This is a genomic window from Streptomyces sp. SudanB182_2057 (assembly GCF_964272715.1).
Lineage (GTDB): Bacteria > Actinomycetota > Actinomycetes > Streptomycetales > Streptomycetaceae > Streptomyces > Streptomyces rubradiris.
Genome location: NZ_OZ186799.1, coordinates 55,300 through 112,970 on the forward strand (window position 1 = coordinate 55,300; position 57,671 = coordinate 112,970).

Annotated in this window: 40 protein-coding genes (2 of these 40 only partly in view); 24 read left to right on the forward strand and 16 right to left on the reverse strand. The window is 68.5% G+C overall.

The window, feature by feature from the left end:
• From ACSURM_RS38505 to ACSURM_RS38515, 3 genes are all read right to left on the reverse strand, one after another.
• On the reverse strand, positions 1-285 hold the beginning of the coding sequence (locus tag ACSURM_RS38505; RefSeq protein ID WP_436961333.1) for a ketosynthase chain-length factor. It extends 993 nt beyond the left edge of the window; 285 of the gene's 1,278 nt are visible here — the first part of the coding sequence; it begins with the start codon at positions 283-285; the stop codon falls past the left edge of the window.
• Entirely contained in the window at positions 282-1,550 is a 1,269-nt protein-coding gene (locus ACSURM_RS38510) for a beta-ketoacyl-[acyl-carrier-protein] synthase family protein (RefSeq protein WP_436961334.1), read from the reverse strand. The genes ACSURM_RS38505 and ACSURM_RS38510 overlap by 4 nt, the downstream gene beginning before the upstream one ends.
• Before the next feature lie 84 nt (positions 1,551-1,634).
• The gene (locus ACSURM_RS38515) at positions 1,635-2,120 is read right to left on the reverse strand and encodes a hypothetical protein (RefSeq protein WP_436961405.1); all 486 of its coding nucleotides are present in this window, start codon (positions 2,118-2,120) and stop codon (positions 1,635-1,637) included.
• Here ACSURM_RS38515 and ACSURM_RS38520 point away from each other — a divergent pair.
• Positions 2,044-2,778 carry an AfsR/SARP family transcriptional regulator gene (locus ACSURM_RS38520; protein ID WP_436961335.1) on the forward strand — a complete coding sequence of 245 codons (735 nt, stop codon included), beginning with the start codon at positions 2,044-2,046 and terminating at the stop codon, positions 2,776-2,778. The genes ACSURM_RS38515 and ACSURM_RS38520 overlap by 77 nt on opposite strands.
• Here ACSURM_RS38520 and ACSURM_RS38525 read toward each other — a convergent pair.
• Both ACSURM_RS38525 and ACSURM_RS38530 read right to left on the reverse strand, forming a co-directional pair.
• Positions 2,661-3,335 carry a GtrA family protein gene (locus tag ACSURM_RS38525; RefSeq protein WP_436961336.1) on the reverse strand — a complete coding sequence of 225 codons (675 nt, stop codon included), beginning with the start codon at positions 3,333-3,335 and terminating at the stop codon, positions 2,661-2,663. The two genes, ACSURM_RS38520 and ACSURM_RS38525, sit on opposite strands and share 118 nt — an antisense overlap.
• Positions 3,319-3,756 (reverse strand): nuclear transport factor 2 family protein, encoded by a 438-nt coding sequence (locus ACSURM_RS38530; RefSeq protein WP_436961337.1) that lies wholly within the window; start codon positions 3,754-3,756, stop codon positions 3,319-3,321. The genes ACSURM_RS38525 and ACSURM_RS38530 overlap by 17 nt, the downstream gene beginning before the upstream one ends.
• A gap of 186 nt (positions 3,757-3,942) precedes the next feature.
• Between ACSURM_RS38530 and ACSURM_RS38535 the strand changes: the two genes are divergently transcribed.
• From ACSURM_RS38535 to ACSURM_RS38560, 6 genes are read left to right on the forward strand one after another with little or no spacing between them, the layout of a single operon-like run.
• A complete protein-coding gene (locus tag ACSURM_RS38535) occupies positions 3,943-4,728 on the forward strand; it encodes an SDR family NAD(P)-dependent oxidoreductase (RefSeq protein WP_436961338.1) in 786 nt (261 codons plus the stop codon).
• Between the two features lie 40 nt (positions 4,729-4,768).
• The gene (locus ACSURM_RS38540; RefSeq protein WP_436961339.1) at positions 4,769-5,746 is read left to right on the forward strand and encodes an aromatase/cyclase; all 978 of its coding nucleotides are present in this window, start codon (positions 4,769-4,771) and stop codon (positions 5,744-5,746) included.
• Entirely contained in the window at positions 5,737-6,273 is a 537-nt protein-coding gene (locus ACSURM_RS38545; RefSeq protein ID WP_436961340.1) for a cyclase family protein, read from the forward strand. The genes ACSURM_RS38540 and ACSURM_RS38545 overlap by 10 nt, the downstream gene beginning before the upstream one ends.
• Before the next feature lie 41 nt (positions 6,274-6,314).
• Positions 6,315-7,436, forward strand: a complete 1,122-nt coding sequence (locus ACSURM_RS38550) for a glycosyltransferase family 2 protein (RefSeq protein ID WP_436961341.1) — start codon at positions 6,315-6,317, stop codon at positions 7,434-7,436.
• A gap of 5 nt (positions 7,437-7,441) precedes the next feature.
• Entirely contained in the window at positions 7,442-8,215 is a 774-nt protein-coding gene (locus tag ACSURM_RS38555) for a class I SAM-dependent methyltransferase (RefSeq protein ID WP_436961342.1), read from the forward strand.
• Between the two features lie 52 nt (positions 8,216-8,267).
• Positions 8,268-9,644 (forward strand): hypothetical protein, encoded by a 1,377-nt coding sequence (locus ACSURM_RS38560; protein ID WP_436961343.1) that lies wholly within the window; start codon positions 8,268-8,270, stop codon positions 9,642-9,644.
• A 181-nt stretch (positions 9,645-9,825) separates the two neighbouring features.
• Here the strand turns inward: ACSURM_RS38560 and ACSURM_RS38565 are convergent, their stop codons facing one another.
• Positions 9,826-10,080 carry a hypothetical protein gene (locus ACSURM_RS38565; RefSeq protein ID WP_436961344.1) on the reverse strand — a complete coding sequence of 85 codons (255 nt, stop codon included), beginning with the start codon at positions 10,078-10,080 and terminating at the stop codon, positions 9,826-9,828.
• 21 nt (positions 10,081-10,101) lie between these two features.
• On the opposite strand from ACSURM_RS38565, the gene ACSURM_RS38570 reads away from it, so the two are divergent.
• The 3 genes from ACSURM_RS38570 to ACSURM_RS38580 all read left to right on the forward strand — a co-directional run bounded on the left by ACSURM_RS38570 (position 10,102) and on the right by ACSURM_RS38580 (position 13,877).
• A complete protein-coding gene (locus ACSURM_RS38570) occupies positions 10,102-11,307 on the forward strand; it encodes a hypothetical protein (protein ID WP_436961345.1) in 1,206 nt (401 codons plus the stop codon).
• A gap of 99 nt (positions 11,308-11,406) precedes the next feature.
• Positions 11,407-12,672 carry an AAA family ATPase gene (locus tag ACSURM_RS38575; protein WP_436961346.1) on the forward strand — a complete coding sequence of 422 codons (1,266 nt, stop codon included), beginning with the start codon at positions 11,407-11,409 and terminating at the stop codon, positions 12,670-12,672.
• On the forward strand, positions 12,669-13,877 hold the full coding sequence (locus ACSURM_RS38580; protein ID WP_436961347.1) for a ParB/RepB/Spo0J family partition protein: 1,209 nt from the start codon (positions 12,669-12,671) through the stop codon (positions 13,875-13,877). The genes ACSURM_RS38575 and ACSURM_RS38580 overlap by 4 nt, the downstream gene beginning before the upstream one ends.
• A 145-nt stretch (positions 13,878-14,022) precedes the next feature.
• On the opposite strand, the gene ACSURM_RS38585 is transcribed toward ACSURM_RS38580, so the two are convergent.
• On the reverse strand, positions 14,023-15,330 hold the full coding sequence (locus ACSURM_RS38585; protein ID WP_436961348.1) for an alpha/beta hydrolase family protein: 1,308 nt from the start codon (positions 15,328-15,330) through the stop codon (positions 14,023-14,025).
• A gap of 1,051 nt (positions 15,331-16,381) precedes the next feature.
• Between ACSURM_RS38585 and ACSURM_RS38590 the strand changes: the two genes are divergently transcribed.
• Positions 16,382-17,167 carry a maleylpyruvate isomerase family mycothiol-dependent enzyme gene (locus ACSURM_RS38590; protein WP_436961349.1) on the forward strand — a complete coding sequence of 262 codons (786 nt, stop codon included), beginning with the start codon at positions 16,382-16,384 and terminating at the stop codon, positions 17,165-17,167.
• A 32-nt stretch (positions 17,168-17,199) separates the two neighbouring features.
• Here ACSURM_RS38590 and ACSURM_RS38595 read toward each other — a convergent pair whose 3' ends face one another.
• Positions 17,200-17,511, reverse strand: coding sequence for a replication initiation protein, RepL2 (locus ACSURM_RS38595; RefSeq protein WP_436961401.1), 312 nt, complete (start codon positions 17,509-17,511; stop codon positions 17,200-17,202).
• Positions 17,511-17,963 (reverse strand): MarR family transcriptional regulator, encoded by a 453-nt coding sequence (locus ACSURM_RS38600; RefSeq protein WP_436961350.1) that lies wholly within the window; start codon positions 17,961-17,963, stop codon positions 17,511-17,513. Before ACSURM_RS38600 ends, ACSURM_RS38595 begins: the two co-directional genes overlap by 1 nt.
• Positions 17,964-19,165: 1,202 nt before the next feature.
• Here ACSURM_RS38600 and ACSURM_RS38605 point away from each other — a divergent pair.
• The 4 genes from ACSURM_RS38605 (at position 19,166) to ACSURM_RS38620 (ending at position 20,584) form a co-directional block, all read left to right on the forward strand.
• Positions 19,166-19,216: a hypothetical protein gene (locus ACSURM_RS38605; protein ID WP_436961402.1), complete on the forward strand. Its 51-nt coding sequence runs from the start codon at positions 19,166-19,168 to the stop codon at positions 19,214-19,216.
• A 137-nt stretch (positions 19,217-19,353) separates the two neighbouring features.
• Positions 19,354-19,557: a hypothetical protein gene (locus ACSURM_RS38610; protein ID WP_436961351.1), complete on the forward strand. Its 204-nt coding sequence runs from the start codon at positions 19,354-19,356 to the stop codon at positions 19,555-19,557.
• A 9-nt stretch (positions 19,558-19,566) separates the two neighbouring features.
• Positions 19,567-19,833, forward strand: a complete 267-nt coding sequence (locus tag ACSURM_RS38615) for a hypothetical protein (RefSeq protein ID WP_436961352.1) — start codon at positions 19,567-19,569, stop codon at positions 19,831-19,833.
• A 91-nt stretch (positions 19,834-19,924) separates the two neighbouring features.
• The gene (locus tag ACSURM_RS38620) at positions 19,925-20,584 is read left to right on the forward strand and encodes a M15 family metallopeptidase (RefSeq protein WP_436961353.1); all 660 of its coding nucleotides are present in this window, start codon (positions 19,925-19,927) and stop codon (positions 20,582-20,584) included.
• Positions 20,585-20,610: 26 nt separating this feature from the next.
• Here ACSURM_RS38620 and ACSURM_RS38625 read toward each other — a convergent pair whose 3' ends face one another.
• Positions 20,611-21,588 (reverse strand): IS630 family transposase, encoded by a 978-nt coding sequence (locus ACSURM_RS38625; RefSeq protein ID WP_436961354.1) that lies wholly within the window; start codon positions 21,586-21,588, stop codon positions 20,611-20,613.
• Positions 21,589-21,765: 177 nt separating this feature from the next.
• Positions 21,766-22,101 carry a hypothetical protein gene (locus ACSURM_RS38630; protein ID WP_436961355.1) on the reverse strand — a complete coding sequence of 112 codons (336 nt, stop codon included), beginning with the start codon at positions 22,099-22,101 and terminating at the stop codon, positions 21,766-21,768.
• A gap of 974 nt (positions 22,102-23,075) precedes the next feature.
• Between ACSURM_RS38630 and ACSURM_RS38635 the strand changes: the two genes are divergently transcribed.
• Together ACSURM_RS38635 and ACSURM_RS38640 are read left to right on the forward strand one after the other, a co-directional pair.
• Positions 23,076-23,606 carry a hypothetical protein gene (locus ACSURM_RS38635; RefSeq protein WP_436961356.1) on the forward strand — a complete coding sequence of 177 codons (531 nt, stop codon included), beginning with the start codon at positions 23,076-23,078 and terminating at the stop codon, positions 23,604-23,606.
• Between the two features lie 160 nt (positions 23,607-23,766).
• Positions 23,767-27,021: an RHS repeat-associated core domain-containing protein gene (locus ACSURM_RS38640; protein ID WP_436961357.1), complete on the forward strand. Its 3,255-nt coding sequence runs from the start codon at positions 23,767-23,769 to the stop codon at positions 27,019-27,021.
• A gap of 1,587 nt (positions 27,022-28,608) precedes the next feature.
• Here ACSURM_RS38640 and ACSURM_RS38645 read toward each other — a convergent pair.
• From ACSURM_RS38645 to sbnB, 4 genes are all read right to left on the reverse strand, one after another.
• Positions 28,609-28,998 (reverse strand): hypothetical protein, encoded by a 390-nt coding sequence (locus ACSURM_RS38645; protein WP_436961358.1) that lies wholly within the window; start codon positions 28,996-28,998, stop codon positions 28,609-28,611.
• Positions 28,986-29,174, reverse strand: a complete 189-nt coding sequence (locus ACSURM_RS38650; RefSeq protein ID WP_436961359.1) for a hypothetical protein — start codon at positions 29,172-29,174, stop codon at positions 28,986-28,988. Before ACSURM_RS38650 ends, ACSURM_RS38645 begins: the two co-directional genes overlap by 13 nt.
• A gap of 440 nt (positions 29,175-29,614) precedes the next feature.
• Complete coding sequence (locus tag ACSURM_RS38655; RefSeq protein WP_436961360.1) at positions 29,615-30,724, reverse strand: hypothetical protein; 1,110 nt, start codon at positions 30,722-30,724, stop codon at positions 29,615-29,617.
• A 188-nt stretch (positions 30,725-30,912) separates the two neighbouring features.
• The gene (gene sbnB, locus ACSURM_RS38660) at positions 30,913-31,911 is read right to left on the reverse strand and encodes a 2,3-diaminopropionate biosynthesis protein SbnB (protein WP_436961361.1); all 999 of its coding nucleotides are present in this window, start codon (positions 31,909-31,911) and stop codon (positions 30,913-30,915) included.
• Between the two features lie 1,165 nt (positions 31,912-33,076).
• Between sbnB and ACSURM_RS38665 the strand changes: the two genes are divergently transcribed.
• Together ACSURM_RS38665 and ACSURM_RS38670 are read left to right on the forward strand one after the other, a co-directional pair.
• A complete protein-coding gene (locus tag ACSURM_RS38665) occupies positions 33,077-33,679 on the forward strand; it encodes a response regulator transcription factor (protein ID WP_436961362.1) in 603 nt (200 codons plus the stop codon).
• A gap of 118 nt (positions 33,680-33,797) precedes the next feature.
• On the forward strand, positions 33,798-34,580 hold the full coding sequence (locus ACSURM_RS38670; RefSeq protein ID WP_436961363.1) for an AfsR/SARP family transcriptional regulator: 783 nt from the start codon (positions 33,798-33,800) through the stop codon (positions 34,578-34,580).
• 237 nt (positions 34,581-34,817) lie between these two features.
• On the opposite strand, the gene ACSURM_RS38675 is transcribed toward ACSURM_RS38670, so the two are convergent.
• On the reverse strand, positions 34,818-36,410 hold the full coding sequence (locus ACSURM_RS38675) for a tryptophan halogenase family protein (RefSeq protein ID WP_436961364.1): 1,593 nt from the start codon (positions 36,408-36,410) through the stop codon (positions 34,818-34,820).
• A 329-nt stretch (positions 36,411-36,739) separates the two neighbouring features.
• On the opposite strand from ACSURM_RS38675, the gene ACSURM_RS38680 reads away from it, so the two are divergent.
• The 5 genes from ACSURM_RS38680 to ACSURM_RS38700 all read left to right on the forward strand — a co-directional run.
• Positions 36,740-37,072 carry an ArsR/SmtB family transcription factor gene (locus ACSURM_RS38680; protein ID WP_436961365.1) on the forward strand — a complete coding sequence of 111 codons (333 nt, stop codon included), beginning with the start codon at positions 36,740-36,742 and terminating at the stop codon, positions 37,070-37,072.
• Positions 37,069-37,338, forward strand: coding sequence for a hypothetical protein (locus ACSURM_RS38685; protein ID WP_436961366.1), 270 nt, complete (start codon positions 37,069-37,071; stop codon positions 37,336-37,338). Before ACSURM_RS38680 ends, ACSURM_RS38685 begins: the two co-directional genes overlap by 4 nt.
• A gap of 111 nt (positions 37,339-37,449) precedes the next feature.
• Entirely contained in the window at positions 37,450-39,681 is a 2,232-nt protein-coding gene (locus ACSURM_RS38690; RefSeq protein WP_436961367.1) for an MMPL family transporter, read from the forward strand.
• A gap of 191 nt (positions 39,682-39,872) precedes the next feature.
• On the forward strand, positions 39,873-40,088 hold the full coding sequence (locus tag ACSURM_RS38695) for an MbtH family protein (protein ID WP_436961368.1): 216 nt from the start codon (positions 39,873-39,875) through the stop codon (positions 40,086-40,088).
• A 4-nt stretch (positions 40,089-40,092) separates the two neighbouring features.
• A protein-coding gene (locus ACSURM_RS38700) for an amino acid adenylation domain-containing protein (protein WP_436961369.1) crosses the window boundary here: on the forward strand, positions 40,093-57,671 show its 5' portion. The gene runs 2,479 nt beyond the window's last position; 17,579 of the gene's 20,058 nt are visible here — the first part of the coding sequence; its start codon is at positions 40,093-40,095; its stop codon lies off the right edge, out of view.

Consider the following 57,671-nt stretch of genomic DNA (forward strand, 5'->3'; position numbering starts at 1 on the left):
CAGTCGGTCCGTTCGGACCTGTGCATCGTCCAGTGCCCAGTCGGCCGCCACGAGCGCCATCCTGGTCATGTGGTCGGTCTGCGGCAGCAGTCGGCTCGGCAAGTGGCGGGCCGGGTCGAAGCCGGGGACCTCGCCGGCGAGCCGGGCCGGGTACCCCGTGGCATCGAACCGTTCGAGCGGGCCGATTCCGCTGCGGCCGCGCAGCGTGGCCTCCCAGTAGGCGCGTGTTCCCAGGCCGTTGGGCGCGGCGATGCCGAGCCCGGTGACCACGACCGGTGCGTTCATCGGGCCGCCGCTTCGGGCCGGGTGAGCACCATCGCGCTCTGGAAACCGCCGAACCCGCTCCCGACAGTCAGCACCGTGTCGGTCCTCTGCTCACGCGCGGTCTTGGGCACGTAGTCCAGGTCGCAGTCCGGATCGGGCTCTTCCAGATTGGCCGTCGGCGGGATGACGTCGTGCTCGATCGCCAGCGCGCAGGCCGCGATCTCGAGCGATCCGATCGCGCCCAGCGAATGGCCGATCATCGACTTGATCGAGCTGACCGGCACTTGGAAGGCATGCGCCCCGAGGCTGAGCTTCACCGCGGCCGTCTCGTGCCGGTCGTTCTGCTTGGTGCCCGAGCCGTGCGCGTTGACGTAGTCGATGTCGTCGGGGCGCAGCCGCGCCTGTCCCAGCGCGGCCGTGATCGCCGCGGCCATCTCCCGGCCGTCCGGCCGCAACCCGGTCATGTGGAAGGCATTCGACCGCGAGGCGAACCCCCGGATCGTGGCATAGATGTGCGCCTGGCGGCGCAGCGCGGCGTCGAGCGGTTCCAGGACGAAGAACGCGCTCCCCTCCCCCAGCACGAAGCCGTCGCGGCTCCGGTCGAACGGCCGGGAGGCGTGCTCCGGATCGTCGTTGCGTTGCGTGGTGGCCTTGATGGCGTCGAAGCAGGCGACGGTGATCGGTGAGATCGGCGCGTCGGTGGCGCCGGCCACGGCCACCCGTGCGGTCCCCTCCTGCAGCAGCCCGCAGGCGTGTCCCACCGCGTCCAGCCCGGAGGTGCATCCCGTGGAGACGACCGACACGGGCCCCTCCGCCTCGACCGCCCAGGCGACCTCGGCCGCCAGAGAGCTAGGGACGAAGTGGCCGTACAGGTGCGGGACGGCGTACGTGTGGTCGACCAGCCACTGCCTGCCGCCGTCGCTCACGGTGGCGTACTCCGTCTCGAGGCCCATGGTGCAGCCGACGGCGCTGCCCACGGTGACGGCGAGGTGTGGCGGTTCCACCTCACCGGCGCCGAGCCCGCTGTCGGCGAGGGCCTCCCGGGCGGCCGCGACACCCAGCTGCGCGGCCCGGTCCATCCTCCTGATCTCCTTGGGCGTGAACCCCTCGGCGAGCGGATCGAAATCACACTCGGCCGCGACCTGGGACCGAAACGGCGACGGGTCGAAAAAAGATATCGACCGCGTCGCGGTACGACCGGACGTCAGGAGTTCCCAGAACGCCTTGGCGCCAATTCCCCCAGGCGCCCGGACTCCGATTCCGGTTATCGCCACACAGTAATCCATCGAAATCCTCTCGAGCCGACCGGTGTGACCCATTGGAAAAGCCGGACGGCGACACACTCATCGCTCCGCCGTTCGTCATGCTGATCATTGGAACCGAGCATGCACAGCCGCTGCTCGAAACGGGCTCGAAGGGACCTCGACCGGTCCGCGGCATCCCGCAGGACCTGCGTCGACCAGGGAAAACTGCAGCGTGCGTGCGGTCAGCACTGCCGCTGACCCGAACTGGAGGCCCTCCTGACGAAGTTGACCATCCTGACCGAGTGATTGCTTCAAAATCCACGCGACCGGAGCATAGGAATGAATGGCGATCAGTAGGCACACCTCACTCATGCCAAAACAGACATCCTGCGCGAGCAGGAACCAGGGGTGATCGGCCACACAAACTTGACACCACAGGAACGCATCGGAAGAACGCACTTTCTGCATCAGGTGACGGGGAGTGAGCTTGAAGATACGGATTCTCGGACCCCTAGCGATCGCACCCATAGGCACCGTGAGCGCGCGGCTTGCGCCCAAGCCACGGAAGATCCTGGCTCTGCTGCTGCTCAACGCGAACAGGATCGTGTCCACCGCCTCACTCATGACCGAGCTGTGGGGAGAGACCCCGCCCAAGAGCGCGACCACCACGCTGCAGACGTACGTCCTGCACCTGCGCAAGGCACTCGGTGCCCTCTGGGACGTCGAGCTGCCCGACATCGCGAAGAACGTGCTGACCACGCACACCAACGGCTACATGCTCAGCGTCCCGCCCGGGACGGTCGACCTGCACGTGTACGACGAGTTGGTGGCCGCAGGGCGCCGTGCCATGGATGAAGGGGAGATCGAAGGCGGGGCGGCCTGCTTCGCCGAGGCCCTCGCTCTGTGGAGCGGTCCGCCGCTGGCCGACGTGCCCATCGGCCGGCTGCTGGAAGCGGAGGTGATGCGCCTGGAGGAGGATCGGCTGGGCATCCTCGAAGACCGGATCGCCGTCGACCTGCGGCTCGGACGGCACCATCAGCTGCTGGGCGAGCTCACCTCGCTGAGCGTGCAGCAGCCCTTCCACGAGGGACTGCACGAGAAGTTCATGCTGGCGCTCTACCGGTCCGGCCGTCGGCACCAGGCGCTGGACGTCTACCAGCGGCTGCGTACGTCACTGGTGAACGAGTTGGGCATCGACCCCTCGCCCCAGCTGCAGCGACTGCACCAATCCGTACTCGCCTCGGACCCGAGGCTCGACAACGCGGCCTGACCGCCGCCCAGCGGCGGCCCCGGCGGTGCCGGGCCGACCACCCGCACCTCCGGAGCCGCCCCGAACGAACCTCCCGGACCGCCGACCGCGATCACCTCGGCGCCGGCGAGGCGAACACCCATTTCCGGTAGCTGAAGAACCGGGCCAGCGAGGCCACGGCAACCCCGGTGACCAGCGACACGGTGCAGGCGACGGAGTCGTCCCCGGCGCAGTACGTCGACGGCGAAGCCGATGGCCAGGAGCTGGATCAGCAGGCCCACGCCGTTCAGGACGAAGAAGACGCCGTACGCGTGGATCGGGTTCCGCCGTTCCCGGTGCCGGAAGGTCCACCAGCGGTTGCCGCGGAACGAGACGGTCGTCGCCGGCACCGTGGCGATCGCGTACGCGGCGGGCGGCCGCACCGGCAGGCCGAGTTGGAGGACATTCGAGCCGGCGACGGCCACCGCGGAGCTGAGGATCCCCATCAGGCCGAAGCGGGTGAGTTCACCGGCCAGGAGCGGCCGCCGCCGACCCGGCGGCGGCCCTCCCGCAGGGGCACGGTCAGGAGGCGATGTCATCGCGCGCGACGGTGCGGTGCCGCACGCGCAGACCGTCGTCGTCCACGAGAACGTCGTCGCAGGTGGTCGACATGCGCAGGATCGGCGAACCGCCGACCTCCGTCTCGATGATCAGCGCGTAACTGGCGACGCGCACCGAGCCGTCCTCCGCCGGCTCCACCGCGGACATGCCGATCCAGTGCCGCCGGGTCCGGCCTGCGGCTCGCAGCTCGGCGGACGTCCGGCGCGCGGCGGCGGCGATGGCGGCACGCCCGCAGGTGGGCCCGCTCTGTGCGTTGGCCGAGAAGACTGCGTCCTCGGTGAACGTGTCCGCCCACGCCTCGGCCTCCCCCGCATCGAGAAGCCTCATCTGCGTGGCGTAGAACTGCTCCACTCGGGCACGCAGTTCGGCACTGCGTCCCGCCAGCACGGTCTCGGTCATCCGGCCCTCTCCTCCACTGCTGCTGTGTGACGTTCCTTTCCTCAAGCTCCCCTTCGCGCCTAGAACACGCCTCGACGGCGGGTGGAAGAGCTCCTCCGTCTCCTTTCGACCTTTTTTCGAGGTGCCGTTGGAACAGTGCGTCGGAGCCGAGAAGTCGACCCGCCCGCGGGCAGAGGAGGATGGCAGATGGCCGGGAACGCCCCGCGCACCGCTCTGGTCACCGGCGCGACCAGTGGAATCGGTCTCGCCGTCGCGCGCGCACTGGCGGTGAGCGGGAAACGCGTCTTCATCTGCGCACGGCACGCCGACGACGTCGCCCGGACGGTGAAGGAACTGCGCAACCTGGGTGCCGAGGCCGACGGAGCCGAAGCCGACGTCCGCAGCCGTGAGCACATCGAGGCCCTGGTCCGGGCGGCCGTGAACCGGTTCGGCGGCATCGACGTGCTGGTGAACAACGCGGGCCGCAGCGGCGGCGGGGTCACCGCCCAGATCACCGACGAGCTGTGGTCCGACGTGATCGACACCAACCTGACCAGCGTGTTCCGGATGACCCGCGAGGTGCTGGTCAACGCCGGGATGCTGGACCGGGGCTGGGGCCGGGTCATCAACATCGCCTCGACCGGCGGAAAGCAGGGCGTGGTGCTGGGCGCCCCGTTCTCGGCCTCCAAACATGGCGTCGTGGGATTCACCAAGGCGCTGGGCCTGGAACTCGCCAAGTCCGGGGTGACCGTGAACGCGGTGTGCCCCGGATATGTCGAGACCCCGATGGCCGAGCGCGTGCGGCAGGGATACGCGGCCGCCTGGCACACCACCGAGGCGGAGGTGCTCGAGCGCTTCCAGACCAGTATTCCGCTGGGCCGGTACACGACCCCGGACGAAGTCGCCGGTCTCGTCGGATACCTGGTCACCGATGCCGCCGCCCCCATCACCGGGCAGGCGGTCAACGTGTGCGGCGGACTCGGCAACTACTGACCGAAGGGGAACGACCACTGTTCCGGAAGGAAACCACACGATGACGGCACCGACCATCCGTTCCAGCGAGCATTCGATCACCGTCGCGGCCCCGGCCCGGGACGTCTACGGCATCGTGGCCTCAGCCGGTGACTGGCCGCACCACTTCACGCCGACCCTCCACGTCGAAACGCTGGAGACCAGCGGCGATGAGGAACGCATCCGGATCTGGGCCACCGCCAACGGGGAGGTGAAGTGCTGGACGTCCCGCCGTGTCCTCGACGCCGACGCGCTGCGCGTACGCTTCCGCCAGGAGGTCTCGGCTCCCCCGGTGGCCTTCATGAGCGGCGAGTGGCGCATAACGCCGCTGGACGAGGCCAGGACCCGGGTGACCCTCCTGCACGAGTACGGTGCCGTCGACGACGAGCCGCAGGCGCTGGAGTGGATCGACAAGGCCGTCGACAGCAACAGCGAGGAGGAGCTGGCCAGGCTCCGGACCGCCGCAGAGCTGGCCGGCCGTCTCGACGAGCTGCTGCTCTCCTTCGAGGACTCGGTAGGCATCGCGGCACCGCCGGACGCCGTCTACGACTTCCTCCATCGCGCGGCGGAGTGGCCACGGCGCATCCCTCACGTGGACCGGCTGGAGCTGACCGAACACGCGGGCGTGCAGCACATGGACATGGACACCCGCACCGCCGACGGCTCGGTCCACACGACCTCATCGGTGCGGATCTGCCTGCCACCCGACCGGATCGTCTACAAGCAGTTGGTCACCCCGGCGCTGATGGCGGCACACACCGGTGCCTGGCAGCTCACGGCCGGCCCGGAGGGCACGCTTGCCACGTCCCGCCACACGGTCCTGCTCGACCCGGACCGGGTGTCCGACGTCCTCGGGCCGGACGCCACCGTCCGCAATGCGCGGGCCTTCGTCCGCCAGGCGCTTGGCCGCAACAGCACGGTGACGCTAGAACACGCCAAGGCGCATGCGGAGGCCCTCCAGCGCGGCAAAGAGGCCGGCGAGGAGGAATCGTGCCTCTGATCGACATCTCATCCCCGGTGGACGCCAGCCCCACCTTGACCACCCGCATCGGCGCCCCGACACATGACGGGGCGAGGGGGGCGTACGGGCGGCCGAAGACCATCGACCAGGATCCACTGGAGTGGTTCTACCACCCGGGCGTGGTGCTGGACCTGACCGCCGCGGGCGTGGGCAGCGTGGACGCCGGCTTCATCGCCGGTGAACTGAAGCGCGTGGGGTACGAGTTGCGGCCGTACGACATCGCGCCGCTGCGCACCGGTGCCGAAAAGTGGAGCGGGCCCCAGTGCCACTTCACTGATTTCACGGGGCTGGACGGGTCGGCCGTGCACCATCTACTCGATCGCGGCGTCAGGATCACCGGCACGGACACCTTCAGCCTCGACGCGCCGTTCGCTCACATCAGGAAGCGCTACGCCGAGACCCGCGACCGGAGCCTGCTATGGCCGGCCTTCACGGTCGTCTGCTCCCCGGTGTGTGTGGCCGGCGCGGAGGCGGGCACGGCACGCGCCGTGGCGGTCCTCGATTGATGCCGCCCCAGCAACGGACGAAGGCGGAGGAGAGAAACGGCATGCGGACCGACGCCGACACGCAGCAGACGGACGACATCCTGGGCCTCTACCGCGCCCTGGCCCTGGGCGACTACGTCCTGGGACGAACCGCCCTGTACACCGCCGTCCGCGCCACCGGGCTCTCGGCGGACGACATTGTGCGCCTGGTGCGTGCGCGCGCCGACGTCCCGGACCACGAGACATCCGACGGCCCCGACGGCGCGGTGCCGCTGCTGTCGGTGGTCGTACCGGTCTTCAACAACGCCACCACACTGCCCGAGCTGCAGCTTCGCCTGCGCCGGGCGCTCGCCCCGATCGGTACCTTCGAGGTCGTGTACGTCGACGACGGCAGCGCTGACGGCTCGGTCGACGTCATCCGCGCCCTGCACCGCGAGGACCGGACCGTCCGGCTGCTCAGGCTGTCCCGGAACTTCGGCCAGCAGGCGGCGCTGAGCGCCGGGCTCGACCTGGCCCGTGGCTCGGCGGTCGTCATGCTGGACGCCGACCTGCAGGACCCCCCGGAGCTGATCGGCGATCTCGTGGAGCGTTGGCGGGCCGGGCACGACGTGGTCTGCATGGTGCGCAGGAACCGTAAGGAGGGGCCCCTGAAACGCCTGGCGTACGGCCTGTTCTACCGTGTCTTCCGCTATCTCGCGGACATCGAGGTGCCGCTGGCCAGCGGTGACTTCTCGCTCTTGGACCGCAAGGTCGTGGACGTGCTGCGCGGCATGCCGGAGCGCAGCAGGTTCCTGCGCGGTCTGCGCAGTTGGTCGGGGTTCCGGCAGACGAGCATCGAGTACGACCGGCCCCTGCGGCCGTCCGGTGAATCGCAGTACACGCTGCGCCGGCTGACGAAGCTCGCCGCGGACGGCCTGCTGGGGTTCTCCAGCGTCCCGCTGCGGCTCGTGTCGTCCCTGGGCATCGCCACGGCCGCCGCCGGAGCGGTGACCCTGGTTCTGGTGCTGCTGGCCCGGCTGAGCACGCTGCCGCTGCCGGTCGGCTGGGCTTCCCTCATCTCCGTGGTCCTCCTGGCCGGCGGCGCCCAGCTGACCACGATCGGCATGGTCGGCGCGTACATTGCGCGGATCTACACCGAGGTCAAGAAGCGTCCGCTGTACGTCGTCATGGAACGGCTGGGGTGACGGCTGTGGACACCCCCATGTATCACGCGTTCGCCGAGGTGGAGAGCCGGCACTGGTGGTTCCAGGGGCGGCGGCGAATCGTCGCGGCCCTGCTGCGCGACTACCTCGCGGACCTGCCGGGCGCGGCGACCGGGCGCCTGAACGTCCTGGACGTCGGGTCCGGGACAGGTGAGATGACCGAGATGCTGGGCGGGTTCGGGAACGTCACGGCGCTGGACAGTTCCGAGCACGCCATCGCCTACCTGCGGCAACGGCTGCCGACCGGAGTCCTGGCACGTCGCGGCAACATCCCCGAGGATCTCCCGCGCGACGAGAGCTTCGACCTGGTCACCGCGTTCGACGTGGTCGAGCACCTCGCCGACGACGTGACGGCGCTGCGGGCGTTCCGCCAGGTGCTGCCCACGGGCGGCCGGATGGTGCTCACCGTCCCGGCCCACCAGGTGCTGTGGAGCCATCACGACGTCTACGCCGGACACTTCAGGCGCTACAGCCGTGCCCGGCTGCGCGACCTGGTGCACCGGTCCGGCGGCTTCCAGGTCGACCGCATCGCCTACTTCAACTCGCTGCTGTTCCTGCCGGCGCTCGCGGCCAGGGCGGCGGGCCGGTGGCGCCGACGCGTGGCGCCGCCCGCGGCCGAACGAATAGATCCGCACCTGGCACTGCCCTCGCCGCTGGTGAACCGGGTCCTGCTCGGTGTCTTCTCCTCCGAGGCGCGCATGCTCCTCCGCGTCGATCCGCCGTTCGGAGTGTCGCTCATCGCGCTGTGCCGCGCTTGCTGAGCGGCTCCGGTCCACCAAGCCCCTGCCGTCCCCGTTCGAATCGAGTCATGACATGACAACACACGCAGACGAAGCGGTGCAGGCGTCGTGGTCCCTGGCGGGATGGTGGACCCGGCACCGGACGTCCGTCCTCGTGGTCGCCACGATCACCGTCGTCGCGCTGGCCGCGCGATCGCCCTTCCTGGACCACCGGTCCGAGGACTACGTGGACTTCTACCGTCGCTGGTACCTGTTCATCCAGGACAACGGCGGCTACGGGGCGCTGCGCCACCAGTTCTCGAACTACAACGTGCCGTACCTGTATCTGCTCGCGACGACCGTCTGGTTGCACATACCACCGCTCGCCGCGGTGAAGACGATCGCGATCGGCTTCGACGTCCTGCTCGGCTGGTACGTGTACCGGATCACCAGCCTGCGGTACCCCACGGGGTGGCAGCCACCGGCCGCGGCCCTCGTGGTCGTGCTCCTTCCGACGGTCGTGGTGAACAGCTCCATGTGGGGGCAGTGCGACTCCGGTTACGCCGCGCTCGCGGCCGGCGGCCTGTATCACCTCATGCGGCGCAGGTCCTGGACGGCGTGCGCGCTCTTCGGTGCGTCGCTGGCCTTCAAGCTCCAGACCGTCTTCCTGTTCCCGGTCCTGTTGCTGGTGGTGCTGCGACGGTGGCTTCCCTGGCGGTGTCTGCTCGCCGTGCCCGGCGTCTATCTGCTGCTCGACGTCCCGGCGTTGCTGATCGGTGCCCGGCCGCGGGAGGTGCTCACGGTCTATCTCGACCAGGCTTCGATGCTGCACGGGAAGTTCATCGTGACCGCGCCCAATGCCTTCCAGTATCTCGGCTCGTCGACTCCGCATGCGGTGCAGACGCTGGGCATCGTGCTCACGGGAGTGCTGGTGCTCGGCCTGGTCGGTGCCGCGGTGCTGCACCGCTCGGAACTGACGGAACTTCAAGTGGTGCTGGCGGCCGCGGCCTCGGCGCTGCTGGTTCCGTTCCTGCTGCCGAACATGCACGAGCGCTACTTCTACCTCGCCGACGTGCTGACGGTGGTCGCCGCGTTCTGGCTGCCCCGCAAGCTCTGGCTCCCTCCGGTCCTGATCCAGTTCGCATCTCTGTTCGCCTACATCCCGTTCCTGCTGCTGCCGTACCGGCTCCGTGACCTCACTGGCAATCCGCGCGTCGCGAACAGTTCCGGCTTCACGGTGCCGCCGCCGGACGCCGGCTGGCTGGCATCAGCGCTGCACTCCGGACCCAGTCCGCAGGCCGTACTGCGGAAACTCTTCGAGCCAGTGATCAGCTATCAGGTGCTCGCCACGGCCGTGCTGGTCGCCCTGACGGTGACGATCGTGGTGGCCGCCCGGGAGTTCCGTTCGCGACAGGAACCGGAACACGTCGACGCCGGCACCGGCAGGGCCCAGCGCCGAGACGGTGTTTAGCTCGCCTTCGGCCCCCCTGGCTCCTGGCACAACCCCGTCAGCTGGAGCAACAGCGGCTACTTCGCGCTGTAGCTCCGCCCCGGGACAGGCGCACGGCGGACAACCAAACCGCCTGCCCCGGGTCTATCCACCCCGTACGAGACGAGACGGATGGCCCAAGTATGTCGTCCTTCCGACGCGTTCAGGGACGGATTGGCCAGCGCACCCTCTTACTGGCAACCGCGGCCGTGCCGTTGACCGGCTGGGCAGTCCACGCGGTCGCGCTGCACAAGCAGATCGCCGCCACCCGCTTCCGGCTCACCCGTGGGCAGGCCGGCACACCGCCGTCGGCCGCCTCGGTGGTGACGAGTTCGCCGTCGTCCTGGAACTGCCCGCCGCACGCCTGGACCAGCGTCTCGCACAGCTGGTCCGCATGCCGCACTCTCCCGTCGTCCACGAGGGCGGGCACACCGTCGAGGTGATCGCCTCGGTCGGCGCCGCGACCCCGCGCGCGGTCGGCTCCCGCGACCTGAGCCTGCGCTGTACGACGGCGCAAAACTACGTGCTGAACGGACCGGCTCCAGGGCAACGCGCGCCTCCACCTCGGCCAACAGCTCGAACAGATCGACAGCGCCGACCTTGCCGGCAGGGCACTTGGGCGTTCCACCCGGTTGCGCTGGACAAGGTTCCTGACTGGCCGAAGGAGACAACGCCCCTGCCCGTCGCCGCCTACGGCTGGTCCCCGGGCGACCTCGACGCCACTGACGAGCGCAGAGGCTGGTGGCCTCAGGGCATCACGACCTACTACGACGCGACCGGCCGGAACGGCACGCGCATGATGGTCTCCTGGTACAACAAATCCAAGGGCCCACGCGTCGCCCTCATCGACCGCCGTGCTACGGACCCCCGGTACCACTACATCAAGCTGGCGACAGCCAAGCGGGAAGGCAACGGGTACGTCCCGGAAGTAATCCAGGGCCTGCACGCGGGCGGCCTGGCCTGGTATCGAAACCGGCTGTACGTCACGGACAGCGAGCAGAACGCTCTGCTGGTGTTCAACACCGACGACATCGTACGGACCGGTGACAGGCAAGCCCCGTGGGCGCTGCTCCTGAGCCGCACCTACAAATCGGACGCACAGAAGGCCGACCTCAGATTCTCCCAGGTTTCGGTGGACCGCACGTCGCTCGCGTCCCCGTTCCGCAGGGCCACCCTCATCGTGAACGGGTGGGAGACGGAAGGCCAGTCACAAAACGTCGGGCGGTGGAGCTTTGCCTATGGCCCCAGTGGCTCCCTGATCACTCAGGGTGCAACCGCCACAGCAGCCGACGTCTACACGATCCACCGAGGGAACGGCATCCCCGAGCGTCGCGGAGTCCAAGGGGCGGTCACCGTCCGCAATACCATGTACCTCTCTGTCAGTAGAGGCAACCAACCCGGCTATCTGAGTACCGCGCGGCTTGGTGCGAACCAGGAGGGGACAGCCGAGGTGCGGTGGCAGGTCCCCCGCGGACCGCCGTGTCCGGCTCGGCATCGCAGCGGTGGCAGTGCTGGGTACGGGCAGCGGCGTGCACGATGGTGCGGGCCTGCCGTCGAAGACGACCGCGTGGCCATAGTGAGACGTTTCACCGCTGCCCCCATCCACCGCGTCGCCGGGCCGCAGTGCACAGCTATTACGGCGTAATAGTTCGCGGCATGGTGGCGGCGTGGTGACGTGTCGCCAGGACGGGATAACTAACGTGTCGATGCGATGAAGGATCTTGAACGTTAGTAAGGTGTCGTCATGACTTCGCCAGCCACCTCCAGCGACCGTGAAAAGGTCGTGTCCAAGCTGCCGGAAGGACTCCGGCACACCTTGAAGATCAGAGCCGCCCAGTACGGCGTCGAGATGCAGGCCGCCGTCGAACAGGGCATCCGGGACTGGTGCAGCCTGGCCTCCGCCACCGCGGCCGTCGACACCTCGGGCGCCGAGTCCTTCTCCACTTTCCTTCCGCTCGGCCAGTGGGAGCAGTTCCGCGAGATCGCTGCGGACCGTCGTGTGTCGCTCATCCAGGGGCTGGCGCAGTCCGTGCAACTGTGGCTCGACGCCAACCCCGCACCTGACGTCAAACGCCCCGAGATCACCCGCCGCATCGTCGTCTGCAACCAGAAGGGCGGCGTCGGCAAGACGGCGATCACTGCCGGCCTGGGTGAAGCCCTCGCCGAGGACACCAACAAGCTGCATGCCGTGCGCGTCGCGAAGGCACTGTCCAAGGCTCTGCGTGCGAGTGAAGCCCACTCCAGCGAAGGACCGGCCCATGACGATCCGCTGGAAGTCGAGAACCTGCCCGGCCTCGGACTCCGCGTCCTCCTGGTCGACTTCGACCCGCAGTGCCACCTCACCAACCAACTCGGTGCGGCTCCCCTGCCCATGAACGGTGACAGCCTCACCAATCACATGGCGGGCGACCCCAAGGGAGACCTCCGCGACCTCATCGTCTCCATCGAGGACGAGACCTTCGGAGGACGGCTCCATCTCCTGCCCGCCTGCAACGACGCGTTCCTGCTCGACGTCCGCCTGTCCGCCGTACGAGCCAGAGAAGCAGCCCTGGAGCGCGCACTCGCCCCGCTCGAGGCCGACTACGACGTCATCCTCGTCGACTGCCCGCCCAGCCTCGGCCTGAGCATGGACGCCGCCGCCTACTACGGCCGCCGCCGCGACGGCGAGAAGCCCGGTCAGTCGGGTGCCCTCATCGTCGTCCAGGCCGAGGACAGCTCGGCCGACGCCTACGAGCTGCTCACCACGCAGATCGACGACCTGCGTAACGACCTCCAGGTCGACATCGAATACCTCGGCATCGTCGTCAACCTCTACGACTCCCGCCGCGGCTTCATCGCCACCTCCTCGCTCCAGGGGTGGGTCGACATAAAGGATCCACGGGTCGTCGGGCTGATCGGCGACCTCAAGGAACAGAAAGAAGCAGTCCGCATGAAGCGGCCCCTGCTGGCCTACGCACCCAAGTCACAGCAGGCCATCGGCATGCGCGCACTGGCCCGGGAGATCGCATGAGCAAGGCCGACCAGCTGGGAGCCGGCCGCTTCGGCGGGGGAGTACGTCCTGTCAGCGCGCGTCGCCAAGCTGTCGCCGCCGCCACCGGCGTGCCCACCGACGCCGTGCCCCCACCCACCGAACTCGCCCCCCACCGCATCAGCCTCAACCCCGACAACCCCCGCTCCAGCCTCGGTGACCTCACCGATCTCGCAGGCAGCCTCAAGACCCACGGCCAGAAACAGGCAATCACGGTCATGAACCGCGACGCCTACATCAAGGCCAACCCCGAGCGCGAAGCCGACCTCGAACCCGACACCACCCACGTGGTCATCGACGGCAGCAGCCGCCTCGCCGCCGCCCGTGAAGCACAGCTCCCCACCGTCAAGGTCATGGTCAGTGACGACCAGGGCACCAACTCCGAAGAACTCCTCGAATCCGCCCTCGTCGCCAACATCCACCGCCAGGACCTCGGCGAGCTGGACGAAGCCAGAGCCCTCCAGCGCCTCCTGGCCATCCACGGCAGCCAGACCGCGCTGGCCAAGCGTCTCCACCGGTCCCAGGGCTGGGTGTCACAACGCCTCGCACTCCTCAAACTCACGCCTGAACTACAGGCCAGGATCGGCGAAGAGCCCATCGACCTGCTCCGAGCGGTCGCCAGCAAGCCCCCCGCACAGCAGCAAGAAGCCCTCGACGGACTCAAGGCCGCACGGGCTCTCGAGGAAGAAGAGAAGCGCAGCCACGCGAAGGCACGCCGAAGCGATGCCCACCCGGTCACACACCGGGACGGCGCAAGCGAGGACAACGAGCCGGGCGGCCCCGCCGTGCCGATTCCTGCGGAACCGGCCGACAACTCCGCACAGAGCCGGCCTGTCTCCTATTACGGCGTAATAGGAGACAGCGAACCCAGCGCACCCTCCCCGGCAGCCCCTTCATCGGTGGCAACCGGCGGGGCTTCCCAGCACCAACCGGTGCCCGAGCAACGGGTGGATGCCTCACCTGCGGCTGACTCACAGAAGCGCGCCGAGCATCGCTCGCAGCCACGCAGAGTGCCGTACGACGAACCCGGCACCCTCGCCATGCTCCTGGACCGGAACATCGACAACGACGACACGTTCTTCGACCTCCTCCGGTTCCTGGGCTCGAAGGGGCTGCAACGCGATCCCGTCCGCCTCGGTGAACTGGCACGCTCCTTCGCTGAGGAAGCCGCCGTCCAGTCCGACTGAGGTGTTCGACACCAATAGAGAAGGGCCGCCTCAAGAGGCGGCCCTTCTCTATGCCCCCCAGGTAACGGCACAGAAGGCTCAGCCTTGTGCCGACGGGCGCCGGCCGGTGGAGGAGGCGCGGGCCTCGGGACGCTCCCGCGCCGCCTCAGCCGATGAACCGCACGTCCGGGTGGAGCGGCGAGGGGCCGTCCAGCAGCGGCTGGTGACGGCCGCGCAGATGCTGATCGAAGAAGGCGGTGAGGTAGGCCCGACGGCTCGCGGTGAACCGTGCGGGATCGACGGTGCCGGTCATCCGGGTCAGCAGCCCTTGAGGCAGCGTGATCCTCGCGGCGAGGCCGGGGAGGACCGTCTGGTAGTCGGTGAACGAGTTGTGCTCGGCCGCCTCCGTCCACAGATCGCGTTTCCAGCCGGTCGAGTTCCGCCACATCGATCGCCAGGACGGGGAGTACGCATGGGTGTGCGGCAGCCTGCCGGACGGCACCGCAAGCCACGCCCCCATGTGCAGGAACGGCCGGTCCAGCCCGGTGCGGGCGACCGGCAGCAGTTGTTCGGGGTCGGTCCAGTCGTAGCCGAGGGGACCGTCGAGGTTGGCACCGGCACGGATACGGCGGTCCACGCGCATCGCCTCGGCGGTCGTCATCCCGCCGAGCGAGTGCCCGAACATACCGGTACGCGTGAGGTTCAGGGCCTGCCCGAGCCCGCGCGGCAGCGGCCGCTTCCCGGCGTCGGGGTTGCCGCCGCGGGCGAGCACGGCGAGCTGGTCGAGGACGAACGGAATGTCGGCGACCCGGACCTCCAGTGCCGCCTTTGACCGGTCGACGCCTGTCTCGATGGTGTTGAGCCCGGGCGCGGGCTCGATGACGCGGCCGTCGGGGAACTCGACCGCGTGTGCCTCGTGGACGGGGTCGATGGTGATCACCGCATAGCCGTGGCTCGCCAACTCCTCCACGGCGGTGGTGTCCAGGGTGCGCTCGTTGTACATGCCCGGCGAGTACAGCACCACGGGCAGCCGCCCGGCCCTGGACGCCACGGGCACTCCGACACGCGCGTGGATGGCGAATCCGGCCCAGTCGACGGCGCCCTGGTCGACCTGGAGGATCTTTGCGGCGCCTGCCCCGAAGACCGTGGCCGCGCCCGCACGCATGTAGGACGCCGGGGGCCCGTCTTCCGCGGTGGTGTGATCGGCCGGGTACCAGATGCTCACCATGAGCTCCCGGAACTCAGCCGCGGCCTCGCCCGCCCACCAGGGGCCACGACGCGTCCGGTCCACCAGGTGCAGTTCGGTGACACCGATCGGACGGGGGCCGGTGGGGCGGGGGAGTTCGAGCCGTACGGACCCGGTGGAGGCCGTCAGCACGGCGGACGCGCGAGCGGCCAGGCCCAGAGTCGAGGTGGCACCCAGTACAGCCACGGCACCGGCGCGGGCCAGCAGCCGACGCCGTGTCACGGACACGGCCGAAGCTTCAAGGTGACTGGAGGCGCCGAAAACGTTCGTAAATCGCATGACGCGATCCTGGTCGCACCCCACGTCCGGATACATGGGGCCAGCCGGATAGTGTCCGACGCCCATCCGGCCTAGGAGGCCCTCCCTACCGTTGCCGTTGTGGGGCTGTATGCGAAACCGATCAACGAGGCGTACGTGAGGACGCCAAGGTGCGGCTCCGCCGAACAGCGGCGCCTGTGCCACGTCGATGTCCGTACGCACACGGTGTGCCAGGATGGGGCGCCGCCCCGGGACCGACGTGCCGACCTGACAACTATTACGGCGTAATAAGCGGCGACCGGCCAGGAAGGAAGCCCAGGAGAGGGCTACGGTCCGGACTGTCGTGGCCGAGCTGGGGCGCGGCCCGTCGACCATCAGACGCATCCGCTCGCCGGTGCGCCGGACTCCACGCAGCGAACGCGTGCCATATCTATTACGCCGTAATAGCCGACGCGCCTGGTCGCCGACCCCGACACCGGCATGCGCATCGACTGACCCTCTGCCGGCATTTCCGACGTCCAAACGCTCCGCGTCCGGTCGAAGCCACCAGGCTCAGCACGACCGCGGCGCGGCCGGGAGAACAGCAGGTACTTCACACCGCATACGGCGGCGTCAGCCGCACCCCTGCAACCGGCTGCCCGCTGGCCGGGGGACCACCGTCGGCCGGATCCTGCTGCCCCTGGTCACGGCGAGAACCATCCAACATCGGCTCCGCTGGCACCGTCCCGAACCCGGACGCCGACGCCCCGGGCCCGATCTCCGACGCCTTCGCGGAGCTGATCCGCACTGCGTGGCTCATCTACGCTGAGGGCGCTACCACCATCGGTTTCACGCCGAACGGCGGTGGCTCCGGGTAACCGACAGCCAGGAGCCCGGGCATCCGAACGCTTCGTTCTGTGACAGCGGATACCAGAAAAGCCCACTCACGGCCAGTTGGCCCGGTTACACGAGGTGGCTGAAGAGAGGCGCCGTAGCGGGATACTCGTTGGCGAAACGGCCAGCCGGTTGGGAGCCTTCAACCATGACGGCCCTGTTCCATGACGTGCCGAGCCATTCCTGGCTCGGTGCTCCGATCGATGCCCGCCCGCTGTTCGCCCCGGAGCAGGCCGCGCTGATGGCCACGCTGCGCGGCCTGGCGCCCGCCGACTGGGACAGGGAGGCGGTCCCGGGCTGGACGGTCCGGGATCTCGCCGCGCACGTCCTGGGCGACTTCTACGGGCGCCTCGCCCGGGACCGCGACGGCCACCACGACGGCCCCGGTCCCGCTCCGGGCGAGACGCTGGAGGCGTTCATCCACCGCGTCAACCAGGAATGGGTCGACGCCTGCCGCCGGGTGAGCCCGACGGCGCTCATCGACACCCTCGACCTGATCGGCGGGCAGGTGTCCCGCTTCTTCGAAGCCACCGACCCCGACGCGCCGTCGCTGGGGGTGTCCTGGGCCGGGATCGATCCGGCACCGATGTGGCTGGACAGCGCCCGCGACTTCACCGAGTTCTGGACCCACCGCCAGCAGATCCGCCACGCCGTCGGCCAAGGCACCGATCACGATCCGCGACACCTGTCCATCATCCTGGACACCTTCATGCGGGCCCTGCCCCACACCCTGCGCGAGGTCACCGCGTCGGCCGGTACGCAGGTCCAGGTGCGGATCGACGGCCCGGCCGGCGGCACCTGGACCGCGACGGCCACCCAGGACCACTGGTCACTCGACCAGCCTGACGCCGAACACCCCGCCGCGCTCGTCCGCCTGGACGCCGGACATTGCTGTGAAGTCAAGGAAGACGTCCTGGAGACCGCACCTCATTGACGTGACGTACATGAGGTGCGGTCTCCAGGACGTCATGTGGCACGGCGGAGCGGGATGACGACGTTCTCGCCCATGCGCTTCGGGTCGAGCCGGTAGTACCTGATGTGGCCGATCCTTTCGGTCTCCTCCAGCCAGCCGGCTTCGATGACTTGCTTGCGCGTGCGGGAGAAGACGGGTGCGGCCATACCGACCAGCTTCGCCAGGTTGGCGGCTGTCTCGAGTACGGCACCGGACCGATCGGTGGGGTGCAGGGCGTACAGCATGACGACAAGCCGCTGGTTGGCGGTCATGCCGACTGTCTTCTCAAGCAGTTCGAGGTTCTTCTGCTTGTCAACACTGCTGATCACTGGGCCTCCCACCGCGCAGGAATGTTTTCGTCAAACCCGGGGATGTCCGGCGGGTTGCACGTCTTCACAGCTTCACGCTGCTCAAGCCCCGTTCCGTGAAACGCGATGTAAGGGCTGATCCGGTAAAAGTTGTAGTTACCGACGCGCCCTCGGACGATCAGGATGCGGTGCTTCGCCAGCTTCCTGTTGATCTTGCCGACCGCGTCCGTGGACATACCCACGCGCTTGGCGATGTCCGCGCCGGTCGCTCGTAGCGGCTCCATGCCCTCCGGGGACACTCCGATCCACCACAGAACGAGGAACTTCTGGCTGGGCGTGAACGCCCTGGATTCGCTGATCGCCTCGACACGTGCCTTGTCGACCTGTGTGTGCCTGCCGGAGAAGGCGTACGGCGCATAGGGAATGGGCTCGCCTGTATCGGCGTCGACCAGCCTGCGTACTGCTCCCAACGAGCCCTCCGAGCAAGGGGTAACTACCGGTTCATGAAGGACGGCGGCGAGGCCGACCAGATGAACTTAACGTACATGATCAGGAAGGCAATCAACTCCGCCTGTCAGCCGTGTCGCCTGCCTTCCCACTCATCCCCTCCTCCCTCCCGTACGCACCTCTCCCCACCCTCACTCATGTACGTCACGTCAATCTGCCACGGTTGTAGGAACTGGGCACCCAGTTCCTACAACCGTGGTGGCAGTTCCCTCAACCGCTGTGGCAGTTCCCAAAATCGTGGTCCGCTGTTTCCCTGACCGGGTCCGGGTTCACAAGATCTGGGCACACGGTTCCCTTGATCGCCCTCTACTGTCCGAGGAACTGCCTGGCAGCTCCGGCGATCGTGGTAGGTGCATGTGTTTTCGCAGCTCAGAGGCCATCTGAGGGCTGCGCTCTCTCCTCTTACAAGCGACCCACCGTCTGGGCTCCCCAACCACACCCTTCGGTCGTGACGCTGCACTTTCAGCACCTAGTGGGACCCCTGGTGCCTGGCCTGGGCTCAGGCCAGGGACGACGAACCCAGCCGGACCACTTCCACCTCGTACGGTCCGCACCACGACGGAAGGGACTCGCTCCAGGAAGTGCCGCGACTGGCAAGGCCTGGGCCTCGCCAGCCAGCGCAGTCGTTGCAGCCCGAACCTGTACCTCCCTCCCACCTGTTCGACCCGCACCACCGAAAGTCCACCACCTCGATGCGGTGCGCCGACGGATCAGGCGCGCGTATGCCACAGCAACCGAGTCCCGGCCTCAACCACGCTTTCTGTCTTGAGGGCCCCTGCGGACCTTCTCGACGCCCACGGCGGACAACCACCCCGGCGGGGCACCGCAAGCCCGCCAGGGCTGAGGAGCCACCGACCCGGCGCGCCCACGTCCGGAGAGCCCGAAACGCCATGCGCCGGGGGAACCTGCCGCCAAGCTGCACAAGGGGGTTGCCGCTCCTGCCGCTCCGGCAATACGCCCGCACCACGGCCACAGAAATGAGGCGGTTCTCGCACCCAGGTTCAGGGTGCGAGAACCGCCTCGTTCCAAAAGACCGCAGACCTCACGACCGTGGGCGACCATCTGCCGGTACTAGCGGCCCTGCGGATCCGGTCGCGGGCCAGCAGGCTACGGGCGCTGCTTCACCCTGTCGACGATTCCACACGTGAGGAAGCCGGGGCTCGTTGTGGTCGATGTCGCCGACGCCGACGACCTAACCGCTCTCGCTTTCCAGTAGATGCTCGCTGGCCGGTGGGTGACGGTAACAGCGGAGCGCACCACGCGGGACCCTGGACAGCCCTGTGGCCTCCCGCTGTGTCGTAGCTGCCCAGCAGCGTGGTCCGTGGCCCGGTGAGTGAGCCGGTGAGGACTCCGATGACGGCCCCAGTCGTGATCCGCACCTTGTACTTCCGCCAGCGCGTCGACCGGTATGGCTCATCCGGCCCGGCCGCCCTGATGGACACGGGTGCCGCCTTCGCTGTCCTGGGGCCCGTGATGCTCACCCAGGTCGACGACGGCCCCGGGTTCCTGGTAGCCGACTCTCTGCTCCTCTTCGCCGGTCTTACTCCGTTGCCCTAAGGCGTGCCCGTGGACCTCGCCGGGCCCGCCAACGAGACGCTGCCCGCAGTTCTGGACGCCGCCCGGCAACTCCCCAAAGAACTGGCCTCCGCCCTGACGGCGACCGCCCGCGCCGCGTTCACCCAGAGCCTGCACGTGCACGCGCTCATCCTGATCCCCCTGCTCCTCACCCTCTCCGGTCTCACGCTCACGCTGCACCACTGCCAAGGGCAGGCCCGGAAGAACCAGACGTCCCCCGACGACCATGCCGCCGATCCCGCGCTGGCCGCCGACTGAACGTCCGCTCCTCTAGTGCTTTGGCCAGGAACGTTCGCCGGGTGGTTGAGCAACGTTGTGTTCGTTGACCGTGCTCGCGAATCATCGCGGGATGAGCGAGATCATCTTGATGTCGGATCCACGGGTAGCAGCTGTCCCCGTATATGAGTGCGGTGAGCGGCTGGTCGATGTCCGGAGGGGGCCGCTCCTCGTGGACTTGCGGAAACAGGACGACTCGGACGCCTTCTTCTACCTGCGAGAGGGCGTGCTGGAGCGTCTGCTCCAGGCACAGGCGCACTTGCCAGCCGGTCTGGGGCTGCTGGTGGTGGAGGGCTATCGTCCTCCGGCGTTGCAGCGGCGCTACTTTGAGGAATACGCGGCCAGATTGCGAGCCGAGCAGCCTGGCTGGACCGACGAGCAGATCCGGTCGGCGGCGAGCCGTTTCGTGTCGCCACCGGAGATCGCGCCGCACAGCGCGGGAGCGGCAGTGGATCTTACGCTCGTGGATGCGGACGGCCGTGAGCTGGATCTGGGTACATCTATGAACGCGACTCCTGAAGAGAGTGCCGGCGCCTGTTACACCGACGCTGATGGAATCAGCGCGCAGGCGCGCGCCTACCGGGAAATCCTGGGACACGTGTTGACGGCCGTGGGCCTGGTGAACTACCCGACGGAGTGGTGGCACTGGTCGTTCGGTGACCGCTACTGGGCGCTGGCCACTGGAGCGGCAAGCGCCTGTTACGGACCGAGCCCGCACGGCGTCCTTGAATGACGTCTCGGCTGAGTCGCGGTAGCCCGTCAGGCTGTCGCAGTGAGGGGGCGTCCGCCCCAGCGAATGCCCTTCTCGCTGCGGATGCGGGCGCGCTCCTTGCGCCGTGCGGCGAGCACGTCGGAGTGGCGGGCGTTGGCGTTGCGCCAGCGCAGATATGCGTACAGGGCCCGGGTCTGCGCGGGGTGGCTGCGATGATCTGAATTGGCCAGAGTGAACTGCCGCAAAGCTCCCAAGTGCGCCTCAACCCGGTTGGCCCAGGAGGCGTAGGTCGGGGTGAAGCAAAGCTCGACGCGGTTCTTCCTCGACCAGAGCCAGATGGTCTCGCCTTTGTGGGCGAAGAGGTTGTCCAGGATGGCGTAGATCGGGGCGCCGTCCGGGCGGGCCGTGCGGATCGACTTCAGCGCGGCGAGTGTGTTCGTGGCACCCTTCTTCCTGCGGGCGACGCCCCACAACCTGTCGTCGTCGAGCGAGTAGCAGCCGTAGAAGTACCGCAACCCCGTGGGTGCGGTGGTAGGTCGCAGGATGCCGTTCGGAGTGACCGGCAGGAGCCCAGCACGAGCCGGCGGTGGGCCGGATGCCAAGCGGCCCGAACTCGTCGAACGCGAACACGCGATCCGGGATCGCTCCAGTACGTGTTCGATGCGGTCGAGCTTGGCGTCACGCTCCGGGTCAGGTGACTCCTTCCATGTCTTGGTGCGCTGGAAGGTGATTCCGCGGCGGGTGAGTAGGCACCGTAACGCCTCGCGGCTGATCCGGATGACGCGACCGTGCACGCGGCACAGGTAGGCGGCGAGTTTGCGGATGGACCAGCGGGTGAAGGGCTGGCCCAGCTTGGTCGGGCGGGTGATGGCCGTCTGGACGACGAAGTCCTCGTCGTCAGTACTGAGAAGGCGGGGACGGCCTCCCGCCCACCGAGGGTCCAAACAGGCCAGGCCGATCTCGTTGAACCGATGGATGACGTCCCGGACTGTGTCTTCGTCGGCCTGCACCAGCTTCGCGATCACCGGCACCCGGTTCCCGCCAGCCGAGGCCAGCAGTCTGCTGGAGCTTCTGCCCTTCTTGGTCGGTCATCCTGCGCACCCGGACAGGCTCAGTCACCACACCCCCAGCGGTCGGATCGGACGTCACCGCACATCCAACCGCCACGACCATCAACCCGGCCAACCTATGGGGTCAGAGCACTAGTAACGGTGGTTGGGCCAGTGCGGGTCCGTCCAGCGAGCGGGGCCGGTGAGTCCTATCAGCCGGATGCGGTGCAGCAGGCTGTCGGACGCGTCCTGAGCCAGCAGCCGCGGCGGGGCGTGGCGGACGAGCCAGGACGCAAGCTCGCTGACCAGGGCGTCCGCGTTTCCCATTGTTCTCCAGGGGAGTTCGTCACCGAGAAGGTCGTACTCCCAGTGGGCTGCCGCTGTGGCCAGGTGCTGGTTGGCAACGCGATGGTCGGCTGTCTCCCAGACGCCGAGCCACGGGCTGAGCGTGGTGGATGCCTCGGCACACAGCGCGAGAACGTCGTGCACGGGGACAGCGGGAGATGGATCACTCAGAGTGTGAGCCCACCAGGCATGCAAAAACTCCCATACCGCCGCACTCTGGAGCGCGGGCCATCGCTGCCAGCTGCCCCGAGCGAATGAGCGTCCGACCTCCTCCATCCCGGAGAGCGGCTCCACGGCGCCGCTGACCAGAGCTCTGGAGAGTTCGGGAAGGATGCGGCGCAGCACCGCGCCGTGGTCACTCCAGTCGGGGGCACTCCAGGTGCGGTACAGAAGGTCCGGGCCGAGTTCCGCGTCCGGAACCTTCAGTAGCTTGAGCTCTTCCTCGCTGCCCCAGTGGCAGTCACACTGCGTTTCGTCTTCGCGGGCGGTCATTCCGCGGAACGTGGAGGCCAGGCAGTCCAGTGCTCTGTCAAGCCGGAGCCGTGCAGAAGTGTGGTCGCTGTTCATGGTCGTTGGCCAGCCCCAGGGGGACTCCGGGGGCTTCGCCGCCCGAAGATCGCGACACTACCGGTCACGGTCAGCATCGGCGCGGGCAAGGAGACCGGGGTCGGTGAGCCGCAGCGGAGCAGTTTGTTCAGGTCGTCGGCGTATGGGACAAGTTTCGGTGCTGGTCGGCGAGTCCTGACTTCTCCATGCCAGACAGCGTGAAGCGAACCACTTCTGATGCCCGCAGCCTCCTTGAGTATGCATGTCGGAGTTGTCACATAAAAGGCGCATGGTTTTGAAATGCAAGCAGTCTCGGCGTAATGCTCTCTGATTCGAAGGGAGTAGTGCTTTTCTGCGCCCTTATGTAAAGGTTCGTATGCCTGAAAATCGAGTGATCACTGTAGGTGTCGGCGATTGCGCTGTGTGTTTTCTTCCTGGATGGGTGCCGGTGCCGTGGGTTGCGTGGTGAGGATGTGAAGGCGCATCGATCGATGCGCCTTCGTTCCGCGTGAGCCCTCTGGGGTGCTCGTGTCGGGGCCCTGGGGGTTGCGCTGTTGCAGAGGGGGATGCACGTGAGACGTGCGCGTATGACGATGGCGGCGACGGTGGCGGGGGCCGCTTTGTCGTTGCTGGGGGCGGGTGTTGCCGCGGCGGGTACGGGCCCTGCTCCGGCGTCGGACACTTCTGCCACTCCTGCCGGTACGGCGGGTACGGAGGCGGGCAACCCCTCCAGCGCGGTGGCACAGGCGGCCGGGGTGTGCTCGGACGCCTACCAGATCGGCACGACCTCCTACATCTTCCGGGGCACGGACAAGATCGCTTCGGTGAAGCAGTTCTACTCGCCCGGCTGCAAGGAGAACTACGGCTACGTCTGGGTGTGGAACAGCTTCCTGGCACAGAACATCAACTTCGATCTGACGGTCGGGGTGTGGTCCTACGACCGTGAGTCGCTGGTGGGCACCCGGAACGTGATCGACACCCACGGCCAGGAGTTCTGGGGCAACCCGGCCAACACCGTGAGCGAGTGCTCCTCCGGCTACGGCCTGGTCAACATCCCTGGGGAGACCGCGCACGAGGCCCGCACCGACAAGCGCTGCGCCTGACCCGTCTCGCACCGCCGCCGGTGCGGCGAGCGCACGCCGCCGTGTCCGGCTGATTCCCCGACGCAGGGCGGGGTGGCACCCCTTGCCCGGGTGCCACCCCTGATCGGACCTGCGTCCATCCGCTGTCTCAAGCATTGGAGAGATCCTCGTGCATGTTCGCATGCCCGCGTTAGCCCGGCGTAGACGATGGCTGCCACTGTCGATCGTGGCGGCCGCGACCGCGACCGCGACGATCACGGCGACCCTTCCGGCCGCCGCCCAGCCGCACACCCAGTCCCTGGTCTCCGGCGTCACCAAGGTCACCCGGACACCGTTAGGGGTGACCAAACCGCCGACCAGCACGCCGGTGAAAGAGGCCGACAAGCGCGGCCCGTTACTCAAGGCGGCCGCAGCCGGCACCGGTGTCGTGCCCATCGGGGTGGGGCAGGTGCCGTGGTCGGAGTTCTACACCGCACAGATGTCCGACAGCGTCAGCGCTCAGGTCAACTACGGCAACGGCAACCTGTTGGTCACCGTCAAGGGATTCGACATCGCCGACGCCGGCCCCGGCTTGTCGTGGGGCAACACCTTCAACAGCCTGAACCAGATGGGCTGGAACACCACGACCGGCGCCGACTACCGCGTTGTCGAGGCCGAACCGGACGCGGTCGTCGTGGAGGGCCCGACCGGCACCATGGCCGTCTTCACCCGCGACGGATCAGGGTTCACCCCGGCCAAGGGCTACAAGCAGGACCTGAGCGAGGCCGACGACAAGAAGTCCTTCACCCTCACCAGCCGCCGCACCGGTGAGAAAACCACGTTCACCCGCTCCGGCACCACCGGCGACGCCCGAGTGTCGAAGGTGGAGGACAAGAACGGCAACGCCACCACCATCACCTACTCCGGCGACTTCCCCGCCAAGATCACCGCCGCGTCGGGCCGGTACCTGACGTTCACCAATGACGGCAGCCACATCACCAAGGTCACCGACCACACTGGCCGTTCGGTCAGCTACACCTACACCGGCGACCTGATCAGGGCGTTCACCGACACCGACAACAAGACCACCGTCTTCGCCTACGACACTTCCAGCCGGCTGACGAAGATCACCACCCCGGAGGGGCGGCAGACCACCTTCACCTGGGACAGCACCAAGGTCGCCTCCATGACCCGCGTGGTGGACAACGCCACCGGTGCTGGCAACACCACCGCCTTCCGCTGGCTGCTGGGCCAGGACCAGACCACCACCGAAGGCACCGTCCGCATCACCGACCCGCGCGGCAAGAACACCTTCAAGACCGTCGACGGCTACTGGCGCACCAAAAAGACCGAGGACCCCCTCGGCCACACCCGTTCGAAGTCGTGGGGGCCGGACAACGACGTCGTCACCGCCACCGATGCCATGGGCACCACCCCGGAAGAAGGCAACGCCACCAAGTTCGAGTACGACTCCGCCTTCAACCCCAAGAGCGTCACCATCCCCACCGGCGCACAGGCGACCGCCACGTGGGTGAAGAAGGGCAGCGGCTACTTCCCCCAGACGCTCTCCTCCGCCTCCGCGCAGGAGACCAGCAACGGCTACGACGACTCCGGCAACCTGCTCACCTCCACCGACTCCACCTCCGGCGGTACCGCCGCGAAGTGGAGCTACACCTACAACCCCAAGACGGGCACGATGGACTGCGGCGGCCTGCCCGGCCAGCGCTGCACCGCCACCGACCCGCGGGAGAAGAAGACCAGCTACACCTACGACTCCCAGGGCAACCTGACCAAGGTCACCCCGCCCAGCCCGCTCAAGCCCCTCACCTACACCTACGACGACCTCGGGCGGCAGAAGACCGTCACCGACGGCCGTGGCATCACCACCACCTACACCTACGACACCCGCGACCGCGTCAAGACCCAGACCGCCGGCAACGCCACCGCGACCTTCACCTACGACGCCGACGGCAACCTCACATCCCGCACCACCCCCGCGGGCACGTCGACGTTCACCTACGACGAGCAGAACCGCGAACGCACCCGCACTCTGCCCGGCACCGGCACCACGCGGATCACCTACGACCCCTCCGGCAACGTCGGCAGCGCCACCGACGCCGCGGGAACCGTCACCTACGGCTACGACGACGCGAACGAACTCACCTCCGTCACCGAACCCGGCGGCGCCAAGACGACGTTCGAGTACGACAAGAACGGCAAGCGGACCAAGACGACCTTCCCCGGCGGTACCACCCAGACCGTCGCCCCGGACGACTCCGGCCGCCCCACCAAGGTCGAAGTGAAGTCCGGCGGCTCGACCACGCTGTCGTCGATCTCCTACGACTACTCGCTGTCGGGCAAGGACACGGACAAGATCCGTCAGCGCACCACCGACGGCGCCACCACCACCTACACCTACGACACCCTCGGCCGCCTCACCAAGGCCGTCGAAACCAAGTCCGGCTCCACCACGGCCGGCTGGGCCTACTGCTACGACAAGGCCGGCAACCGCACCGGCCGCTCCTCGGGCACCAGCCTCCCCGCCTGTGACAAGCCCCAGCACACCTCCACCTACAACGACGCCGGAGAACTCACCGCCTACGACACGGCGACCGGCTTCACCTACGACGGCGCCGGCAACGAAACCAGCGCCGCCAGCCCCACCGGCACCCGCACCGACGAGAACTGGACCCCGTACACCCAGCTCGCCGCCTACACCCAGTCCGGCACGACCAACAGCCACACCTACGCCGGCATCGACAACACCCAGCGCCTCACCCGTGACAGCACCACCTTCACCAACGCCGCCGTCGGCATCACCGGACAGACTGCCTCCGGCACCGCGACCGGTTTCGTCCGCGAACCCTCGGGCACCCTGGTGGCCATGAGGAGCGGGGGCGGCAGCCAGTACTACCTCACCGACGTCCAGAACTCGGTCATCGGCCTGGTCGACACCTCGGGCAAGCGCACCGCGACGTACACCTACGGCCCCTACGGCGAGCCGCGCACCAACTCCGGCACCCAGCAGCCCTTCCGCTACACCAGCGCCTACCTCGACCCGACGGGCGTGTACAAGATGGGCGCCCGCTACTACGACCCCAACCTCGGCCGCTTCATCCAGCCCGACCCCAGCGGCCAAGAACAGAACCCCTACCTCTATGCGGCGGGCGATCCCGTGAATGGCACAGACCCCACGGGGCTGTCTGCCTGGGACGTGCTTGGCACAGCAGGAGATGTGATTCAAGCAGGTGCCCACCTCTTCCAGGGAGACACCCAGGGTCTGTGGGGGGACGTAGCTGGATTCGTAGCAGGCGCAGCAGTCGGGTCCTTGTGCGAGTCGGTCATGCTCGGTGGGGCGCCAGTAACTGGTGGCGCCTCAGCTATCGGAGGACAAGCAGTGTGCTTCGCCGGCGCGTGGGGAGCGAGTCAGGCTGCTTCGAACCTCGTATCGGGTTAAGACAGCCGGGTACACGAAAAGCAGTGTCCTGACGCCAGATAGGAGCAACTGTGCCTCTTGGTTGGACCAGTGAACAGAAGGCCGGCATCAGACGATGGTGGCAAATCGGCACGATCTTCACAATGATCGGCGTGCTACTGGGCGTCATTCTCATCGTCAACGGGAACGCTGGCGGTTGGGGACTGCTCGTGCTACTCCTCGCGGTATGGGGAGCTGCCACCTACTGGTTACGCACAGCACGACGAAGCCAGCCATAAAGCGAGCTGAGAAGCAGGGTCAGATCTGAGACCGGCCCTGCTTCTCGCTCATTACTGTGGCATCAACGTCGCGGTGGAGTGCCGTATCCGTGACAGGGCGCGGGCGTCGCGGCGCGCGGCCGCGGCGCCGGGCCGGCGACCCGGAGTCATCTCGCGCGGTCCCACGCCCACCCGAGCCGGCCGACACCGAGCGCGGCCTCCTGGACGACGGAGCCGACCCGGCATGGCGCGGCTGGCCACCATGCTCGGGCAGCTGATCGAGGAGATCGACCAGTGGCCAGGAGGAGAACGCCTACCTGTACGCCAAGGGCGACCCAATCGACCGGTCGGATCCGACAGGTAACTTTCCCTGGGCGACCTCGACGAGTTCGTCGGATGGGCCGAGAACGCCAAGGAATTCTGGAGCATTGGACAGGACCTGTTCTCAGGCAACGTCAACAGCAACTGCCCGCTCGTCTGCCAGCCTCGCTGCAGGGTACGTGGTAGGTGCCGTCTGTGAAGCGGCCACCGGACCAGAGGGCGGGTTCATGTCGACAGCAGGATGCTTCGCCGCAGGCTATCTCACGAGTAAAAGCGTCGAATCCTGGCTTTCCTGTTGATTGCAGCGTTCCTCGCTGTCTACCTGCTGATCGGCATCGTGATGACCGTGTCTGGCTCATCGGTCAGGCAAGCATGGTTGGCACCGCTTCCTGTTCTCCCCCTGGTCGGTGCCGGTATTGGTGTAACCCGAGCTCGCCGCCGGTGATGCGCTCCGTTCCGGTGAAAGCGAGGATCCCTTCGAGGATCTGAGGAGACTGGCTCAACACGCAGGGCGTCCCGCACAGTCACACGCGGAACGCCCTGCCGCCCGGCTCATACTGAGGCGCCGTCCCGGCGAAGAGTCGAGACCGTTCGATCAGCCCTCCGGCCGCAGCCTTGACGAGCGGCCTCAAGCAGCTGGTCGTAGTCAGGCGCGAACAATTCGGGAAGCGCCTTGTCGAGCGTTCGTGCCTCGTCGCTCGTGAGCTTGATCGTCACCTGGCTGTCACCCATGCACGCCCCCACGGCTCGGCCCCGACCTCGACCAGACGAACCTACTGACCTCCGACCTTGACCAAACGCCGGACCTGATACGAAGTCAGTTCTCAGGGCATAGACAGCCGCCGGGCCGCGGGGTGAGTGCGTCACGCCGGCCCCGGCCGTGTGGGGTGTGGGACGCGCGGGGCCGCCGCACCACGTGGGTGGTGCGGCGGCCCTTTGACGGCCGTGGTCCCGATGGGTCAATTCCTCGGGCCCCGTTCTTCCGGGGTCCGCTCGGACGCCTCTTCATGGACGGGCGTCCCGGACGGTCTCAGCGCGTTCCCCGCATATGGCCGAACCATGACGGATCGTCCATCGCGCCCTCGTCCTCGTGCCACTGCGGAGGTGCCGATACGACGAAGCTCCGCAGGCCGTCGCCCAGCACGAACAGACGCCCGGGCTTGACCTCCACCCCGTAGTCCAGGCCGGCCTTCTCGCATTCCCCGTCGTCGGCCCGGCGGATGACCAGACCGTCGTAATGGGGACGGAGGAGCATGAGGTCGACGTTGGCGAAGTGGATGTCGATCCGGGTCTCCGGCGGCATGTCCCGGCTACTGCGCAGGAGCAGCCTGCGGTGACCGACGGAGTACTGCCAGACCCTGAAGTACCTGTCCGATCGGAACATCTCGGCGCCGGTGGACTCGGAGGTCAGCTCATCCATAGCCCCTCGATCTCCTTGGCCAGTGCTTCCCAGTGCTCGCCGATTCCGAGCACCATGGTCCCCGTCGGGCACCCGTTGGTGTTGTGCACCAGGACCGGTGTCGCTCCGGCCAGCACATAGTAGGTGTGGAGGTTGTAGGCGGAGAGGAGCTGGCGGAAGCGGCGGCCGCGCAGCACGGTGACGGTCGCGCCACTGCTGGTCCGCAGCGTTTGCCCCGGGCGGAGGTCGCCTCCGTCTATCCACCGGCGGGCGCTGGGTGACCAGAAGGGTTGTGCTGCGTGGAGGTGATTCTGACGTCTTCAAACGGCGCAGGCAGGGGAAGGGGAGCCTGCAACTCGCCCACCCTGCCCGGAGTCGCCGAGGCTCGCGGTCGGGGGCGCTCCCGGAGACTCCGCAAGATGGAGGCGCCGCTCGGGAGCGGGCGGCAGAGCGTAGCCATCCGCTCCCACAAGTTGTGAGGAACAAGATCAGCACGCACTCCGGACACCCTGCCTACCTGAATCATTGAGTACGAGATCCGCAGCCCAAGAGTGGATTCGCGCCACCGCCCTGTGCTGCTGCGATCGACTCGTCCGCCTCACCGCAAACGAAACATTCAGTCCTGGTGCGACGCGGATCAGCCAACGGTCGGTGGTGCGAGCCGGGACAGGTAGGGAGTAAAGGTGGAGAAGACGCCGTCACCCGTGCTGGAGACCGCGTACAGCGAGCCGTCACCGTCGTCGGCCAGTTGGCTGACGTCGGTGCCCTTGGTGAGCCTGGTGTCCTGCTCCCATGCCGTGCCGTTCCAGCGGAGCAGCTTCGGATAGGTGCCGAAGCTGTCGACACCGGCGTAGATCTGACCGCCGTGGGAGCCGAACGACACCGCGGTGCCGGACTCGCCGGAGACGTCGTGGCGCGTCCAGGAGCTTCCGTTCCAGTGGCTCACCCGCGTACCGGAGGAAACCCACACGTCGTCAGGGCCGTCGCTGATTACCTCGTACAGGACGTACATGCTTTCCGGGGTTTCGGGCACGGGGACCTGACGCCAACTGATGCCGTCGTAGTGCATGGCGAGCGGCTGGTAGTCGCGCTCGGTGTTGGTGACGTTCCTGTCGCGGTACCCGACGGCCCAGATGTCGTTCTCGGACCGTACGTCAATCGCCTCGAAACCGCCCCCGAAGTCGAACTTGGTGGTCTTCCAGCTCTGACCGTCCCAGTGGTTGACGGCGGGATAGTACGCTTCCGGGGCGCCGTCGATGCTGACGCTGCCCGCGGTCCACACGCTGTTCCTGGTCACGGCCTCGGCGTCGGCTATCGCATTACTCTTGGGGTTGGGGCTGAGGTTCGCCGACCAAGTGCTGCCGTTGTAGTGGTGAATCCGGTCGCTGCCGGTCGACGCCCACCTGGTACCGAAGACCCACAGGTCGTCGATGGCGGTGCCGGCCATGATGTCGGGCGCGGCCTCGGCGGGCGGGGTCAGCTGCTTGTACGTGGTGCCGGTCTTCTGCCACAGCCGCACCGTGGGCGTGCACTCATCGAAGCAGATGCCTTCGGTCCGTGCGAACAGGTTCTGGCTGTCGACGGGAAGCACCGAGGTCTTCTGCTGTGTGGCGACGGGCACGGTCAACGACTCCCAGCTGGTCGCGGCACTCGCAGGCGACGCGACCAGACCGGTGCCGACGGCTGCGGCCGCAGCCGTGGCAAGGACCGCGGCGACGCGGTGGCCGGAGGAGATCCTCTTGGTCATTGTGCTCCCGTTGTCGTTTTCGAGGGGGTCGATATCGATCCTGGGGCTGGCTCTATCAGGGGCCTACGCCGTCGATATACCGCCCGCCGTCCTCGGACACGGGCACGTCAAGAGCGAGGCAACCGAGGCGAGAGGGGCCGCGGCTCGTACGGCGGTGGGCTTCGGCGACGGCGACCGCGCCGCCGTGCTCACAGCAGGAAGTCCTCCACGCGCACGCCGAGTCCCTGTGTCCGGGCAGCGGTGAGGACGGCGTCTGCCAGGGCGATGTCCAGGACACCGAGGCCGAAGGGGGCGTAGACGACCGTACGGCCGGGCTCAGGGGTGAAAGCCTCGGCCTTGCCCTCGTCCAGCAGCAGCCGGCCGATCGTCGGGTCGATGAACCCGCGGTGGCCGACGGCTTGTGCGGCGAGGTCGAGCGAGGTCCGTTCACGCAGCGCGTGATCGACGTCGTCGACGATGTTGTGGGCGTCGAGGAGCGACTCGGGAAGCAGATCGCGCAGCGAGATGTGCAGGACGACCGTGCCCGGTACCGCTGCCTTGAGGTCGAGGTGCGGCTCGATGGCGGACGTGGCGATGGAGACCAGGCCATGGGCGGCGAGAGCTTGGTCCGCGCTGTCGAGCGCGACCACCTCTGCCGCGGGCAGCAGCGTCCTGGCCCGTGCGCCGAACTCGGCGGCCCGGTCGGCCGAACTGTCGTACAGGGAGACCGTCTTGAGGCCCGGTAGCGCTGCCCGGACGTGGCGAAGAATCTCCAGGTTGATCACACCGCAGCCGATCAGCGCGAGCCCGTCCGGGCGGCGACCGCGCGTGAGTAACTCGGCGGCGAGCGCGGCACTGGCGGCGGTGCGCTTGGCTGAGATCAGGGAGCCCTCGATCAGAGCCTCGGGGCGCCCGGTCTCCAGGGAGTTGAGGATGATTGCCGCGCTGGCCCGCTCGATTCCCCGCTCGATGTTGGCAGGGAACGACGCGATCCACTTCATCCCCGCGGCCGGCTTCGGCCCGCCCCGGTAGGCCGGCAGACCGATGATGCGGTCTCGTGGCTGTCCGGGAAAGCGCAGGAAAGTGGAGTGCGGGACGGCGGTGTCGCCCTGGGCATGAATGCGGTAGGCGTCGGCGACGGCCTTGATGTTGTCGAGTTCTCGACCTTCGAGGATCTGTGCCACGTCGGAATGCCGCAGGATGAGCATGACTGGATTCAGTCCCTTCTAGACGCTCGTCGGAGCGGTTGTCGGGAAGCGCTTCGACCTGGTGGTGCACGGGTTCGGTCTCATTACCGCCCGCTTCCCTGAGGTGCGGTTCTTCGGCGATCGGTGGGAACACGAAGTCGTGGATGGCTGGATACGTACTTCGTCCGCGCACACCAAGGGTGGCCGGGATACCTATCAGGCGTCTATTCGGCTCCGTGCGGGCCGAGCGGGAGGTCCGGCCGTTCCTGATCCGACAGAGAGGAGTTCGACCGCAGAGGCTCTGCGGTGTCGCCCAAGTGGTGCGTCACACGACAAACCGAATCGGGTAAAAAATATGCCAAGATAACATAAGGTTTGTCGCGAACCCGACATGAGCGATCGGTCGTGGTTGACACCCGCACATCTGTTGACTACGTTTTGTGCAGGCTGAAATCAGGGGGGGTAAGGGTGGTTTTAGGACAACGTCCGGGTGGCAGCCTCCCGGCTCTGCGACTTTCATCTTCCACAGGGGCCTCTCGCCGTTCGGTGAAACTCAACGGTCGGTCGAAATGTCAGATCGCCGTGCTGCCGGATCCGTTGCACGCGGCGACCACCGTCCGAGGTGGTGGAGCCGGCAGATCGAGGGCTGCGCAGTTGCCTCTCCTTCACAGCGACAGCTGTGCCCGGGGTGAGAACGGGGCGTTTGAAGGTTTTCCTGTGTGTCTGAATCAGCGAGCGGATGGCTCGCCTTTTATTTTTTCATGACACTTGTTTCTGGTCGGTGCGTGTTGCGAAGGGTTTCGCGCCGATCGGAGTTCCCGGTGGTGCTGGGCGCTCGACCGTGAGCGCTGTCGGCGATTGCGTCGGCCCAGGCCTGGAACATTGTGCTCTCTTGCGGTTGGCGATTTATTTGCGTGCCTCTGCCGACGGTCTGTTCGAGGATTTCCCTGGGGACGGCGGGAAAGCGCTTCCTGAAATTGGATGATTATAACCGGTGTGACCCGTATCTACGGTGATTACTTACCGATGCCTCCTTGTGGTGATGTGGTGAGGTAAGGGAGGCGTGTCCAGACGTCCTAATGTCGCTCAACTCGGAGATCCGATGCGAGTACTTATCGCAGACAGTGATCCGGTCGGTCGTCGCAGACTGCGCCGGATACTAAGTGAGAACGTCTCGTGTGAATTAGTGGGGGAGATTGCGCAAAAAGACGGTCTGATGACGCTCGTCGGGCGAACCGACCCTGATGTCGTTGTGCTGTCCCAGGATATCGCGTCGGACAGCGACGGCGCCATAGTCTCCTGGCTGTCCGGCGAAGTCGGTACAGCGGTCATTCTGGTGGCTGTCAGCAGTGGTGGCCCCACGGTGTGGCGCGGGATCAGCAACGGTGCGGTCGGCTACTTACTGAAGGATCGCCTGGTCACCGAACTTGAGCCCGCCATAAGCGCCGCAGAGGCAGGCGGAGTCTTTGTCTCCCCGCCGCTCGTTAAGCAAATGGTCAGATACATGGATGACCGGTTCGGTGAAGTCGGGCAGGTACAGCAAGGCGTGGGAGAGATACTGCGGTCCCTGCTTCCGCGGGAGCAGGAGACCCTCTACCGGCTGGCCGCCGGCCAATCCACCGAAGAGATCGCCAAGGAGATGTCCATCGCGGTTCCAACCGTACGCGCGTATGTGTCCCGCATACTGACGAAGCTCGGGCTGCGCAGCAGGGGCGAGGCCGTCGCCCTGGCGTTCCGGTCAGGTTTCTATACGTCTGACCAGGTAAAAACGTTGACTGCCGATCCCTGATGTTCACGTACGCTGTATCGGGTGTTCACATCCATACAGAGAGAGGAGTGGATCGCTGCTTCTGCGTGCACGTCGTGAGGATTGAGCACGATTTTGGTGGGTGTGTAGCTTCCCGGGCATGGTGAAATTCCGCATCCTTGGCCCGGTCGGAGCTTGGTTCGGAAACGTTGAGATTCAGCTGGGAGGTGCGAAGCAGCGGACCATTCTCGCCGCGTTGCTGCTTGCCGATGGATGGGTCGTCTCCGATGTCGATCTGAGCGAGATCTTATGGGGGAAGAACCCTCCTTCGACGTATCAGGCGCAGATCTACACCTACGCCTCCCGGCTCAGAGGTCACCTCGGTGAGGAGTCCCGGATAGTCCGTCGCGGGCAGGGCTACAGCCTGGAGAGAGGGGACGCGTACTTCGACCTGCAGAAATTCGAGGAGTTTTCCAGAGCCGGAAACACTGCCGCGCAGGAGGGGCACACCGGCAGAGCCGCCGAGAAGTTCCGTGCCGCACTCGATCTGTGGACCGGTCCCACCCTCACAGCGGTGACGGAGAGACTCGTGGACAACGAGAGATCCAGAATCGAGCTGGCCCGGACGGATGTGCTGGAAAGACGCATCGACGCCGATCTGCTGCTCGGGCGCCACCAGGCCCTGATTGGCGAGCTCTCCCAGTTGGTGAGCGTCCACCCGCTGCGCGAGAGTTTTCGGGCCAAGTTGATGATCGCGCTCTACCGCAGTGATCGGCAGGGCGAGGCCTTCGCTGTGTACCGGGAAGGACGTTCGCTGCTGCGTGACCAGCTCGGCGTCGATCCGGGTCCCGCGCTGCGCAATGCGTACCAGGAGATCCTCACGGACGACCTGCCCCGTGCGCTTCCGTCGTCGAGCGGTCTTCTGGCCGGCCGGAGCGGCTGATTGCGGCGCCGTGCGGGTCCGGGACGGAGGTGTCCCGGACCCGCACCCGCACGCAGAGCGGGGGCCTGTGCCGGCTTCGCACCATGGTCGGCGTACCGGGCGGGACCGGCTCGGGCACCGTCTGCTGCCGCACGCGCCGCAGGTGCCCGGCTGCGGCGGGGAGCAGCCCCGCCGGTCGGGGCGCGGCCTCTTGCGCGGGCGCCGGGGCGGGGAGCCCCGACGGTGGGGCCTGGACCGTCAACGGCCGTGCAAGGCGCGCAGGTGATCGTAGGTCGTGGGAAGTTCCCTGAGGAGCGTGGCCTGCTTCTCTTTGATCTCCGCGAAGATCCTTTCGGCCCCCTCGGACGCTTCGGGGCGGAACGCCATCGAGGGCAGCGGATGATCGGGCAGGGCGTCCAGCCCGGCGAAGATGCAGTAGTAGCTGCTGTTGGTCCAGTAGTTGCGGAACTCGGCGTCGAAGTTCCCGTAGTACGTGGCCTCGTCGGTGACCGGTGCGTTGATGGGCAGACCGGCCCGATAGGCCGCGATCTTGTGCTTGATGTCGTCGGCGAGTTCGAGTTCCTTGCAGGCCCGCCAGTAGGGCGTGTCCTTCCGGGGCGCCAGGGTGTAGTGCGCCTGCAGGAAGTCCCGTGAGTCATCGAACATCGTCTCGATCTCGCGGTTGAAGGACTCGCTGAGGACGGGATCGAACCGCTTGTCGGGGAAGTGCTTGGCGAGTTGGTAGAGCGCGGCTGTGATGAAGTAGATGCCGGTCGACTCCAGCGGTTCGAGGAAGCAGGAGGCCAGGCCGATGCTGACGCAGTTGCGGACCCAGGCACGTCGGTTCCTGCCCACCCGGAACCTGATGTGGTTGAGGGGCTGTTCCTCCGGATTCAGCCCCCACAACGCGCAGAACTCCTCGGTGGCCCGGTCCTGGGAGGCGAACCTGCTGGAGTACACATAGCCGGTTCCGAACCGGCCGAGCATGGGGATCTTCCAGGTCCAGCCGGAGCTCATCGCGATGGACGAGGTGTACGGCTCGACGCCGTGCGCGGCGTCGTCGTGCGGGACGGCGGTCGCCACGGCACTGTCGTTGAGCAGGTGGTCGCCCATGTCCAGGAACGGCTCGCGCATCACCTTGTTGATGAGCAGGCCCCGGAAGCCCGAGCAGTCCACGAACAGGTCGCCTTCGATGACACGGCCGTCCTTCGTGCGCAGCGCGGTGATGTGTCCGCGCTGATCGACGTCGGCGTCGGTCATCTCTCCTTCGATGCGTATGGCTCCCTGCTTCTGCGTGGCGAAGCGGCGCAGGAAGTCGGCGACGAGTTGTGCGTCGAAGTGCCAGGCGTAGTTGGTCCAGCGGGTGCCGTCGGCGTAGCGGGGGGCGAGTTTCGCGTCGAGGACGGGCGGCTCGCGGTAGCACGCGTAGTCGAAGGGCTCGTCCGTCCGGCCCTGGAGCCGCTGCTCCGCCCAGTAGTGGGAGACGGGGAGGTTCTCGTGGGTCGGCAGCAGGCCGAAGAGGTGATAGTAGTGGTCCTTTCCGGAGCGGAAGGGGCGAGGGGCTGCCTCACCGTTTCCCGGGGTGCGCCAGTTGACGAATCTGATGGCCATTTTGTAGCTGGCGTTGCACTCGCGCATCCATTCGTCCTCGGACAGGCCGAGGAAGTCGAAGAACGTCCTGTGCAGGTTGGGGACCGTGGCCTCGCCCACGCCGATTCTTGGGATGCTCGGAGATTCCAGGACGGTAATGGTGGCATGCCTGCCCAGGGCTTTTCCGAGATAGGCGGCGGTCATCCAGCCGGCCGTTCCTCCGCCGAGTACGACGACTTTCTTGATCTGATGTTCCTGCACAGGGTTTCAGCCTCTCTCCACTAATGGGCTCCGTGATGGAGATTTTTCTGATGCGCCGATATGAGGGCTATATTCCGGCTATCCGGATCACTGTGCGGTCTGATGCGGAGCCGGACCCAGGCAGGCGCGGGTCCGGCGGTCCGCGACGGCTTCCGCGGGCGGCTGCGGGCGCGAGGTGAGCTCCCCGGCTGTCTGGCGCGCATCCCGGCGTCCGGCCTGCGCCGCCGGTCTCCGGCATCTCCACAGGTGAACGGCGTGAGACAGGCAGGGATGACAAGGGAACCGGCACATGCTAACTTTCTTTGGCACGTGCGAAGGAAGGAGGGCACATGACAATCGCCGAGTGGTCCGGTGACCGGTTGCTGCTGGTGTTGTCCACACTGGCCAACCCGCACCGGCTGCGGGTGATGGCGGCCCTGACAGGCGAACGTCACTACGTGAGCGAGCTGGCCCGCGAGCTGGGCATCAGCAGGGCCCTCCTCCAAGTCCACCTGCGCAAACTCGAATCGGCCGGCCTGGTCTCGGCGTCGCTCGAACTCTCGCAGGACGGCAAGGCGATGAAGTTCTACCAAGTAGTGCCGTTCGCGCTTCATCTGACACCGGAGTCGATCGCGGAAGCGGCCCCCACTCTCAGCACACCAGCGAAGGGAACGAACGCATGAGCTCGAGCGACTGGCAGGAGATCATCGGGACCATTGGTGTCTTCGCCCTGATCACCGTCGTCATCGCGGTGGGGATCTGGCAGCTTGCCGCGACATGGCGAGCCAAGGCCCAGTTGGCCCGGGAGAAGGAATACCGGACGATCGCCGATCGGGCAGTCCTCGTGCAGGAAGGGATGGAGCGCCAGCTGGCGGAGATCAACGGCCAGTTGACGGAGATGCGGGGGCGGCTGGAATCCCTCGAGCGTGTCCTCTCGGAAGTCGAGTAGGGCACCGGTTCCGGGCCGCCGAGCGGCAACTCGGCGGCCCGGCACGAACGAGCGTCACCTCGCCGCACGGCGAGTTCTTGCGGATCACTCATTCATGGAAGGAATTCTCTCATGCCCCGGAGCGAGGCAGAGGAGCTCGCGCCCGTGCGCGAAGAGCCGGGCGAGCGACCAGGCGCACCATTGATCCAACGATTAGCCGCCTGGTCGATCCAGCACCGGGCCAAGGCACTCCTCGGCTGGCTGGCGCTCGTGGTCGTAACCCTCGCGCTCAGCATCGTCGTACCGGGTGCCGACGCGTTGGGGCGGGACCCCGGGGAGTCGGGCCGGGCCCAGCAGGTCGTGCGCGACCAGGAAAACTGGGAACCCTCGCTGGAGAACGTACTCATCCAGCGCCGCGCCACTGGTGGCCAGGCCTTCGCCGACGACGCCGAGCTGCGAGGGGCCACCCAGGATCTGGTGTCGACGCTGCGGGGACTTCCCGGTGCCGTCACCAACCTGCACTCCCCGCTGGACAGCGCGGCACAGGTGTCGAAGGACGGCCGTTCCGGGCTCGTCACCTTCTTCCTGGCGGGGCCGAACCACCAGATGTCCAAGCACTATTCCGCCGCGGTCGCGGCGATCGGCAAGGTCGCCGACCGCCATCCCGGCGTCCGCATGGTCCAAGCGGGCGACAAGAGCCTGAACCGCGCGGTCGACGAGGCCGTCCAGGACGACTTCAGCCAAGCGGAGTCGTTGTCCCTGCCGCTGACCGCGGTAATCCTGCTGATCGTTTTCGGCTCGCTTATCGCCGCGTCGATCCCGCTGCTGCTCGCCGCCACCACCGCGATCGCCACGTTCTCGCTGATGGCGGTGATCGGCAAGGTGATGTCGGTCAACAGCGCCACCTCGTCGATGATCCTGCTGGTGGGAGTCGCGGTGAGCATCGACTACTCCCTGTTCTATCTGCGCCGGGAGCGCGAGGAGCGGGCCGCCGGACGGCAGGTCGGCCAGGCGCTGCGGGTCGCCGCCCGTACATCGGGCCGGGTCGTCGTGGTGTCGGGTCTGACCGTGATCCTGTGCATCGCGGGTCTGCTCTTCACGGGGCTCGACAACTTCCGCGGTCTCACCGTGGGTACGGCCGTCGTGGTCGGTCTGGCGGTCCTGGGCTCGGTGACGGCGCTGCCGGCGCTGCTCTCCCTGCTGGGCGACCGCGTCGAGAAACTACGCATCCCGTGGCTGGGACGGCGCCGTACCGCCGCGGGCCGGTCGCGCGTGTGGACCTGGATCGCGCAGGCCGTGGTACGGCGCCCCGTGGTGTGGGGAGGCGCCGCCGTGGTGGCGCTCCTGCTGCTGGCACTGCCGGCGACGGGCATGCACCTTCAGGACGCGGGTCCCACGAACAGCCTCCCCCGCAGCGTGCCGACGGTCGATGCGGCCACCCGCATGCAGCAGGCCTTTCCCGGAGCGGCCTCACCCGCGCACGTGGCGATCTGGGATGCGCAGGGTGCCGACCTGAACGCGTCGATCGAGAAGCTGCGCGGCCGAGTCGACACACATAGTGACCTGTTCGCCGAGCCGATCTCCGTGACGAGGATCGACGCCGTGACGATGGTCCGTGTCCCGCTGGCCGGAGACGGCACCGACGCCACGTCGAACCGTGCGTTGGAAACCCTGCGCGAGGACGTACTGCCCGCGACCGTCGGGCAGGTCTCCGATGCCAAGTTCGCCGTCGCCGGCAGGACCGCGTTCGCCTACGACTTCACTCACCAGGTGCGCAGCTCCATGCCGGCGGTGTTCCTGTTCGTCCTGCTGCTGGCGTTCGCCCTGCTCGCCGTCGCCTTCCGGTCGCTGGCGATCCCGTTGGTCTCGATCGTCCTCAACCTGCTCTCCATCGGTGCGGCCTACGGCGTGCTCACCTGGATCTTCCAGGACGGCCACCTCAGTTCGCTCCTGGGCTTCGATTCCTACGGCGGCATCGTGGACTGGATCCCGCTGTTCATGTTCGCGCTGCTGTTCGGTCTGAGCATGGACTACCACATCTTCATCCTCAGCCGGATCCGCGAGCGGTGGCAGGAGGGCGTGTCGACCAGGCTCGCCGTCGTGGAGGGCGTCGGGACCAGCGCCGGAGTCGTCACCAGCGCCGCTGTGATCATGACGGGTGTGTTCAGCGTGTTCATCCTGCTCAGCGCGATCGAGTACAAGATGCTCGGGGTGGGCATGGCGACGGCCATCGTCATCGACGCGACCCTCGTGCGCGGCGTCCTGCTGCCCGCGGCCATCGCCCTGCTCGGCGAACGCGCGTGGGTGCTGCCCGGAGTGCGGTCGGCCCGCCGCCGTACCCGGGCCCTCGGCACCAGTTCCTGAGCCGACCCCCCGCGGCCCCGGCACCGGACGACTCCGGTGCCGGGGCTTTCGGCTGCCCGGCCGCCTGCGGACCCGACGGCGCCCGCCGGACCGCCGCCCGGGTCCGGATCCGGATAGACCGTGTATAGGCCGAGTATCGGCGGCCGGAGAACTCTTCGGAAATCCCAGCATCTGTGCATAAGGAGTCTCCGGTGGTCGAAGACGAGGACCAGATGTACCGCGTCGTGGTCAACGATGAGGAGCAATACTCCATCTGGCCGGTGGAACGCGATCTTCCCGCTGGCTGGCATGCCGAGGGTACGGAGGGCAAACGCACCGAATGCCTGGACCACATCGGTGAGATATGGACCGACATGCGGCCGTTCAGTCTGCGGCGCCGCATGGAAGCAGCACAGTCCGAATCCTGAGCCGATGGGAATCACCATGAGCAGCGGGGAGAACGATCCGGCTGTCACGCGGGAGCAACTGCGCGACGAGCTTCTGCGCCGTCGGCTGCGCGGCCGGGCGCGGGACACGGAGAACGGAATCAGGCACGCCGACCGGTCGAAGCCGCTGCCGCTGTCCTTCGGCCAGCAGCAGATGTGGTTCTTGCACCAACTCGATCCGGACAGTCCCGAATACCTCGTGCCGATCGCCTTCCGGCTGCGCGGTGAGCTGAACGTCGAGGAACTGCGGGCCGCGCTGACTGACCTGGTCGCGCGGCACGAGATACTGCGCACCAGGTACACGGTAGACGGCACCGGCCCGGTGCAGACCGTCGTAGGGGCCGCTCCCGTGGACCTCCCGCTGGAGGAGGTGACAACCGGGTCGCTCGACACGGCCGTCACGCGGGCCGCTCTCACGCCCATCGACCTGTTGCGAGAGGCACCGATGCGGCCGCGGCTGCTGCGTGTCGCTCCGGACGACCACGTGCTGCTCCTGGTTTTCCATCACATCGCCTTCGACGCCTGGTCGGCCCAGGTGGTGGCCGCCGAACTGAGCGCGCTCTACGAGGCGCGCGCCGACGGCCGTTCGGCGCCGCCCGCGCCGCTGGCCGTCCAGTACGCGGACTTCGCGGCGTGGCAGCGCGAGGAACTCTCCACCGGCCGGCTGGCGGAGGAACTCGACCACTGGGCCCGTACGCTGGACGGGCTGCCGTCGCTCGATCTCCCACTCGACCGGCCGCGCCCCGCGAGGCGCGACAGCGGAGGCGCCGCGGCCGGGTTCACGCTGCCGGACGAGGTGGTCGCGGGCATCCGCGACCTTGCCGCGCAGTGCGCGACCACCCCGTTCGTGGTCCTGCTCACGGCTTTCCAGGTCTTTCTCGCCCGTTACACCGGCCAGACCGACATCCCGGTGGGCACGGTCATGTCCGGACGGACCCGCCCCGAACTGCAAGGACTGATCGGTTACTGCATCAACAGCCTGGTCCTGCGCGGCCGTTGGACCGGCGATCCGGCCTTCCGCGAACTCGTGCTGAACACCAAGGACACCCTGGCGGACGCCTACGACCACCAGTCGGTGCCGTTCGCCCTGCTGGTGGACCGGCTCCAGCCGGAGCGGGACATGTCGCGCACACCGCTCTACCAAGTCGCCCTCACCATGCACCAGCGGAGTGGGAGCGGCGCCGTGGCGCTGTCCGACCTGACCATGGAGCCGTACCCGGCGACCGGGCAGATCGCCAAGGTCGACCTCGAACTGCAGATCGACGAAGGCGGCGACGGCTCGCTGCGAGGCCAACTCGTCTACGCCACCTCGCTCTTCGAACCCGGCACGGTACAGCGCATGCTGTGCCACTTCCAGCGGCTCCTGGCCGGCGCCGTCGCGCGTGACGGCGAGCCGGTGTCCCGCCTGGAGGTCCTCGACGACGCCGAACGCGCCCTCCTCGTCGGCGCCCCCGCCGACGAGGAGCTGGTGACCGCGTGCGTGCACGAGATCTTCGAGGCCCAGGCGGAGCGGACACCCGACGCGCCGGCGGTGGTCGTCGGCGGCACCACGCTGTCCTACGGCGAGGTGAACACGCGGGCCAACCGGCTCGCCCACCACCTGCGCGGACTCGGTGCCGGCCCGGAATCACTGGTGGGTGTGTGCCTGGAACCCGGACCTGACCTGATCCCGACCCTGCTCGGCGTGCTGAAGTCCGGGGCGGGCTACGTACCGCTGGACCCGGTGCACCCGGCGGACCGGCTGGGGTACACGCTGACCGACGCCGGCGTGTCCCTCGTGGTGACCGACGCGGCCCGCGCGGACACCCTCGAGGAGGTGTTCGCGGGCCGCTTCGTCGTCCTCGACCGTGACGGGGACACCCTCGCCGCGGAACCCGGGACGAACCCGGCACGGACAGCGGTCCCGGACAACGTCGTCTACGTCATCTACACTTCAGGCTCCACCGGGCGGCCCAAGGGGTGCGTTCTGTCGCACGCCAACGTGGTCCGGCTGATGCGTACCGCCGATCGGCACTACGGGTTCACCGCGGACGACGTGTGGACGCTTTTCCACTCGTTCGCCTTCGACGTCTCCGTGTTCGAGATGTGGGGCGCAATGCTGCACGGCGGCACACTCGTGGTGGTACCCCGCGAGGTCACCCGCTCCCCGGAGGAACTCCTGGACCTCCTGGTCGAGCAGCGGGTGACGATGCTTTCCCAGACGCCGTCGGCCTTCCGGTCGCTGGTGTCCGCCGCCGCCGACGACGATCCGCGGATCCCGCGACTGGCACTGCGTGCGGTGATCTTCGCGGGGGAGAAGCTGGAGATTCCGCAGCTGCGTCCGTGGGTCGAGCGCCTCGGCGTCGAACGGCCGCTGCTGGCGAACATGTACGGCATCACCGAGACGACGGTCCACACCACCTTCTACGCCGTCACCGAGGACGACGTCCGCGACGGCGCCGCCAACCCGATCGGTGCGCCGCTCGGCGATCTGCGGGTGCACCTTCTGGACTCCGCCGGCGATCTGGCGCTGCCCGGAGCACCGGGCGAGATCCACGTGGCAGGCCCCGGCGTGGCTCGGGGTTACCTCAACAGGCCCGCGCTCACCGCTGAACGATTCGTGCCCAACCCGTTCGGCCCGCCCGGGTCGCGGCTGTACCGCAGCGGCGACATCGCCCGGCGGCACGGCACCGGCCTGAGGTTCGTCGGCCGGTCCGACGACCAGGTCAAGATCCGCGGTTACCGGGTCGAACTCGGCGAGATCGAGGCCGCCCTGAGCGCCCAGCCGGATGTCCGGGAAGCGGTGGTGGTCATCCGCGAGGACACTCCCGGCTCCCGGCAGTTGGTCGCCTACCTCGTGCCCGCCGACGACTGCGTACCGGACCCGGCGCGGCTGCGGGGTGCGCTGGCCCGCGACCTGCCCGAGTACATGGTGCCGGCGGCGTTCGTCCCGCTGGCCTCCCTGCCGCTGACGGCCAACGGAAAGCTGGACCGGCGGGCGTTGCCCGCCCCCGCCTCGGACTCCTTCGCCCGCAGCGTCTACGTCGGGCCGAGAACGCCGCTGGAGGAACGGGTCCGCGACGTGTGGGCCGAGGTGCTCGGCACCGAGCGGATCGGTGTGCACGACGGCTTCTTCGAACTCGGCGGCGACTCGCTGCACGCGGTCGCGCTCGTGGGCAGATTGCGCGCCGAGGGCTTCGAACTGACCGTCCGCGACGTCTTCGACCGGCGCACCGTGGCCGAACTGAGCCGACTGCTGGAGGGCGGCACCGCCCAGGAGGAGATCCGGCTGGTCAAGCCGTTCGAGCTGATCCCGGAGGCGGACCGGGCGGGACTGCCGGACGCGGTAGTCGACGCCTACCCGCTCTCGCAGATCCAGACCGGCATGGTCATCGAGATGCTCGCCGAGGGGGACGCCAACAACTACCACAACTGCAGCAGCTTCCGGATCCTCGACGGCCAGCCCTTCGCACCGCAGGCGTTCGAGCAAGCCGTCCGGCTCGTCGTCGCCCGTCACGACATGCTGCGGACCTCCCTGCACCTCACCGAGTTCTCGGTACCGATGCAGCTGGTGCACCGCACGGCCGAAGCCTCGCTGGGCGTGCACGACCTGAGCGGACTCGCTCCCGAGGAACGCGAGGAGGCGCTGCGTGCCTTCGTACGCGCGGAGCGGGCGCGGCCGTTCGACCTGGCCGAGCCTGCCCTCATGCGGTTCCACGCGCACCTCACCGGCGACGGCGCCTGGTGGCTGTCCATCACCGAATGCCATCCGATCATGGAGGGCTGGAGCTACCACTCCCTGTTCATGGAGCTTCTCCATGCCTACCTGCGCATACGCGACGGGCTGGAGCCCGAGCCCTACGAGCGGCCCGCCGTCCGCTTCGCGGACTCCGTCGCCGCGGAACTGAGGGCCCTGAAGTCACCCGAGGACGCGGCCTACTGGCGGGACATCGTCGAACGCTACCCGAGCTTCAGGCTTCCGGACGACTGGGGTGAGCCGGACCAGCCGGCCGCCACCCACCACGTCCGTGTCGGCTGGGCGGATGTGGAACCCGGCCTGCGGGCACTGGCCGCCGCCGCGAGAACCTCGCTCAAGAGCGTCATGGTGACAGCCTTCCTGAAGGTGCTGAGCCAGCTCACGGACGAACGCGAGTTCCAGGCGGGGCTCGTCTACGACGTACGGCCCGAGGTGCTGGGCGCCGATCGCGTCTACGGCATGTACCTCAACACGCTGCCGATGCCCTTCACCCGCCCGACCGGCACCTGGACGGACGTGGTGCGGCGGGTCTTCGAGCGCGAGGTCGCGTCCTGGCCGCACCGCCGGCTGCCGCTGCCCGCCGTGCAGCGCCAACGCGGCGAGGCAGGCCGCCTGTTCGACGTGTTCTTCAACTACCAGGACTTCCGCCAGGTCGACACGGACCTGGTCGACAGCGCGGTCGGCGTGGACGACAGCCCCACCGAGTTCCCCCTCACCGTCTCGGCACGCGCCCGGCACATCTTCCTGACGGCCGACTCCCGCGTGCTGAGCGTCGCCCGCACCGAGCGGGTCGGCGCCATGTTCCGCACGGTGCTGGAAGCGATGGCCGCGGATCCGCGCGGGGACGCCTCGACGGTCTTCCTGCCCGACGACGAACGGGCGCTGCTGCTGGGCGAATGGGCGCTCAACCCGACCGAGCCGGTCACCCGGTGCGTGTACGAACTGTTCGAGGAGCAGGCAGCCCGAACGCCGGACGCGGTGGCCGTGCTCGCCGACCGCGCCCCCGTGACCTACGCCGAACTGGAGGCGCGGGCCAACCGGTACGCGCACCGGCTGCGGTCGATGGGCGTTCGCTCCGACTCCGTAGTCGGGGTGCTCCTGGACCGCGGGCTGGACCTGGTCGCCTGCCTGCTGGGCGTCTGGAAGGCGGGCGCCGCCTACCTGCCGATCGATCCCGGTTTCCCCGCCCAGCGGGTGCGGAACATGCTGGCCGACTCGGGCGCCCGCGTGCTGCTCACCCAGACGTCCCTGACATCCGGACTGGACTTCCCGGGCGAGACCGTCCGCGTCGACGCCGGCCCGCACGTCCTCGCCGGTCTGCCGGCGACGCCGCCGGAGCGGGTGGCGGACCTGGACCGGCTCGCCTATGTGATCTACACCTCCGGTTCGACCGGGCGGCCCAAGGGCGTGCAGATCCCGCACCGCGGGCTGGCCAACCATGTGCGCTGGGCGGTGGAGGAACTGGCCTCCCGCGGCGAGGGCGGCGCACCGTTGTTCTCGTCCGTCGCCTTCGACCTGGTGGTCCCCAACCTGTGGGCCCCCCTGCTGTCCGGTCAGGCGGTGCACATGGTGCCGCAGGACCTGGACCTCAGCGCGCTGGCCGGGTACCTCGCCGAGGGGGCGCCGTACAGCTTCATCAAACTGACGCCCGCCCACCTGGAGGTCCTGACGCTCGGCCTGTCGGCAGACCAGGCGGACCGGCTCGCCTCGGTGCTCGTCGTCGCCGGTGAGGCACTGACCCGCCGAGTGGTACGGGAATGGGCCGGACTGGCACCCTCGGTGCCGATCATCAACGAGTACGGCCCGACCGAGGCCTCGGTCGGCACCTGCATCCACCCGGTCGACGGCCCCGTACGTACGCAGGTCGTCCCCATCGGCCGGCCGTTGCCGAACGTATCCATGTACGTCCTCGACGAACACCTGGAGCCGGTCCCGGCCGGGACGCCCGGCGAACTGTACGTCGGGGGAACGGGACTCGCCCGGGGATACGCGGGCCGGCCCGCCCTGACGGCGGAACGGTTCCTCCCGGACCCGTACGGGGAACCCGGCGGACGCCTGTACCGCACGGGCGACCGGGTCCGTGTCGGTGCCGACGGTGCCGTCGACTTCCTCGGCCGCGGCGACGGCCAGATCAAGATCCGCGGCTACCGGGTGGAGGTCGGCGAGATCGAGTCGGCCCTCGCCGAGCATGCCTGCGTCGCGGAGGCCCGTGTCGTCGCCAGAGAAGATGCCTCGGGCGGGAAACAACTCGTCGCGTACCTGATACCGGCCGCAGGCAGCACCATCGACGTCACCGACTTACGCCGGCGACTGCAGCGTGACCTGCCCAGCTACATGGTGCCCACGGCGTTCGTCGGTCTGGAGACGATGCCGCTCACCGCCAACGGCAAGCTCGACCACCGGGCGCTGCCCGCCCCCGGCGCACAGCCCCAGCCCGAACTTCGCGTCGTGACACCGCGCACCGTGGCGGAGCGGCGGATCGCCGCAGTGTGGCGGAACGTCCTCGAAGCCGACGAGGTGGACGTCCACGGCGAGTTCTTCGAGTCCGGCGGCGATTCGATCCGGGCGGTCGCCCTCATCGGCGGTCTGCGCAAGGCAGGGCTCGACCTCTCGGTGCGCGACGTGTTCCGGCACCGCACGGTGGCCGCGCTGGCCGAACTGGCCTCGACCCGGGCGGCGCTGTCCGGAACGTCCATGTCCGTCCGGCCGTTCGAGCTGATCACCGAAGCTGACCGGGAAGCCGTGCCCGAAGGCGTCGTCGACGCCTACCCGCTGTCCCAGGTGCAGATCGGCATGCTCGTCGAGATGCTGGGCGACGACAGCCGCCGCTACTACCACAACGTCAATGTCTACCAAGTGCGCGATGACGGGCCGTTCGACTCCGCGGCGTTCGCCCGGGCCGTGGCGCTCATGGTGCGCCGCAACGACGTGCTGCGGACGACCGTGCATCTGGACGGGTTCACGGTACCGATGCAACTCGTCCACGCCGACGTCGACATTCCCGTCGGATGGCGCGACATCAGCGACCTCGATCCCGACGCGCGGCGGGCCGCGATCACCCGGCACGTCGCTGCCGAGCGCGCCGATCCGTTCGACCTGGACGGCCCGATGCTGCGCGTGTACGCGCACGTCACCTCGGACCGCACCTGGTCGTGCGCGTTCACCCAGACCCACGCGATCATGGATGGCTGGAGCAATCAGCTCCTGCTCATGGACCTGGTCGCCGCCTACCGACGCATCCGCGACGGCAAGGAGCCCGACGCAGGGGAGACGCCGGCCATCCGCTACGCCGACTTCGTCGCGGCCGAACTGGCCTCCCTGGAGTCAGCTGAGGACGCCGCCTATTGGGAGAGCCTGGTCGCGGACCACGCGAAGATGACGCTGCCGGAGCACTGGCACGGCGACCTCACCGCGCCGCCCGAGGTCATCAAGACCGGCACGGCCTTCGGTGACCTCCAGGACGGACTGCGGGCGCTCGCGACGGCCGCGAGGGCCTCCCTGAAGAGCGTCATGGTGGCCGCCTTCCTCAAGGTGATGAGCCAGCTCACCCATGAGCCGAGGTTCCACGCCGGCATCGTCACGCACACCCGCCCGGAGGCGTCCGGAGCCGACCGGTTGTACGGGAACTTCCTGAACACGCTGCCGTTCGCTGCCGACCGCAGCGCCCGCACCTGGGCGGAGCTGGTGCGCCAGGTGGCCGACCGGGAGATCGAGGCATGGCCCCACCGCCACTACCCGATGCCCGCCATCCGAGAGAGGTCCGGCGGACGTCTCGTCGATGTCTTCTTCAGCTACCTGGACTTCCACGAGCTCGATCCGGATGTCGCCGACGAGGGCGGCGGCTTCAATGACGCCCCGAACGAGTTCGCACTGCGCGTCACCTCGCTCGGCGGTGTCCTCAGCATGAGCACCAACAGCCACGTGCTCTCCCGGGCCCACGCCGACCGGATCGCCGGCATGTTCCGTGCTGTCCTGGCGGCCATGGCGGCCGACGCGCAGGGCGACGCCCGCGAGACGTACCTGCCCGAAGGGGAACGGGAACGGCTGCTCGAGGCCGTCGCGGGCACCGCGGCGCCGCCCGCGACGGCGCCCCTGCACACGCGGTTCGAGGCCGTGGCGGCCCGTCGGCCGGAGGCCACGGCCGTGGACGCCGGTGAGGACAGCCTCACCTACGCCGAGCTGAACGCCCGCGCCGACCGGCTGGCCCATCGGCTGCGGGAGCGGGGCGTCGGCGCCGGGGAACTGGTGGGCGTATGCCTGGACCGCAGCCCGGAGCTCGTCTGGACGCTCCTCGGCGTGCTGAAGTCCGGCGCGGCCTACGCGCCGCTGGATCCGGCCCAGCCACCGGAACGGCTCCGTGAGTTCCTCGACGACTGCCGTGTGTCCCTGGTCGTCACCGGGCCGGATCAGCGGGCGTGCGTCGCCGGTTTCGACGGTGAGCTGCTGATCACTGACCGGTCCGACCGGTCCGGCGGGCCGGCCGCCGGACTGCCGGATACCGGCCCCGCCACTGCCGGTGATGCGGACGAACCGGCCTGCGTGCTGTGCACCACCGGGCCGGCGGGCCGCCCGCAGGGCAGCGTGCTGTCGCACGCGAACGTCGCCGCGCTGTTGCGCTCGGCCGATGAACACTGCTCGTTCGCCGACACCGATGGGTGGGCCCTGGCGGCGTCGATCGCCTCCGAAGTGTCGCTCCTGGAAGTGTGGGGAGCGCTGCTGCACGGCGGAACCCTGGTCGTCGCACCCGTAGAGGTCACCCGGTCCGCGGAGGACTTCCTCGACCTGCTGGCCGCACGACGGGTCACGGTGCTGGGCCGCACCCCGTCGGACTTCCCGCCGCTCGTCGCGGCGGCCCGGGCGAAGAGGGCGACCGCGTCCTCGCTCGCCCTGCGCACGGTGGTGCTCGCGGGAGGGCGGCTGCCCTGGGAGTCGCTCCGGTTGTTCGCCGACGGATTCGGGGCCGGACAGCGACCGGAGCTGGTGGCTCTCTACGGCACCGCCGAGACGGGGGCCCGCACGGCGGTCCGCAGGGTGAACGCCGGCGACCTGGTAGCGGAGGACACCGCCGACTCGCTCGGGCACCCCGGCGGGGACACCCGCCTCCGTGTGCTGGACGCGCACGGCCGCCTGGTACCGGAAGGCGTCACCGGCGAGATCCACGTCTCGGGCGGCGCACTCGCCCTCGGCTACCGCAACCAGCCCGCGCTGACCGCCGAGCGGTTCGTCCCGGACCCCTACGGTGCCCCGGGCAGCAGGCTGTACCGAAGCGGCGACCTCGGGCGGGTGAGGCAGGACGGCTCGGTCGAGTTCGCCGGCCACACGGACGGCCACGTCACCGTGCTCGGCCACCGGATTGACCCTCGTGCCGTCGAAGCCGTGCTCCACGGGCATCCGGGCCTGCGCACGGCCATGGTCGCGGCGCGGGAGGACGCCCATGGTGACCCCGTGCTGGTGGCCTACTGCGTCCCGGTGCGCGAGTTGCCGGACGCCACCGAACTGGCCGACCACTGCCGGCGGGTCCTGCCCTCCCACATGGTGCCGTCGGTGTTCTTCCCGCTGCAGGAGGAACCACGGGCCGTGCGCGGCCGGGTGGACCTGAGCGCACTCCCGGGACCTGACTCGCCGGTGTCCGAGCAGGACGCGTATGCAGGGCCGCGCTCTCCTGTGGAGGCCCGGATCGCCGCCGTGTGGCAGAGGGTGCTCGGCTTGGAACGGGCCGGCGTCCACGACGTGTTCTTCGAATTCGGCGGTGACTCGATCAAGGCTGTCCGCCTGGTCGGCGCGCTGCGCGCGGAAGGGCTGGACCTCGGGGTCAAGGACGTCTTCGCACGGCGTACGATCGCCGGGCTCGCGGATCTGCTGGAAGGCCGGGCCGCGCTGGCCGGCACCGACCGCCCGGTCGAGCCCTTCGCCCTGATCGGTGCCGAGGACAGGGCCCTGCTGCCCGTCTCGGCCGACGACGCCTATCCGATGTCCCAGGTACAGCTGGGCATGGTCGTCGAGATGCTGACCGGCGGCTACGCGTACCGAAGCTTCGTCTCCTACCGGGTCTCGGACGACCGGCCCTTCTCCGGCGAGGCGCTGCGGCACGCGGCGTCCGTCGTGATCGCCCGGCACGACCTGTTGCGCACCTCCTTCGACCTGCACGGCTATTCGGTCCCGATGCAGGTGGTGCACGCTACGGCACAGCCCCTGGTACGGGTCCACGACGTGCACGGCGACCGAGAGGAACTGCTGCGGCTGCTGACCGAGGAACGCGACGCCCCCTTCGATCTGGACGAGCCGCCGCTGCTGCGGATCGCGGCTTACCTGGAGGACGACCGGACCTGGTGGCTGTCGCTCAGCCGCCCCCACGCGGTCACCGAGGGATGGAGCCACAACTGGCTCAGATCGGAGCTGCTCAGCTGCTACCAGCGGCTGCGGGACGGCCTCGACCCGGAGCCGTACCTGGCCCCGGCCGCGCGGTACGCCGACCACATAGCCGGGGAGCTGCGGTCCCTGGAGTCCGAGGAGGACGCCGCGTACTGGCGGCGCATCGTCGACACCCATACCCCCGTGACGCTCCCGGACGACTGGGCGGACGCGGGCGTCGGCGAGCCCTATGACCTGCGGGTGCCGATCGAGGACATCGAGGAGCAACTGCGCGCACTCGCCGCAGACCTGCGTGTCTCCGTCAAGAGCGTGCTTCTGGCCGCCCACGTCAAGGTGATGAGCCAGCTCACCGAGGCCCGGCGCCTGCACACGGGACTGGTCTGCGACGCCCGCCCCGAACTCGAGGGCGCGGAGCGGGTGTACGGCATGCACCTCAACACGGTCCCGTTCCCGGTGCCGCCGGCCGCGGCGACCTGGCGCGAGCTGATTCTGCGCGTGTTCGACCAGGAAGTGGAACTGTGGCAGCACCGCAGGTACCCGCTGCCGGCGATGCAGCGCTGGCGCGGTGAACGCCTGCTCAACGTGGTGTTCAACTACGTCGACCTGCCCAAGGAGGAGGCGCCCGGCATCGAGGCGCAGACGGGACTCGGCGCTTCGCTGACCGAGTTCGATCTGACGCTGCACTGCCGGGGAAGCAGGCTGCTGCTGAGCACCTCCACGGCCGTCCTCGGCCGTGCGGCGGGTGAGCGACTCGCTGCCATGTACCGCGCGGTGCTGGAGTCGATGGCCTCCGACGCCGAAGGTGACGCCCGTGTCACCTATCTGCCCCGGCACGAGCGGGACAGCCTGCTGGCCCAGGCGCCGCTCAGCGAGCCGGAGTTCGTGTCCGTGCCCGAACGCTTCCGGTACCAGGCCGCGCGGACCCCCGAGGCCGTCGCCGTGGCCGGTCCCGACGGCGTCATGACGTACGGCGAGCTGGATGCGCGATCCGACCTGCTGGCAGGGCATCTGCGAGGCCTCGGCGTGGGACCCGAGGACCTGGTGGGCATCTGCCTCCACCGCTCGGCCGAACTGGTGCTCGCGGTGCTGGCGGTGCTCAAGGCGGGCGCGGCGTATCTGCCGCTGGACCCGGAGACCCCCGCCGAGCGCCGGGACTTCATGCTCGACGACGCCCGTGCCCGAGTGCTGCTGACCCGCTCCGGATCGGCGGGCGACGCCGTGCCGAACGTCCTGCTGGACCGCCTGGAGCTCCCGGCCGACGGCGGCCCTGTGTCCGACCTACCGGACCCCGCCTCGGACGCCCTGGCGTACGTGATCTACACGTCGGGTTCGACGGGGCGGCCCAAGGGGGCCATGGTGAGCCGCGTCGGCATGGGCAACCACCTGCTGGCGAAGATCGAGGACCTCGGTCTGGGCGAGGCCGACCGCGTCGTCCAGAACGCGTCGCCGGCCTTCGACATCTCCGTCTGGCAGATGCTCGCGCCGCTGGTGGTCGGCGGCCGGGTGCACGCCGTGGACGGGGCCACCGCGCTGGACCCGAACGCGCTGTTCGGACTGGTGGCCGACGAGGAGATCTCCGTCCTGGAGGTCGTCCCGTCCCTGCTCCGCGCGGCCCTGGACGTCTGGGACGCGGGCGGACCGACTCCTGACCTGCCGTCGCTGCGCCGTCTCGTCGTGACCGGGGAGGCGCTGCCGGCGGCCCTGTGCGAGCGATGGCTGGAGCGCCATCCGGGCATCCCCCTCGTCAACGCCTACGGCCCGACCGAGTGCTCCGACGACGTCACGCACGCCCAGATCACCGCGGCCGACGCCACCCAGCGGGTGCCGATCGGCTCGGCCGTCCGCAACACCACCCTGTACGTGCTCGACGAGCGGCTGGAACCGGTGCCGGTCGGTGTCCCCGGCGAACTGCACGTCTCCGGGACCGGCGTGGGCCGCGGCTATCTGCGACGGCCGGAACTGACGGCGGAACGGTTCGTGCCGGACCCCTACGGCCCGCCGGGTGCACGGATGTACCGCACCGGCGACCTGGTGAGCCGCCGGCCGGACGGTGAGCTGGACTTCCTCGGCCGCCTCGACGACCAGGTGAAGGTGCGCGGCCACCGTGTCGAACTGGGCGAGATCGAGGCCGCGCTCGGTGCTCACGCACAGGTCCGCCAGGCGGTGGTGGTGCTCCGGGAGGACCGCCTCGTGGCCTACTGCACGCCCCTTGGTGAGCCGGCGGAGCCGGGCGTGCTGCGGGAGTGGCTCGCCCGGAAACTGCCCGAGTACATGCTGCCGGCGGCCTTTGTCGCCCTCGACCGCATCCCGCTGACCCCGAACGGCAAACTCGACCGGCGGGCACTGCCCGATCCCGGCGACGACGCCTTCACCGTCGGCACGTTCGTGGCACCCCGCACACCGCTGGAAACAAAGGTCTGCGACATCTGGCGCAGCGCGCTGGACGTTTCGAGGGTCGGCGTCCGCGACGGGTTCTTCGACCTCGGCGGGGACTCCATCCGCGCCGTCGCGGTCACCGGGGCACTGCGCGCGGAGGGTCTGGACGTCGCCGTGCGCGACGTTTTCGAGGCCCGGACCGTCGAACGGCTCTGCGAGCTGATCGCGGATCGGGCGCCGGTCGCCTCCGACACCCTGGTCGAGCCCTTCGAGCTCATCTCCGCCGAGGACCGTGCCAAGCTTCCCGGTGACGTCGTGGACGCCTACCCGCTCGGCCGGACCCAGCTCGGAATGATCATCGAGCTGCTCGCGGACCGGGACCGCAACCCGTACCACATCATCAACACCTTCCGGGTCACCGACGGCAGTCCTCTCGATCCCGCGGCGCTGCGGGCGGCGGCGGACCTGCTGGCCGAGCGTCACGAGGTGCTGCGCACCTCCCTCCGGCTCAGCGGATTCTCCGTTCCGCTCCAGCTCGTCCACGCCACGGCCGAGATCCCCCTGGAGATACGGGACGTACGCGGTCGCGGCGAGGAGGAACACGGGCGGATACGGCAGGAACTCGCCGCCGAGCAGCGGGCCCACGTCTTCGACCTCGAGCGCGCCCCGCTGATGCGGATCACCATCCATATCGAGAGCGACGAGGCGTGGTGGGTGACGTTCACCCAGACGCATGTGATTACCGAGGGCTGGAGCTATCACCTGCTCCTGGAACAACTGCTGGACTGCTACCAGCAGATCCGCGACCGCGGAGAGCCTCAGCCCTACGACGCGCCCCGAGTCCGTTTCGCCGACGCGATCGCCGGCGAGCTGCACTCGTTGGCCTCCGCGCAGGACAGGGAGTACTGGCAGCAGATCACCTCCGCGTACGAGCCGGTACGGATCCCTGCGGAACTCGCCGGGAACTCCGACGAACGGGTCTATGTTCCGGTGCCCTTCGAAGACCTGGCGTCCGATCTGCGCGCACTGGCGAGCGCTGTCGGCGTGTCGATGAAGAGCGTGCTGCTGGCCGCCCACCTGAAGGTGATGGGACAGATCACCGACAAGCCCGCCTACCACTCCGGCCTGGTGTGTGACATCCGGCCCGAGGTGATGGGCGCCGACCGGGTGCTCGGCATGTTCCTGAACACGCTTCCCGTGGCGGTCGACCGCAGCGCGCGGACGTGGCGGGACCTGCTCACCCAGGTGTTCGAACAGGAGGTCGAGCTGTGGGCGCACCGGCGCTACCCGATGCCGGTCATCCAGCGTGAGTGGGGCGGCAGCCGGCTCATCGAGGTGATGTTCAACTACCTGGACTTCCATCAGGTGGACACCGAGCGGGTGGCCGCCGGGACCCGTACGAACATCGGTCCGCACGAGTTCGCGCTGTCGGTCTACAACCGCGGCGACGTGCTCTGGGTGAACTCCAACGAACAGGTGATGAGCAGGACCAACGTGGAGCGGCTGGCCGGTATGTACCGGGCGGTGCTGGAAGCGATGGCCGCCGGGCCGGAGGGCGATGCCCGTATGGTCTATCTGCCCGCCGGTGAGCGCGAGCAGTTGCTGGGCCAGGCTGCGGGAACGGGAACGCATCGTCAGGTGTCCGGATGCGTCCACGCCCTGTTCGAGGCACAGGCCCGCCGGACACCCGAGTCCGTGGCCGTGGTGTCGGGCGGTGAGACCTGGACGTACGCGGAGGTGGACGCCCGCGCGAACCGGCTCGCACATCACCTCCGGCGTCTGGGCGCCGGTCCGGAAACCGTCATCGGGGTGTGCCTGCCGCCGGGCGGCGAGCTGATGCCGGCCCTGCTGGGCGTGATGAAGTCGGGAGCGGCCTATCTGCCCCTGGATCCGACCAACCCGGCGGACCGGCTCGGATTCATGCTCCAGGACGCCGGGGTGCGGATCGTGCTGGCCGACGGCGGGACCGCTGCGACGATCGAGAAGGTCCATCGCGGTGACCTCGTGGTCCTGGACCGGGAGCCGCTGGAGGACCTCCCGGCCACCGGACCGGAACCGGTGGCCGGACCGGACAACCTCGTCTACGTGATCTACACCTCGGGCTCGACCGGGCGCCCGAAGGGCGTGGGCGTCAGCCACGCCAACGTCGTACGGCTGATGGACATCGCCGAGGAGCACTTCGCCTTCGACGGCTCCGACGTGTGGGCGCTGTCGCACACATTCGCCTTCGACGTCTCCGTCTTCGAGATGTGGGGGGCCCTGCTGCACGGAGGGACCCTCGTGATGGTGCCGCGTGCGGTTCTGCGCTCCCCGGAGGACTTCCTGGACTTGCTGGCCGAGCGGCAGGTGACGATGATCTGCCAGACACCCTCGGCCTTCCGGTCGCTGGTGGGCAGCGTCGCGGACGGAGACCCGCGCGCCTCACGGCTCGCCCTGCGGGCGGTGGTTCTCGCCGGAGAGAAGGCCGAACCGGCGGAGCTACGCCCCTGGGCCGACCGGGTCGGGCTCGGCAAGGTCGCGCTGACCAACATGTACGGGCCCACCGAGACCACCGTCTACACCACCTACCACCGGTACTCCAAGCGCGACTTCGAACCCGGGGTGGGCACCAGGATCGGCCGTCCCCTTGCCGACACGGCCATCCACCTGCTGGACCCCTTCGGGAATCTCACGCCCATCGGCGTCCCGGGCGAGATCTGCGTCGGCGGACCTGGTGTGGCCCGCGGTTACCTGGGCCGCCCGGAGCTGACCGCCGAGCGGTTCGTCCCCGACCCGTTCGGGCCGCCGGGATCCCGGCTGTACCGCACCGGCGACCTGGCACGGCGAGGACAGGACGGCGTGCTGGAATTCGTCGGCCGGATCGACGACCAGGTGAAGATCCGTGGATATCGTGTCGAACTGGGCGAGATCGAGGCCGCGTTGCTCGACCACCCGAGCGTACGTGAGGCTGTCGTCATCGTCCGCCAGGGCGAATCCGGGGACAGGAGCCTGACGGCCTATGCGGTCGCCGCGGACGCCGCGAATCCGGATCCGGCCGCGCTGCGCACCCACCTGGGCCGTACGCTCCCCGACTACATGATCCCGGCAGCGTACGTCGTGCTCGACCGGATGCCGCTGACGGCCAACGGAAAGCTGGACCGGCACGCGCTGCCGGCACCCGGCCGTTCCGCGTTCGCGGGGACGCGGTACGTGCCCGCGGCCACGCCCTTGGAGGAGCAGATGGCCGCCACCTGGCAAGCGGTGCTCGGCGTCGAGCGGATCGGTACGGCCGACACGTTCTTCGACCTGGGAGGCGACTCGATCCGGGCCGTGATGATCGCCGGCCGACTGCGTGAGGCCGGCGTCGACGTCACCGCGCGGGACGTCCTGGAACACCAGACCATCGGCGCGCTTCACGCCCGGCTGTCCGGTCGGTCCCTGGTCGCGCCCGAGCGGCCGGTGGCCCCGCTGGAGCTGCTGAGTCCGGCGGACCGGGAACTGCTTCCCGCCGACGGGATCGTCGACGCCTACCCGCTGACCAGGGTGCAGCTCGGGATGCTCGTGGAGATGCTCGCGGCCGACGGGCCGCGGTTGTACCACCGCGTCGTCTCGGCACCCTTCGACGCCGCCGAGCCGTTCTCCGCCGAGGCGCTGCAGCAGGCGCTCGCGGAACTGGCGGCCCGGCACGATGTGCTGCGCACCTCGATCGACCTGGACACCTTCTCCACGCCGATGCAACTCGTGCACGCTGAGGCGCGCATACCGCTGCGCGTCACGGACTTCACCGGGCAGGAGCAGCTGCGGGAGTTCGTGGCGGCCGAGAGCGAAGCCGTCGTGCCGCATGATGCGGCTCCCCTCCTGCGGGTATGCGTGCACACCGCGCGGGACGGCGGCTGGCACCTGACCCTCACACAGTCGCACCTGATCATGGACGGCTGGACCTTCAGCATGCTGCGCACCGAACTACTGGAGTTGTTCCGCGCCTTCCGGGACGGTACCCCCCTGCCACCCGGCCGGAAGGCCAGGGCACGCTTCGCCGATGTCGTGGCCGCCGAGTCACGGGCACTGGACAGCGCACAGGACCGGGCGTACTGGCAAGGCGTCGTCGCGGACAACGCCAAGTTCGTGTTGCCGGACACCTGGGGTGGTGAGGGTTCGCCCTACCGGATCGCCGTGGAACTGGACGAGATGGCCGAGGGGCTGCGGGAACTGGCCGCGGCGGCGTGCGTGCCGATGAAGAGCGTTCTCCTCGCCGCTCACCTGAAGGTCCTCAGCCAGCTCACCGGGGAACGCAGGTTCCATTCGGGTCTGGTCACCCATACCCGGCCGGAGATCGAAGGGGCGGAGAGGGTGTTCGGACTGCATCTGAACACGCTGCCGTTCCCCGCCGAGATGTCCGCCGGGACGTGGCGGGAGCTCGTCGCCGAGGTCTTCGCCCGGGAGCTGCGGGCGTGGCCGCACCGGCACTTCCCCATGGCGGCCATCCAGCAGGAACTCGCCCCCGGCGGCCGGCTCGTCGACGTGCGCTTCAGCTACCAGGACTTCGGGCAGCCCGCACAGGACGGCCCCGAGAACCTGGGTTTCAGCCGCACCGAGTTCCCCCTGGGCGTTTCGACGGCCGAGGGCCGTCTGGTCCTCACGCTCGACGCCGGGTCGGTGAGCCGGGCCAACGGGCACCGGTTGGCGCAGATGTACCGGACCGTGCTGACCGCGATGGCGGCGGACGCCGAAGCGGATCCGCGCCTGCTGCTGCTCCCCGACGAGGAGCGGCAGCTGCTCGTCGGGGAGCGGACCGGCAACTTTGGGCCGGAGCCCGTCCGCAGTGCGCTCGAGTCGTTCGAGGACCAGGCTGCCGCTACACCCGACGCCGTGGCGGTCCGTGCCGGCGACGCCGAGCTGACCTTCGGACAACTGGACGCGAGGGCCAACGGGTGTGCGCGTCATCTGCGCGGACTCGGGGTCGGCCCCGAGTCGGTGGTCGGGGTCCTGCTGGAGCGCGGCATCGAGCTGATCCCGTGGCTGCTGGGGGTGTGGAAGGCCGGCGCCGCGTATCTGCCGCTGGAGCCGGGCCACCCGGCCGAGCGGATCGCCTACATGCTCTC

Coding starts and splice junctions, on each gene's coding strand:
- ACSURM_RS38590 (WP_436961349.1), top strand. CDS start 16,382: ATGACGGCCCTGTTCCATGACGTGCCGAGCCATTCCTGGCTCGGTGCT.
- ACSURM_RS38645 (WP_436961358.1), bottom strand. CDS start 28,998: ATGGATGAGCTGACCTCCGAGTCCACCGGCGCCGAGATGTTCCGATCG.
- ACSURM_RS38685 (WP_436961366.1), top strand. CDS start 37,069: ATGAGCTCGAGCGACTGGCAGGAGATCATCGGGACCATTGGTGTCTTC.
- ACSURM_RS38640 (WP_436961357.1), top strand. CDS start 23,767: ATGCCCGCGTTAGCCCGGCGTAGACGATGGCTGCCACTGTCGATCGTG.
- ACSURM_RS38575 (WP_436961346.1), top strand. CDS start 11,407: ATGACTTCGCCAGCCACCTCCAGCGACCGTGAAAAGGTCGTGTCCAAG.
- ACSURM_RS38580 (WP_436961347.1), top strand. CDS start 12,669: ATGAGCAAGGCCGACCAGCTGGGAGCCGGCCGCTTCGGCGGGGGAGTA.
- ACSURM_RS38510 (WP_436961334.1), bottom strand. CDS start 1,550: ATGGATTACTGTGTGGCGATAACCGGAATCGGAGTCCGGGCGCCTGGG.
- ACSURM_RS38535 (WP_436961338.1), top strand. CDS start 3,943: ATGGCCGGGAACGCCCCGCGCACCGCTCTGGTCACCGGCGCGACCAGT.
- ACSURM_RS38670 (WP_436961363.1), top strand. CDS start 33,798: ATGGTGAAATTCCGCATCCTTGGCCCGGTCGGAGCTTGGTTCGGAAAC.
- ACSURM_RS38655 (WP_436961360.1), bottom strand. CDS start 30,724: ATGACCAAGAGGATCTCCTCCGGCCACCGCGTCGCCGCGGTCCTTGCC.
- sbnB (WP_436961361.1), bottom strand. CDS start 31,911: ATGCTCATCCTGCGGCATTCCGACGTGGCACAGATCCTCGAAGGTCGA.
- ACSURM_RS38610 (WP_436961351.1), top strand. CDS start 19,354: ATGACGGCCCCAGTCGTGATCCGCACCTTGTACTTCCGCCAGCGCGTC.
- ACSURM_RS38560 (WP_436961343.1), top strand. CDS start 8,268: ATGACAACACACGCAGACGAAGCGGTGCAGGCGTCGTGGTCCCTGGCG.
- ACSURM_RS38620 (WP_436961353.1), top strand. CDS start 19,925: ATGAGCGAGATCATCTTGATGTCGGATCCACGGGTAGCAGCTGTCCCC.
- ACSURM_RS38540 (WP_436961339.1), top strand. CDS start 4,769: ATGACGGCACCGACCATCCGTTCCAGCGAGCATTCGATCACCGTCGCG.
- ACSURM_RS38550 (WP_436961341.1), top strand. CDS start 6,315: ATGCGGACCGACGCCGACACGCAGCAGACGGACGACATCCTGGGCCTC.
- ACSURM_RS38680 (WP_436961365.1), top strand. CDS start 36,740: ATGACAATCGCCGAGTGGTCCGGTGACCGGTTGCTGCTGGTGTTGTCC.
- ACSURM_RS38690 (WP_436961367.1), top strand. CDS start 37,450: ATGCCCCGGAGCGAGGCAGAGGAGCTCGCGCCCGTGCGCGAAGAGCCG.
- ACSURM_RS38525 (WP_436961336.1), bottom strand. CDS start 3,335: ATGACATCGCCTCCTGACCGTGCCCCTGCGGGAGGGCCGCCGCCGGGT.
- ACSURM_RS38530 (WP_436961337.1), bottom strand. CDS start 3,756: ATGACCGAGACCGTGCTGGCGGGACGCAGTGCCGAACTGCGTGCCCGA.